Source organism: Candidatus Avelusimicrobium stercoris, from assembly GCF_002437085.1.
Classification (GTDB): Bacteria; Elusimicrobiota; Elusimicrobia; order Elusimicrobiales; family Elusimicrobiaceae; genus Avelusimicrobium; species Avelusimicrobium stercoris.
Window position 1 is genome coordinate 1 of record NZ_DJOA01000009.1, and the last position, 47,123, is coordinate 47,123.

The 47,123-nt window shown below is 49.5% G+C and carries 42 protein-coding genes and 1 tRNA gene; 39 read left to right on the forward strand and 4 right to left on the reverse strand.

Translation table 11 applies throughout. The features are described 5' to 3' along the window. Positions 1-461: 461 nt before the first annotated feature. The 6 genes from B2118_RS01530 (at position 462) to B2118_RS01555 (ending at position 8,124) form a co-directional block, all read left to right on the forward strand. Complete coding sequence (locus tag B2118_RS01530; protein WP_428052734.1) at positions 462-2,609, forward strand: hypothetical protein; 2,148 nt, start codon at positions 462-464, stop codon at positions 2,607-2,609. After that, a complete protein-coding gene (locus tag B2118_RS01535; protein WP_428052735.1) occupies positions 2,610-3,848 on the forward strand; it encodes a glycosyltransferase family 4 protein in 1,239 nt (412 codons plus the stop codon). Then, positions 3,848-5,083 carry an acyl-CoA dehydrogenase family protein gene (locus B2118_RS01540; protein WP_177746165.1) on the forward strand — a complete coding sequence of 412 codons (1,236 nt, stop codon included), beginning with the start codon at positions 3,848-3,850 and terminating at the stop codon, positions 5,081-5,083. Before B2118_RS01535 ends, B2118_RS01540 begins: the two co-directional genes overlap by 1 nt. 6 nt (positions 5,084-5,089) lie before the next feature. Next, positions 5,090-5,887: an electron transfer flavoprotein subunit beta/FixA family protein gene (locus tag B2118_RS01545; RefSeq protein ID WP_428052737.1), complete on the forward strand. Its 798-nt coding sequence runs from the start codon at positions 5,090-5,092 to the stop codon at positions 5,885-5,887. Between the two features lie 12 nt (positions 5,888-5,899). Continuing rightward, positions 5,900-6,886 carry an electron transfer flavoprotein subunit alpha/FixB family protein gene (locus B2118_RS01550; RefSeq protein WP_428052739.1) on the forward strand — a complete coding sequence of 329 codons (987 nt, stop codon included), beginning with the start codon at positions 5,900-5,902 and terminating at the stop codon, positions 6,884-6,886. 350 nt (positions 6,887-7,236) lie between these two features. Continuing rightward, complete coding sequence (locus B2118_RS01555; protein WP_428052741.1) at positions 7,237-8,124, forward strand: type IV pilin protein; 888 nt, start codon at positions 7,237-7,239, stop codon at positions 8,122-8,124. A 48-nt stretch (positions 8,125-8,172) separates the two neighbouring features. On the opposite strand, the gene B2118_RS01560 is transcribed toward B2118_RS01555, so the two are convergent. After that, positions 8,173-8,727 (reverse strand): flavodoxin family protein, encoded by a 555-nt coding sequence (locus B2118_RS01560; RefSeq protein ID WP_428052743.1) that lies wholly within the window; start codon positions 8,725-8,727, stop codon positions 8,173-8,175. Positions 8,728-8,881: 154 nt separating this feature from the next. On the opposite strand from B2118_RS01560, the gene mnmE reads away from it, so the two are divergent. The 11 genes from mnmE to B2118_RS01615 are packed head-to-tail and all read left to right on the forward strand — an operon-like array spanning position 8,882 to position 21,601. Further along, a complete protein-coding gene (mnmE, locus tag B2118_RS01565; RefSeq protein WP_428052745.1) occupies positions 8,882-10,234 on the forward strand; it encodes a tRNA uridine-5-carboxymethylaminomethyl(34) synthesis GTPase MnmE in 1,353 nt (450 codons plus the stop codon). Continuing rightward, a complete protein-coding gene (gene mnmG / locus B2118_RS01570; protein WP_428052747.1) occupies positions 10,235-12,028 on the forward strand; it encodes a tRNA uridine-5-carboxymethylaminomethyl(34) synthesis enzyme MnmG in 1,794 nt (597 codons plus the stop codon). Continuing rightward, the gene (gene rsmG / locus B2118_RS01575; protein ID WP_428052748.1) at positions 12,009-12,653 is read left to right on the forward strand and encodes a 16S rRNA (guanine(527)-N(7))-methyltransferase RsmG; all 645 of its coding nucleotides are present in this window, start codon (positions 12,009-12,011) and stop codon (positions 12,651-12,653) included. Before mnmG ends, rsmG begins: the two co-directional genes overlap by 20 nt. Continuing rightward, positions 12,653-13,969: a hypothetical protein gene (locus B2118_RS01580; RefSeq protein ID WP_428052750.1), complete on the forward strand. Its 1,317-nt coding sequence runs from the start codon at positions 12,653-12,655 to the stop codon at positions 13,967-13,969. Before rsmG ends, B2118_RS01580 begins: the two co-directional genes overlap by 1 nt. 9 nt (positions 13,970-13,978) lie before the next feature. Continuing rightward, complete coding sequence (gene rsmH, locus B2118_RS01585; RefSeq protein ID WP_428052752.1) at positions 13,979-14,872, forward strand: 16S rRNA (cytosine(1402)-N(4))-methyltransferase RsmH; 894 nt, start codon at positions 13,979-13,981, stop codon at positions 14,870-14,872. Next, the gene (locus B2118_RS01590) at positions 14,869-15,126 is read left to right on the forward strand and encodes a septum formation initiator family protein (RefSeq protein ID WP_428052754.1); all 258 of its coding nucleotides are present in this window, start codon (positions 14,869-14,871) and stop codon (positions 15,124-15,126) included. The genes rsmH and B2118_RS01590 overlap by 4 nt, the downstream gene beginning before the upstream one ends. Positions 15,127-15,128: 2 nt before the next feature. After that, positions 15,129-16,841, forward strand: coding sequence for a peptidoglycan D,D-transpeptidase FtsI family protein (locus B2118_RS01595; RefSeq protein ID WP_428052756.1), 1,713 nt, complete (start codon positions 15,129-15,131; stop codon positions 16,839-16,841). A gap of 17 nt (positions 16,842-16,858) precedes the next feature. Further along, positions 16,859-18,202: a UDP-N-acetylmuramoyl-tripeptide--D-alanyl-D-alanine ligase gene (locus B2118_RS01600; protein ID WP_428052758.1), complete on the forward strand. Its 1,344-nt coding sequence runs from the start codon at positions 16,859-16,861 to the stop codon at positions 18,200-18,202. A gap of 3 nt (positions 18,203-18,205) precedes the next feature. Beyond that, positions 18,206-19,291 carry a phospho-N-acetylmuramoyl-pentapeptide-transferase gene (gene mraY, locus B2118_RS01605; protein WP_428052760.1) on the forward strand — a complete coding sequence of 362 codons (1,086 nt, stop codon included), beginning with the start codon at positions 18,206-18,208 and terminating at the stop codon, positions 19,289-19,291. A gap of 5 nt (positions 19,292-19,296) precedes the next feature. Continuing rightward, the gene (locus tag B2118_RS01610) at positions 19,297-20,517 is read left to right on the forward strand and encodes an FtsW/RodA/SpoVE family cell cycle protein (protein ID WP_428052761.1); all 1,221 of its coding nucleotides are present in this window, start codon (positions 19,297-19,299) and stop codon (positions 20,515-20,517) included. 1 nt (position 20,518) lies between these two features. Next, positions 20,519-21,601, forward strand: coding sequence for a UDP-N-acetylglucosamine--N-acetylmuramyl-(pentapeptide) pyrophosphoryl-undecaprenol N-acetylglucosamine transferase (locus B2118_RS01615; RefSeq protein WP_428052764.1), 1,083 nt, complete (start codon positions 20,519-20,521; stop codon positions 21,599-21,601). Positions 21,602-21,869: 268 nt separating this feature from the next. Here B2118_RS01615 and B2118_RS01620 read toward each other — a convergent pair whose 3' ends face one another. Continuing rightward, positions 21,870-22,307: a type IV pilin protein gene (locus B2118_RS01620; RefSeq protein WP_428052765.1), complete on the reverse strand. Its 438-nt coding sequence runs from the start codon at positions 22,305-22,307 to the stop codon at positions 21,870-21,872. Positions 22,308-22,449: 142 nt separating this feature from the next. Between B2118_RS01620 and B2118_RS01625 the strand changes: the two genes are divergently transcribed. The 4 genes from B2118_RS01625 (at position 22,450) to B2118_RS01640 (ending at position 27,905) form a co-directional block, all read left to right on the forward strand. Next, the gene (locus tag B2118_RS01625; protein WP_428052767.1) at positions 22,450-22,779 is read left to right on the forward strand and encodes an ArsR/SmtB family transcription factor; all 330 of its coding nucleotides are present in this window, start codon (positions 22,450-22,452) and stop codon (positions 22,777-22,779) included. Then, positions 22,776-24,683: a heavy metal translocating P-type ATPase gene (locus B2118_RS01630; RefSeq protein ID WP_428052769.1), complete on the forward strand. Its 1,908-nt coding sequence runs from the start codon at positions 22,776-22,778 to the stop codon at positions 24,681-24,683. Before B2118_RS01625 ends, B2118_RS01630 begins: the two co-directional genes overlap by 4 nt. Positions 24,684-25,107: 424 nt before the next feature. Next, positions 25,108-27,213 (forward strand): glycosyltransferase, encoded by a 2,106-nt coding sequence (locus tag B2118_RS01635; RefSeq protein WP_428052771.1) that lies wholly within the window; start codon positions 25,108-25,110, stop codon positions 27,211-27,213. Positions 27,214-27,224: 11 nt separating this feature from the next. Continuing rightward, positions 27,225-27,905, forward strand: a complete 681-nt coding sequence (locus tag B2118_RS01640) for an acyltransferase (RefSeq protein ID WP_428052773.1) — start codon at positions 27,225-27,227, stop codon at positions 27,903-27,905. A 54-nt stretch (positions 27,906-27,959) separates the two neighbouring features. On the opposite strand, the gene ppdK is transcribed toward B2118_RS01640, so the two are convergent. Both ppdK and hydE read right to left on the reverse strand, forming a co-directional pair. Beyond that, positions 27,960-30,788, reverse strand: coding sequence for a pyruvate, phosphate dikinase (ppdK, locus tag B2118_RS01645; protein ID WP_428052775.1), 2,829 nt, complete (start codon positions 30,786-30,788; stop codon positions 27,960-27,962). Between the two features lie 156 nt (positions 30,789-30,944). After that, positions 30,945-32,018: a [FeFe] hydrogenase H-cluster radical SAM maturase HydE gene (gene hydE / locus B2118_RS01650; protein WP_428052777.1), complete on the reverse strand. Its 1,074-nt coding sequence runs from the start codon at positions 32,016-32,018 to the stop codon at positions 30,945-30,947. A 173-nt stretch (positions 32,019-32,191) separates the two neighbouring features. On the opposite strand from hydE, the gene B2118_RS01655 reads away from it, so the two are divergent. The 18 genes from B2118_RS01655 to B2118_RS01740 all read left to right on the forward strand — a co-directional run. Next, positions 32,192-32,362 carry a hypothetical protein gene (locus tag B2118_RS01655; RefSeq protein ID WP_428052779.1) on the forward strand — a complete coding sequence of 57 codons (171 nt, stop codon included), beginning with the start codon at positions 32,192-32,194 and terminating at the stop codon, positions 32,360-32,362. A gap of 300 nt (positions 32,363-32,662) precedes the next feature. Beyond that, on the forward strand, positions 32,663-32,932 hold the full coding sequence (gene rpsO, locus B2118_RS01660; protein WP_177746373.1) for a 30S ribosomal protein S15: 270 nt from the start codon (positions 32,663-32,665) through the stop codon (positions 32,930-32,932). 8 nt (positions 32,933-32,940) lie between these two features. Beyond that, positions 32,941-35,052 (forward strand): polyribonucleotide nucleotidyltransferase, encoded by a 2,112-nt coding sequence (pnp, locus tag B2118_RS01665; protein ID WP_428052780.1) that lies wholly within the window; start codon positions 32,941-32,943, stop codon positions 35,050-35,052. A 72-nt stretch (positions 35,053-35,124) separates the two neighbouring features. After that, complete coding sequence (locus tag B2118_RS01670) at positions 35,125-36,489, forward strand: S1C family serine protease (RefSeq protein ID WP_428052782.1); 1,365 nt, start codon at positions 35,125-35,127, stop codon at positions 36,487-36,489. A gap of 87 nt (positions 36,490-36,576) precedes the next feature. Further along, on the forward strand, positions 36,577-37,080 hold the full coding sequence (locus B2118_RS01675) for an acetyl-CoA carboxylase biotin carboxyl carrier protein (protein WP_428052784.1): 504 nt from the start codon (positions 36,577-36,579) through the stop codon (positions 37,078-37,080). Between the two features lie 2 nt (positions 37,081-37,082). Continuing rightward, entirely contained in the window at positions 37,083-37,346 is a 264-nt protein-coding gene (locus tag B2118_RS01680; protein WP_428052786.1) for a hypothetical protein, read from the forward strand. Positions 37,347-37,442: 96 nt separating this feature from the next. Continuing rightward, a complete protein-coding gene (locus B2118_RS01685; RefSeq protein ID WP_428052788.1) occupies positions 37,443-39,791 on the forward strand; it encodes a DNA translocase FtsK 4TM domain-containing protein in 2,349 nt (782 codons plus the stop codon). After that, entirely contained in the window at positions 39,772-40,524 is a 753-nt protein-coding gene (locus B2118_RS01690; RefSeq protein WP_428052790.1) for a LolA family protein, read from the forward strand. The genes B2118_RS01685 and B2118_RS01690 overlap by 20 nt, the downstream gene beginning before the upstream one ends. After that, complete coding sequence (gene pgsA / locus B2118_RS01695) at positions 40,521-41,141, forward strand: CDP-diacylglycerol--glycerol-3-phosphate 3-phosphatidyltransferase (RefSeq protein WP_428052792.1); 621 nt, start codon at positions 40,521-40,523, stop codon at positions 41,139-41,141. The genes B2118_RS01690 and pgsA overlap by 4 nt, the downstream gene beginning before the upstream one ends. After that, positions 41,132-41,614: a phosphatidylglycerophosphatase A family protein gene (locus tag B2118_RS01700; RefSeq protein WP_428052793.1), complete on the forward strand. Its 483-nt coding sequence runs from the start codon at positions 41,132-41,134 to the stop codon at positions 41,612-41,614. The genes pgsA and B2118_RS01700 overlap by 10 nt, the downstream gene beginning before the upstream one ends. 15 nt (positions 41,615-41,629) lie before the next feature. After that, the gene (locus tag B2118_RS01705) at positions 41,630-42,280 is read left to right on the forward strand and encodes a MotA/TolQ/ExbB proton channel family protein (RefSeq protein ID WP_428052795.1); all 651 of its coding nucleotides are present in this window, start codon (positions 41,630-41,632) and stop codon (positions 42,278-42,280) included. Between the two features lie 3 nt (positions 42,281-42,283). Then, positions 42,284-42,688, forward strand: coding sequence for an ExbD/TolR family protein (locus B2118_RS01710; RefSeq protein ID WP_428052796.1), 405 nt, complete (start codon positions 42,284-42,286; stop codon positions 42,686-42,688). Beyond that, on the forward strand, positions 42,688-43,401 hold the full coding sequence (locus B2118_RS01715) for a TonB family protein (RefSeq protein WP_428052798.1): 714 nt from the start codon (positions 42,688-42,690) through the stop codon (positions 43,399-43,401). Before B2118_RS01710 ends, B2118_RS01715 begins: the two co-directional genes overlap by 1 nt. A 1-nt stretch (position 43,402) precedes the next feature. Further along, entirely contained in the window at positions 43,403-43,891 is a 489-nt protein-coding gene (locus tag B2118_RS01720; RefSeq protein ID WP_428052800.1) for a hypothetical protein, read from the forward strand. A 3-nt stretch (positions 43,892-43,894) separates the two neighbouring features. Then, positions 43,895-44,851, forward strand: coding sequence for an NAD-dependent epimerase/dehydratase family protein (locus B2118_RS01725; RefSeq protein WP_428052802.1), 957 nt, complete (start codon positions 43,895-43,897; stop codon positions 44,849-44,851). A 133-nt stretch (positions 44,852-44,984) separates the two neighbouring features. Next, positions 44,985-45,075, forward strand: a tRNA-Ser gene (locus tag B2118_RS01730). A 373-nt stretch (positions 45,076-45,448) separates the two neighbouring features. Beyond that, positions 45,449-46,105, forward strand: a complete 657-nt coding sequence (locus tag B2118_RS01735; protein WP_428052804.1) for an SAM-dependent DNA methyltransferase — start codon at positions 45,449-45,451, stop codon at positions 46,103-46,105. Next, positions 46,102-47,123 (forward strand): Eco57I restriction-modification methylase domain-containing protein (locus B2118_RS01740; RefSeq protein ID WP_428052806.1); only part of this gene is annotated, 1,022 nt, incomplete at its 3' end. The genes B2118_RS01735 and B2118_RS01740, both read left to right, overlap by 4 nt.

Below are 47,123 nucleotides of genomic sequence, written 5' to 3' on the forward strand. Positions count from 1 at the left end.
GGCCGCCAGTTCAGGACGACGGGCCTTGTTTTATGTATTGTTGCCGTTTCTTTTGTTTGCGACATTGTAAAACAGTGTGGCTCTATTAACCAAAGGGGCGCGGACAATCTGCCGCCCGCTAGGGTGCGGGCCGCAGTGTTCGGGGAACTCTCTTTTCGTAAGAGAACAACCAAGACAAACAACAGATTCCCGACTACGACCTTCGGGAATGACCCCTAAAAGGAAAATGCTTTTTCCTTATTGTCATCCCGGAGTGTTTTTATCCGGGATCTTGTTGTTGTCGTGGTTGTCATCCCCGAGGAATTTAGTCGGGGATCTGTTGTTTTACTTTTTCGTTTGGGGGCAACATTGCCAAAACAGTGTGGCTCTATTAACCAAAGGGGCGCGGAAAATCTGCTGCCCGCAGGGTGCGGCCTGCAAGGTGCGGCCCGCTAGGGCACTGTATTTGGTATAATTTGTATATGAGAAAACATACCTTTTTTGCGGGCTTTTTTGTGCTGTTTGGCTTGGGTACGGCGTTGGCGCAAACCACAGCGGCGGATACTGCCGCCCAGCCGGCGCAGACGATCAGCAAATCCTCGCTGGCCGCCAAGCACGCCGACAGTAAACTAAACGAAACTATCCTGCATAAAAGCGTGTTGAATTATTCCTTGCCGCCGGAACTGGTAGAAGTGGCCCAAAAGTGCGCGGCGGGGGAAACGGACGAGTGTTATTTTTCCTATAAAACCTTTGAAAACGCCGCCGATAAAAAACTGGCCGCCGCGGCCAATTTGGAACTGTCCGTTTTGTCCTTACAGCGCGGGCTCGTCAAGCAGGCTTTATCGTATATCAACCGCGCGTGCGAATTAAACCCGGATGACCCCTTTATGGAACTTACGCGCGGCTGGACGTATTTAGCCGCGGGCAAGTATAAAAAAGCGCGCAAATCGTTTGACGATTTAATGTACCTTACCGCCGATTTTGAATATGTCTCTTCTTCCAAAACGGGAAATGCGCTGGCGTGGTATTTAAGCGGAAATAAAGAGAAATCCGCCGCCGAGTGGCAATACTTATACACGGCTAACCCGTATAATATTTCGTTTGTGTCGTATATGCTGGGTAAAATAGCCTCGGAAATGAAGGCCTCGCGCCACTTGGCCCCTGTGTTTTTGCAACAGTCTTTAACGCACGACAGCAAGAACTATGCCGCCGCGGAACTTTTTGCCAAATTATCCGAAAAAGATAAAAATAAACTCCGTTCTTGGCAGTATTACGCCACCTTGTACAGTTTGGACCCGGATAATAAACAACTGGCTAAAAAAATCGCCAAATATTCCAAGGAGTTTGGCAACAAGAGCATTGATTATCTGTTCTATTTGCGCTTGGACCAGCCTATTGTGCACGAACTGCCCTCTACGCCCTCGCCCAAAATCAAAATGGCGCTCTACGCCAACCGCGAACAAGTGCCGCAAAAATTGCAGGCGATTTCTTTTCAACCCTCGGGCACGGCGGTAGTATCGGACGAAAAACTGGGCGAAGTGCTGCGCGTGCCGTCTTACATAGACAAACAGATTGTGTTTAACCCGCAAACGGGCGGCGTGGACTTGCAAAACGCCAAGGGGCATATTGAATTTTCCGCCAAACGCCCGTTCACCGTTTCGCTCGTGCACCCGGAGAGAACCTTGCTTATCAAAAACGCGCAGGCTGAAAATATTTTTGCGGCGGATTTGAGCGATAAAGAATTGCAGGGAGAACTTATTGTTGTGCCTGCTTCGGACGGGTTTATTCTTATTAATAATTCAAACGCCGAAGATTTAATCCCGGCCCTGCTGGCCTCCCGCGTGCAGAGCATTACGCATCCGGCGGCGTTGGAAGCCTTTGCCGTGGTGCTCCGCTCGGCCCTGTTGCAGGCGGCGGAAGAACATAAAAACGAGCCCTATTTTATTACCGATAACGATACCGATTTTAAGTTTAAAGGGATTAACCTTATCTTTAAAACGCTTTTGGACGCCTCCAAAGAGTCCGCCAAAATCCGCCTCACGCAGGCACAGGCGGGCTCGTACGATGATTGCGGCGTCCTGTCCGCGGACCAAATCCAAAACACCGCGGATAAACCGGGCTATATTTTCTCGCCCGCCAACGTAAGCAAATATCTTTTATCTAACCCGCCGGCGGATTTATTTTCCCGCCCGCAGGACCCGACCCAATGGTCCGGCATTAAATGGATGTATGTTTACGACGGAAAAGAGATTCAAAACCGTATCGCCTACAAACAAAATATCGGCAAATTGCGCGCCATTACGCCTACTTCGCTAACGCCTAACGGGCGCATTTTGTCCATACGGTTTGAAGGCAGCAAAGGTTCGTACGAAGCCAACACCCCGCAGGAAGCCGCGTTTATTTTAAGCGCCGGCACGATGCGCTCCAACCTGTTTGATATTGTACCGCTCTACAAGGGCAAAAATATCAAAAGCGTCTTGGTGCGCGGTTATGACACGGGGCTTGGGTATGGGCTGTGCTTGCAGGGCGCGGACGGTTTAGCCAAGAAAGGTATGGATTATAAAGGAATTATTAAATATTACTTCCCCAACGCCCGTATCTTAAATACCACCACAGGGACGATTAATTAAATGGAAAAGACAAAAATTCTGTACTTTATTACCCGTATGGACCAGGGCGGCGCGCAGGCCAGCGTGCTGACTACGCTAAAAACCATCAATAAGCAGCAGTTTGATACGTATTTGGCGGCAGGCCCCGGCGGACGGCTGGATTTTAAACTCAAAAACGACACGAGCCGCGTGTTTTTTATCTCCGCCTTGCGCCACGATATCCGCCCGCGCTATGTGTTCCACGATATGTGGGCCGTGTGGCAAATGGGCCGCATTTTGCGTAAAGTGAAACCCGATATCGTGCACACCAACGCCCCCAAAGCGGGCGTGCTGGGGCGTATTGCCGCGCGCTTATTCTGGCGCAAGGCCAAGGTGGTCCACACCTTCCACGGATTGGGCTTTGCCAAGGAGCACGGCGAAAGACGGTTCAAATTCTTTGTGGCGGTGGAAAAATTCTGCGCGCGCTTTACCGACGTGCTCGTGTTTGTTTCCCGCCGTAACGCCGCCGAGGCCAAGCAACTGGGCATTGGCAAGGGCGTGCGGACGGAACTCATCCGCGCGGGGATTAATTTTAACCCCATTTTGCCCTTAAAGTTTGACCCGGCCGCCAAAAAGGCCTCCTTAAAAATTCCGGCCAATGCCAAGGTGGTATTGGCGCTGGCTAACTTTAAACCGCTTAAAAACCCGATTCATTTTGTGCTGGCCGCTTACAAGGTGCTCAGCCAAATGAAGAACGTCTATTTCATTTTTACGGGCGAGGGGCCGCTGAAAGAAACGGCTGAAAATTTGGCTAAAAACTTGGGGATTGAAAAGCAGGTGCTCTTCCCCGGGTGGAGAAGCGACGCTTTGGAACTGTTGGCCATTAGCGACGTGTATGCCAGCGTGTCCTTGCGCGAGGGGCTGCCGATGTCGCTGTTGGAAGCGATGGCAATGCGCGTGCCCGCCGTCTGCTACGACGTGGACGGTATCGGCGAGGTGATTACCAACAACAAGACGGGCTTCTTGGTAAAACCCAACGACATTAACACCTTTGCCGATAAGTTAAAGGTGCTGTTGCGCCACGCCGCCTTGCGCGAACGCTTTGAAGCCGCGATTGACCACCGCGATTTTTCGGAATTTACGGCTTCCACAATGGTTAAAAAGCAGGAACGCTTGTACCGCAGTTTGGTTCCGCCTACCAAAAAGAACGGCGGCAAACGGCGTTTTTTCCGCCGCCGCTACCGCAAACCCGCCAAAAAATTTACTCAGGGAGATAAATAATGGATTACGCAATTAACGAAATGGAGCAGGAAGTTCTCAATACAACCCGGGAACTGGCCCAAAAGAAATTAAAACCCCTGCGTGCCGAAATGGACGCGAAGGAACAGTTTTCCAAGGAAATGCTGGAAGAATATAAAAAGTCCGGCATTATGGGGCTGTGGCTGCCCGAAGAATACGGGGGACTCGGCGGCGGGATTACCTGCCTGGCTATGGCGTTTGAAGAACTTTCGCGCGTGTGTGCCGGGCTTGCTTTAACGCCGGGTACGAGTGCTTTGGGCGCAATTCCGATGTTTTTAGCCGCCACCAAGGAACAGCGCGAACGCTGGTGCCCCGATTTGGCTTCCGGCAAAAAATTGTGGGCCTTTGCGTTGACGGAACCCGAAGCCGGCTCCGACGCTACCGCCCTCAAAACTACCGCCATTAAGGACGGTGATTTTTATGTGGTAAATGGTACCAAGCACTTTATTTCCACGGGTAAGGAAGCCGATTTTTACACCGTAGCCGTAAATACCAACCCGGCCCGCGGGGCGCGCGGTATTTCGCTCTTGGTTATTGAAAAGGGCACGCCCGGTTTTTCCTTTGGTAAAAAAGAGGAAAAAATGGGTATCCGCTCCAACCCCACTTACGAACTGATTTTTGAAAATGTCCGCGTACCGAAAGCCAACCTGTTGGGCAGCGAGGGCCGCGGACTGCTCTATTTGCAGGAAACCTTGGACTATTCCCGCCCCGGTGTGGCCGCGCAGGCCGTAGGCATTGCGCAGGGCGCGCTGGACGAGACGATTCCCTACTTGCGCACACGCAAACAATTCGGACAGCCGATTATCACGTTCCAGGCGTTGGGCCACAAGGTGGCGGAACTCGCCGCCAAGACCGAAGCCGGCCGCGCGCTGGTGTATTCGCTCACGCACCGTATGGATACGGAATATTTGCCCGCCGTCAAAAACGCTTTGGCTAACGGTACCACGGTACACGACGAACTCAAAAAATTAAAGGGCGCGCGCTGGACCAAATACAGCGCCGAGGCCAAGTTGTTCTGCTCCAACGTGGCTATGGAAGTGGCCGACGAGTGCGTAACGCTTTGCGGCGGGGTGGCGTATATGCGCGATTTCCCGCTGGAAAAGTATATGCGCGACGCCAAAATTACCCAAATTTACGAGGGCACCGTGCATATTCAAAAGAACGAAATCATCACGGCGCTTATTAAAGAATACGCCGCCAAAGGCGACGAGGAGTAAACTTTTATGCACATTGTAGCCTGTGTTAAACAAACCCCCAAATCCGATAATGTAAGAATTGACCCGGCCACCGGGTGCTTAATCCGCTCCGGCGCCGCCAGCGCGATGAACCCCTTTGACGAATACGCCTTGGAAGAAGCCGTAACCTTAAAGGAACAAGAAGGCGGTGTGGTGTCTGTGATTACAATGGGCCCTCCGCAAGCCGAAGCCGTTTTGCGCGACAGCGTAGCCCGCGGCGCGGATTACGTCTATCAACTGGGCGATATGGCCTTTGCGGGCTCGGACACTTGGTCCACCAGTTATGCCTTGTCCAAGGGAATTGAAAAAATTAACGCTATCCGCCCCGTGGATTTGATTATCTGCGGCAAACAAACCAACGACAGCGATACTGGCCACATTGGTCCGCAAATTTCCGCTTGGCTCAAAATGCCCAACGCGGCGTTTGTTAAAAAAGTGGTGGAAGTAAAAGAAAAATCTATCGTCGTAGAACGTTTGACCGAGGACGGAAGCGAAGTGGTGGAACTGCCGTTCCCGTGCGTGCTGTCCGTGGTAAAGGAAATCAACAGTCCGCGCGTAAGAAGCGTAAAGGGCCGTATGCTTGCCAAACGGGCCGAAGTTACCAAGTGGACGGCGGACGATATCGGCGCGGATAAAACCAAACTGGGGATGAAGAACTGCCCCACCCGCGTGGTAAAATCGTTCGTGCCCAAGCGCGAGGTTTGCTCCGTGGCCATAGAGGGCGCCAATGGCAAGGAAAAAGCCTCCAATTTGGTTAAAATTTTAAAGGATGCCAAGTATATTTAAGGATAAAACAATATGAAAGATTTTAAAAATGTTTGGATTTTTGCCGAAGCGCAGCGCGGTAAATTGAGCCCCACCGCCCTGGAACTTTTGACAGCCGGCCGCAAACTGGCCGACGATTTGGGCGAAAAATTGTGCGCGGTGTTGCTCGGTTATCAAGTGGAACACTTTGCCAAGGATTTGTTTGAGCACGGCGCTGACGTGGTGTATGTGTGCGACGATAAAGCCCTGGAAAACTATGTAGATGATATCTATGCCAAAACCTTGACGGGGATGATTGAAATGTATAAGCCCAACAAGTTTTTGCTCCCGGCTACCAATATGGGCCGTTCGCTATCGGCCAAGACGGCGGTGTTTGTGGGGACCGGGCTGACTGCGGATGCCACGGAAGTGGTTATCAATAAAGAGGACGGGCAACTCCACGCCACGCGCCCGACCTTTGGCGGCAACTTAATGGCCACCATTACCTGTGCTTACACTCGCCCGGAGATGTGTTCCTTGCGCCCGATGTCTTACGAAAAGGCCGCTTTGCAGGCGGGCCGCACGGGCGAAGTGGTAAAATTCCCGTTTGATGCGGCGAAATATACCTCGCTTGCGCACTTTATCAAGTTTATTAAAAGCGAGGGCGAAGGCCTGGACCTTTCGGAAGCCGAAGTAATCGTGGCCGGCGGCCGCGGTGTAGGCAAGGCGGAAGGATTTTTATTGCTTAAAAAATTGGCGGACCGCTTGGGTGGTGCCGTGGCGGCTTCCCGCGCGCCGGTGGACAGCGGGTGGATTGATTACCGCTACCAAATCGGTTTGACGGGTCGCACGGTAAAGCCGAAACTTTACATTGCGTGCGGTATTTCGGGCCAAATCCAGCATATGGCCGGGATGAGCGGCTCCGACGTGATTGTAGCCATTAATAAGGACGCCGAAGCCCCGATGATGAAGGTGGCCAATTATGCGGTGCAGGGGGATTTGTATGATGTAATCCCTGCGATGTTGGAAGCCCTCAAATAACGGCCTGTTGTAGTCTTATTTTATGCCCGGTGCAGAGATGTTTTTCTGCTCCGGGTTTTTTTATGCACTTTTGGCGTGTAGAAAGTGTTTGTTGGTGTTTGACCGAACGGCAACAACCCAAAAGGTAGATTCTGAAACAAGTTCAGAATGACCCATAATTTTTATGACGACTAAAAAATGTAGTTTTTGTCGTTGTTTTTTCGCTGTTTATTGTAAAGGGCTTGACCCGTTTTTTTTTTTTGATAAATTAGAGAGAGAACACGCTTTCCGTACCCGGATGTATCCGCTGTATAAAAACTCGTATAAAAGACTGTTTTGCTCAAATATAAAGGCTTTAATAAGGAGAAAAAATGAAAGGATTTATTACTAGTTGCCGTGCGGCCACCCCAAGCAGACGTCATTCCGTAAGGTTTCTGTACGGAATCTCGCCGTTTCGCAACAACAGATTCTGGACTACAACTTTCCAGAATGACGCTACTAGTATAAGTGGCCGCACGGTAAATACCTCTATTTTGTCATTCCCGAGAGTTTTAGTCGGGAATCTGTCGTTATTTAAAAAAGAAAATGACAACAACAGATCCCCGACTACGACCTTCGGGGATGACAACTACAACGACGACAACAGATCCCGTATAAAGACACTACGGGATGACAACACTCCGCGGACCACATCCCTAGCGGGCCGCTCCACACTCGGAAATGACATTATTATAAAAAAAAGAGGTCATCCTGAACTTGTTTCAGGATCTACTGCTTGGGTTGTTAGCAGCGGTTTTACTCTCATAGAACTCCTAGTAGTCGTTCTCATTATCGGCATATTGGCGGCGGCTGCGTTGCCGTCGTACCGGGTGGCGGTGGGGACCAGCCGGGTAGCCACGATGTACGCCCTTGTGCGCGCGGTGGACCAAGCGCAACAGCATTTTTATATGCAAACGGGCCGCTATGCCAGTAATTTGGATTCGCTGGTTATTTCAATGCCTGCCGGGTTTACAAAAACGACTAGTAGTATCCAGAACAATAAAATGAGTTGCGGATTCATATCAACTGAAGCCGGAAAAGCATTTCGGTGTAATGACCGGACACTTCCTGTGAGTTTGGAAAAATATCATCACGACAGATATTTTATTTGTTGGGCTAATATTGGTGATAATTTAGGGAATAGAATTTGTTCCAATATTTCTGGGCAAGACAAATGGGTATCCCAAAATTCTTCGCAAGCTGCATATACGATTTATTAAAAAACCCGCGGGATAAAATCCAGCGGGGTGATATAAAGTCCCATTTTTTTACATTGTTTTGCCAAATTCCAAGGCTTCTTTCAGTTTGCCTGTTTTGATAATTTCGCCCGGCGCACCTACGCCGCCCGCCAAAACCATACCGCGGTCCTTCCAGCCCAAATAGTTGGCAATGCTGTGATAGGTGGCTTTTAGCCCGTCATAGTCGCCGTCTTTTTCGGTGCCTTCGGCCGCGGCCAGCAGAACGCACTCTTTAATTTTCAGTTTGCGCGGGGCAATGTCCTTCATATACGCATACAATTTATCAATAGCGGCCTTTAACTGCGCGCTCATCGTAAACCAATACAAGGGTGTGCAAAATACCAGCATATCGGCCTCTTCCAACATCGGGGCCAATTTGTCAAAGTTATCTTTAAACACGCACGGCTCCTTGGCGGACCAGCATTTGTCGCACGCGTGGCACGGAAGCACCGGGTGAAAAGCCGTCTCAAACACTTTTACCGTGTGGCCCGCAAATTTGGCCCCTTGAATAAACGCATCCGCAAGGAGAGCCGAATTGCCCAGTTGGCGCGGGCTGCCCGTAAGCACTAAAATATTTTTACCCATATAAAAAAGTCCTCCAAACCCTCCGCCCTTTTAAGCGGAAAAAGAATATTTAGATTATAGTTTTTTACCTGCGTTTTGGCAAGTATAAAAAAGTCCGTTTTTCCCAATACAAAAAACGCCCCGCAAGCGTATGAAAAATTGATAAAATATACCTATGCAAACTACTATCTGCGCCTTGGCCAGCGGTATGGGCGGAGCGGTGGCGTTAATTCGCCTCTCCGGCCCGCAGTCGCTCGCCTTATTTTTAACGCTTGCCCACCGCCAAACGGCGCCCGAGCCGCGCAAACAAATTTTCTGTACGCTTTACGACGGCGGCGAAGTGCTGGATAAAGCCTTGGTAACGTATTTTAAAGCCCCGCACTCTTACACCGGCGAGGACGTGGTGGAATTTGCCGTTCACGCGTCGCCTTATATTAAGGGGCGGCTTTTGGAACTGCTGTGCGAAAACGGGGCCACTATGGCGCGGCGGGGGGAATTTTCCCAACGGGCGTTTTTAAACGGGAAAATGGACCTTGTGGAAGCGCAGGGCCTGTGCGATTTGATTGCTTCGGGCAATAAACAAGCGCACAAACTGGCTATGGACTCGCTGGACGGAAAATTGTCCGCGCGCCTGGCCGATATGAAGACCAAACTTTCCGAACTTTTGGCGCAAATAGAGGTCCGCTTGGACGATGTGGACGAGGAAATGACGCCGCTGTCCGATGGGTTTGTATCGGGCGAAATAAACGCGGTACTGGCGCATATCAAGGCTTTGGCGGACACCTTTTCCGTCGGAAAATATATTAAAGACGGCCTCAAAACCGCTATCGTTGGCGCACCCAACAGCGGCAAATCCAGTTTGCTAAACGCCCTTGTCGGTTTTGACCGGGCAATAGTTTCCGCCGCTAGCGGAACCACGCGCGATACGGTGGAAGAAACGCTGGAAATTAACGGGCAAAAAATCATTTTGACCGATACCGCAGGCATCCGCGAACACGCCCTGGACCCGGCGGAAAAAGAAGGTATGAAGCGCAGTTTGCGTGCAATGCAGGGCGCGGACCTGATTTTATTTGTGTTGGATTCTTCCCGCGCGCTTACGCAAGAGGAAAAAGATTTATGGCAGGATATCCGCCGCCAACAAAAGCGCACCCTTATCGTACTGAATAAAACCGATGCCGTCCAACCCCCGGTTTGCCCGCTGGCGGAGTGCGGAAATTATACGGTTTTGCCCGTATCTTGCAAAACGGGCGACGGGTTAAATGATTTAAAACAGGCCATTACCGCCGACATTACCGAAGCGCAAACGGCGGACGGGCTAATGATTTCCAACCTGCGCCATTACGAGGCATTAATCAACGCACAAACCGAGTTGGAAAGCGCGTTAATCCGCTTGTCCGCCCACGCGGGGGGCGAAATTTACGCCGAACACCTGCGCCGCGCGCTTAATTATTTACAAGATTTGATTGGAGAGGTAACCCCCGATGACGTACTGGGGATTATCTTTTCCAAGTTCTGTATGGGGAAATAAATGTTTGTTTGTGAAGATAAGTATGACGTGATTGTAATTGGGGGCGGGCACGCCGGGTGCGAAGCCGCCTTGGCTTCGGCCAAATTAGGGGCTAAAACGCTCCTGCTTACCCAAAGTTTAGATACGGTGGCCCAAATGTCCTGCAATCCGTCCATTGGCGGAATTGCCAAAGGGCAAATTGTGCGCGAAATTGACGCCTTGGGCGGTGCTATGGGCCGCGTAACGGACCACGCCGCCCTGCATTACCATATGCTTAATACGGGCAAGGGCCCGGCGGTGCACTCTCCGCGCGTGCAATGCGATAAAAAAGTTTACCAGTTTACCTTTAAACACTTTTTGGAATTACAGCCCAATTTGGACATTATGCAGGACGAAGCCGTCAAAATTTCTACCTCGGATAACGGCGTAAACGGCGTACTGACCTTGCGCAACACCTTTTACCATACCAAGGCCGTTGTACTGACGACGGGCACTTTTTTGGCGGGGACCATACACATCGGTACCGAAATGTTTAAGGGCGGGCGCTATAATGATATGCCTTCTGACGGACTTGCCAAAAATTTACGCGAGGATTTACATTTGCATATGCTGCGCTTTAAAACGGGTACGCCGATGCGTATTAACGCGCGCGGGCTGGATTATTCCAAATTCCGCTTGCAGCCGTCGGATAACCCGTTGCAGCCGATATCCCACTTTACCGATGTAAAAGCCCAACAACAGCGCCAGTTTTTAAGTTGCCACATTACCCGTACCACTTTGGAAACGGATAAAATTCTGCGCGCCAATTTCCAACGCTCGGCTATGTACAGCGGGCATATCCACGGGATGGGGCCGCGCTATTGCCCGTCGGTAGAGGATAAAATTAAAAAATTCCCCGATGTTACCAGCCACCCGCTGTTTTTGGAGCCTGAGGGCTTCCACACGGAGGAATATTATATACAGGGCTTTTCTACCAGTATGCCCGAGGATGTGCAGCGCGCCTTGATAAAGTCCGTGCCGGGTATGGAAAAAGCCTCTATCACCCGCCCCGGTTACGCGGTGGAATACGACTTTTCCGACCCGCGCGATTTGTTCCCGTCCCTGGAAAGCAAACTCGTGCCCAACTTGTTTTTAGGCGGGCAGATTAACGGTACGACCGGTTACGAAGAAGCCGGCGGACAGGGGTTAATGGCGGGTATCAATGCGGCCTTAAAAACCTTGGGCAAGGAGCCCTTTGTTCTGCGCCGCGATGAAGCCTATATCGGCGTACTCATTGACGATTTGGTAAATAAGGGCGTAAACGAGCCCTACCGTATGTTTACTTCTCGCGCCGAATACCGCATTTTACTGCGTAACGACAATGCGGACTTGCGCTTAATGCCCCACGCCTTTGAACTGGGGTTACTGGAAGAAAAATATAAAGCGCCGTTTGAAAAATACCGCGCCTTGTGCGAGAAATTAATTGAACACCCCGGCGCGCAAGTGGACGAAACCGACGAGGATTTGTTCCCGTGGACGGTGGAAAAAGCCCGCACCCACGCCGATATTCACAATAAATACGCAGGATACTACGAGCGTAACAAAAAGGATGCCGAAAAACTGGCGGAAATGGATAATATCAAAATCCCGGAAGGGTTTGACCCGTCCTCCGTGCGCGGCATTTTGTTTGAAAGCGCCCAAAAACTGCGCGAGGTAAAACCGCAAAACTTGGGGCAGGCCGGGCGTATCCCGGGTGTAACCCCGGCGGATTTACAGTTGCTGGCGGTGCATATTGAACGCTACCGGAGACTCAAAAATGCTCAAAACGCTGACTGATTTTGCTAAAACGCTTAATTTGCCACTTACCCAGGCGCAGGCTGAAAAAATGCTGGCCTACGCCAACTTGGTTTGGGGCAAAAAGGACTTTTTAAACTTAACTAGCGCGGCTGATTTAAACGAGGTTATCACCCGCCACATTTGCGACGGCCTTACCGCGGCGGCCAAAATAAACGGCCTGATACACGCTAAAAAGGTGGCCAGCCCGCAGGCGGCCGACGTAGGCGCGGGGGCCGGGTATATTGGTATTACGGTGGCGCTTGCCTTGCCGGAAATTCAGGTAACGCTGGTGGAAAGCATTGAAAAGCGTTGCTCATTTATGAACTGGGCCCTTATGCAACTGGGCGTTAAAAACGCTAAGGTAAAACAGGCCCGCTTGGGGCAGGGGACTTCGTTTCAATTTGATTTTGTAACTGAGCGTGCTATGGGCCAACTGCCCGATATATTGGAAATTTGTTTAAGCGCGCTTAAACCGGGGGGAGTGTTTATTGCTTTTCAGGGCGAACACCCGCAGGCGGATATGTGCCACCCGGAAAAATACCAAGGAATTTTGCTCGGCGTAGAGCGTTATACCTTGCCGGATGACGGTAAAAAGCGTCATTTGGCGTTGTTTGGAAGAATTTAATGGATACCTTTAAAAAGTTAGCCTGTCTTGCGCTGATACTTGCGGTGATGTTGTGCACGCCGCACGTGTTGCGCTCGTTCGGGCTGACGGCCAAGGACGTGGTAAACGCCTTGTTCTCGGAAACGCCGCGCGAGGATGCCGTTCCGCTCCCGGTGCCCGAAAAGGAAGCCCCGGCTCCCGCCGTGGACCCCAACCGCGGGCACGCGCGCGAAAACCGGCCCGATATTTCGGTGCCGCCCCCGGCTTCGGCCTCGGCTGTGGAATATTCGCCCGAGGAGGAAAAGAAATTTAACGAAATGATTTCCGGTTTGGAACACGTGGCTTTAAATGCGCCCAAGAGCGAAGGGGCCGCCTTGGAAGCCGTACCCGTTCCGGCCTACCGCCCGACGGATTCCGCGCACAAGGTGCGTTGGTCTCCGCCGCCGCCCGGCTTTTTAACGGCAGATACGTTTAACTATTTAATTTACCGCGAAAAAAATCCCGTTACGGAAAACATCAAAACGGTGTTGGATACGATTCACGGTAATTTGATGCTGGATTTAACCCCGTTTACGCTGGTTATCAAGCCCAACAAAATTTTGGTTATGCTGTTTGGCGAAAAGGACAGTTATATGAGTTTTACCAAGCGTCCGGCGTGGTCGGGCGCGTCTTCGGACTTGCGGGCCGATACAATGTATGTAATAGAGGGCAATAGTTTTTACCCGCTTTCCGTACACGAACTGACCCACTTGTATTTTGACGGGTACTTCTTGCCTACGATATCCCCGTTGTGGCTGTCCGAGGGGATGGCGGTATATATGCAGATTTACGCCACCAAGCAAAAGCCCAGTTGGGTGGACAGAAGCCTCTTGCGCATTGTGCAGGGTACTTATATTCCGCTGGAAGAAATGACCCAAACCGAGGATTTAAGCCAATACCCTAACGATAAAGCGGAACTGTGGTACACGCAGGCGTATAGTTTGGTGGATTATTTGTTAAACTCCCGCACGCGGGACGAATTTTATAAATTAAGCACGGAAATAAAGGCCAAAACCCCTTTGCATCAGGCCTTGTACCGCGCGTTCGGTATGCCCTTTAATAAGGTGAGCGTATTGGAAAATGTGTGGCTGCACGATTTGCAAAAGGCGTATCAGGCGGGCAAACTGGTTTCGCCCCAAAAAACGCCCGCACCGCAGAAGCCGGCCGCTGCTAAAAAGCCGGAACCTGCCAAACAGCCGCAGGCCGCCACTAAACCGGCCCCCAAACCGCAGCCCAAAAAGGCGCCCCAGCAAACGAAGATTAACAAATTGCAAATGGTGCCTGTGATGAAGTATTAGGAGAATTTTATGACAGAACAACTTTGGACCCATATCCCCATTATGGCCGCGCAGATAGCGGACTATTTGCTTACCAATTTTGAAGGCACTTATATTGACGGTACCTTGGGCCTTGGCGGGCATACCAAATATTTTTTAAGCCACTTGGGCGCGCGTGCGTGCGTGTTGGGCTTTGATAAGGACGAGGAAGCCCTGAAAATGGCCCAAGAACGCGTAAACGACCCGCGTTTAAAAGCGTTTCACAAAAGTTATACCGAGGCCCCGTCGGTGCTGAAAGAATTAAATCTTCCGGGGGCGGACGGCGTGCTGTTTGATTTGGGGTTGAGTTCTTACCAGTTGGATAACCCGGCGCGCGGATTTAGCATTTTGCGCGACGGCCCCCTGGATATGCGCTTTGACAAGCAAAATCCGTTAAGTGCGGCCGTTATCGTAAACACTTGGCCAATGGCGGAATTGGAGCGCGTTTTGACCCAATACGGCGAGGAACGCAACGCTACCAAACTTGCGCTTGCCATTATGCACGCCCGCAAGGAAGCCCCCATTGAAACCACCCAACGCTTAAAAGAGGTGGTGGAAACGGTGTACGGCCCTAAACGCGGTAAAACGCACCCGGCCACGCAAACCTTTCAGGCGTTGCGTATTGCCTGTAACCGGGAATTAGAATCGGTGGAGCAGGTGCTCAACTCGCTGGCGGAAATCATTAAGCCGGGCGGCCGGGCGGCTATTTTAACCTTCCACTCGTTGGAGGACCGCTTGGTAAAGACCCATTTTAAGGCCTTGGCGCAAAGCGGGGAGTGGAAACTGGTTACCAAGCACGCCCTCGCGCCGGATTACGCAGAAGTCCGCCAGAACCGCCGTGCCCGCAGCGCCAAATTGCGCGTAATTGAAAGAGTGAAGAAATGAAATACTTTGTGTTATTATTTATCTTGTGTTTGTTTGGTTTTATGGTGGCGGCGATGCGTATTGAAATTAACCGCTCGGGCCGGGCTATCAGCCAAGTGCAAAACGAGGTGGAAATTAAAGAAGCCCGCAACCAATATTTGGAACTGGAAATTGCCCGCTTGTCCGGGCCCCAGCACGTTACGGCTTACGCGCAGGAAAAGTTGGGTTTAGTACCTGCCAAGCCGCACGAAATTATTATTTTGGACGATAAATAAGTATGTTTAAAAGACCCCTCTCATCCCCGGATGTATTTAACGTCAAAAGCCGGATGAAGATTGCCGTAAGGCTCATTTTAGTTGCGCCGCTGCTGATTTTTTGCAAACTTTTTTATATGCAAACCTTTCAGCACGACGAGTTTTCGGATAAGGCGGAGCGCGCCATTTATAACTATCTGGCCGAAGACCGCCTGCGCGGAAAAATTCTGGATGTAAACGGGCGCGTGTTGGCTGAATCGGTCCGCACGCACTCCTGCGGCATAAATAAACGCTATGTAAAGAATAAAGACAAAACAGTAGCCTTTTTATCCGAAACCTTGGGTTTACCCAAATCATTTATTTTAAATAAATGGAAGACTTCGGCCAATTTCTTTTTTTTAGCGAAGAAAATCAAGCCGGATAATTACATTAAAATTTCTCAAATTATGCGCACTTCGCTGGGGCAAGGTTTGGAACTTTCTCCTGAATACACGCGTATTAACCCGTATAAGGATAGCGCGTTGGATATTATTGGAAAGTCAAACTCCAAAAACTTGGGGCTCTCCGGCGTGGAGCAAATGTTCAACCGTGAACTCAGCCAGGATATCAGCAAAAAGCGCGCCAAACGCGCCCGCCGCGGCGAAATCATTTACGATAGAAAATTAAAAGAGGAACTTTCCGTCGCTAACGTTTATTTGACGATAGACGAGGTCGCCCAGTTCTATGCCGAAACCGCCCTCAAACGCGCGGTGGATTCCGTAGGGGCCGAACACGGCATTGCAATTGTGCAGGAACCGAAAACGGGCAAAATTTTGGCCGCCGCTTCCTACCCGGTTATAGACGGTCAGTCCTTGGCGTTCCAATTTACGTATGAGCCGGGCTCCACTTTTAAAACGATTGCGGTTTCCTCGGCGCTGGATGCGGGCGTCGTCAGCGTTACGGACAGTATTGATATGGAAGGCCGTCGCTGGGAAGTGGCCCGCGGGGTCGTTGTGCGCGATAACCAGCACAAAAAAGATTTCCTGTCTATTCCCGAGATTATGCAACTTTCCTCTAACATAGGCGCCGGGAAAATTGCCGTAGAATTGGGAGCCAAAAATCTGTTCTATTATATTAAGGCCTTTGGTTTCGGCACCAAGACGGATATTAACTTTAACGGCGAGTCCAAGGGCAATGTGCCCCCGTATAACAAATGGACCAAAGTAGATACCGCCACTAAGGGGTATGGCTACGGGGTGGCCGTTACGCCTATCCAGTTGATTAACGCCTATTCCGCGGTGGCAAACGGCGGCGTGCTGATGCAGCCGCATCTGATTGACCGCATTGAATACGCGGGCGGCAAGGTGGAAAAACTTTCCAAACCCGTAAAAATCCGCCGCGTCTTGCGCGAGGAAACCTCCCAAACGATGATAAAAGTGTTGGAAAGCGTGGTAGAGGCCGGCTCGGGTAAGCGCGCGCGCATTACGGGCTATACCGTGGCCGGAAAAACGGGTACGGCTGAAAAATTGAGCAAAGAGGGGGGATACGCCAAGCGCAGCCATATTGCTTCATTTTGTGGTTTTGTGCCCGCCAGCGACCCGCAATTTACGATTTTGGTAGTGTTGGATAACCCCGCCAAATACACCTTTGGCGGTACTGCCGCCGCTCCGGCGTTTAAAGAAATTGCCGAGCGGCTGCTCGCCTTAAAGGGCGTTCCACCCGACCAGTTGGACTTTGAGCCGGGCACCAAGATTTGATTTAGTAAGGAGACCGTATGAAACTTAATTTGTCTGTCCGCAAAATTGCGGAAATTACCGGAGCGGAACTTATTTCACCCGCGCCGGACACACTTGTAACCGCTTTTGTTACCGATTCGCGCGTGGTGGCCCCGGGCGATGCGTTCATCGCCTTGAAAGGCCAAAAGCACGACGCCCGCAAATTTATCCCCGATGTGCTTGCCAAAGGGGCAAGCGTTATCTTGGCCGAAAAAGGTTTTGACGTGCCCAAAAATTCCAAGGCGTCCTTTTTGCTAGTGGACGATTCGTTAAAGGCGCTCCAAGCCCTTGCCAAATACCACCGCTTAAACAGTACCTTAAAGGTAGCCGCCATTACGGGTTCCAACGGTAAAAGCACCACCAAACAAATGCTTCGCGCCATTTGCGAAACCGCGGGCGAAACGGCCGCCAATATGGGCAATTTTAACAACCAGTTCGGTGTGCCCTTTTCCTTATTGGAAATCCAGCCCAAACACAAATTTGGCGTGTTTGAACTGGGGGCTTCCCACCCTGGCGATATTTTGGAAACGGCCTCTTTGGCAGTGCCGGATGTGGCGGTAATTACCAATGTGGGGCCGTCCCACTTGGAATTTTTCCACGATTTGGAAACCATTTATAAAACCAAAACCGAAATTGCCCAATGTTTAAATTTCGGCGGAACCTTGGTGTATAATGCCGACGATGAATATTTATCCCGCCTGAAAACGGAGTTTAAGGGTAAAAGTTTGTCCTTTGGCTTCCATCCGGGGGCGGACTTGCAGATTTTAGATACCGAAAAATTCTCGTTTACCTATAAAGGCGAAGCCTATGTGCTGGATTTGAATTTGGCCCGCCACGACAAGTTAAACGCTGCGGCGGCCGCTGCGGCGGCTATTGCCTTAGGCCTGTATATGGATAACGTAAAGAAAGGGCTGCTTTCCTTTACGCCGATGCCGATGCGTATGGAGCATTTGCATAAAAACGGCGTGGGATTTATCTTGGATTGCTACAACGCCAATCCGGCCAGTATGAAGAACGCCCTGGAAATTTTGGGCCGCGCTTGCGACGAACCGCGCGTAGCGGTGCTGGGTGATATGAAGGAATTGGGAGAAACATCCAAGGAATACCACCGCCTGGTGGCCAGAGAGGTGCTTGATAACCACATTAATTATTGCTTTTTAGCGGGGCCGGAAATGAAATACGCCTACGAAAAATTGCAAACCGCGCCGGGCGTAAAGGTATTTTACGCCGAAACGCCCCAAGGCTGGACGGGCGAGTTAAAAAAGGTGCTTGCCAAGGGGGGAACCTGCCTAGTAAAAGCGTCCCGCTCTATGAATTTTGAAAATATTTTAAAGGAGATTTAACCCGTGCTTTATTATTTATCGCAATTTACTGATAATCTCAGTTTTTTAAATATATTTAGTTACATCACGTTCCGCACCGGGGCGGCGATATTTACGTCCTTTTTCTTGACGCTTCTTATCGGTCCCAAGGTGGTGGCCAAGTTGCGTTCCTACAAAATCCAGCAGATTGAACGCCAATACGGTCCGGCTTCCCACTTATCTAAAAGCGGTACGCCGACAATGGGCGGGCTGCTGATTTTTGTCAGTTTGATTGCCAGCGTTCTCCTGTGGGCGCGGTTGGACAGCAACTATATTTGGCTGCTGGTGTTTACCACGGTTACGCTTGGGATTGCGGGCGTAATGGACGATTACACCAAACTCGTTAAAAAGAACCCGGAGGGGATGAAGTCCTCCATTAAATTGGCTATCCAGTTGTTTACGGCGGTGGTAGTGGTGGGCTATTTGGCCTTAAATCCGCCGAACGGGGAATATTCCACCTCGCTTATTATCCCGTATATGAGCAAGATGTTTATTGACCTGTCCGTTTTTTATTTTGCGTTTGCAATGTTGGTGATTGTGGGCTCGTCTAATGCGACGAACCTGACGGACGGCTTGGACGGGCTGGCCAGCGGTTGTATGGTCTTTACGGCGGCCACTTACGGGATTGTGGCGTACTTGGCGGGCAACTTTCACTTTGCGGACTATTTAAAAATTATTTATGTGCCGGGTGCGGGGGAAATTACCGTGTTTATGGGTGCGCTTATCGGGGCGTGTATGGGGTTTTTATGGTTCAATTCTTACCCCGCGCAGGTGTTTATGGGCGATACAAGTTCCCTCTTTTTGGGCGGCGTAATCGGTACGGCGGCCCTGTGCGTAAAGCAGGAACTCTTACTCCCTATTGCGGGCGGTATTTTTGTATTGGAAACTGTGTCCGTAATGCTGCAAATGGGGTACTTTAAATTAACGCACGGCAAGCGGCTTTTTAAAATGGCACCTATTCACCACCATTTTGAATTAATGGGTGTGCCGGAGCCCAAAGTGATTGTGCGCTTTTGGATTGTGGGCGCAATGCTGATGCTGTTGGCCTTGGCCTCGCTTAAAATCCGCTAACGCTTATGAAACTATTTAACAAAGCGCCCCATCGGCGCAATACCTTTACGCGGCGCACCCCGTCTATGGCGGGGCGCGGGTTTTCCGCCGGGCGACAGACCGGGTGGAGCCCGCTTAAACTGGATATGCGCATATCGTTTATTGCGTTTGCGTTTGTGCTCTTTGGGCTGATTTTTACCTATTCGTCCAGCGCGTTTGATTCCACGCTCTTCTTTAAACGCCAAATGCTGTTTGATTGTATGGGCGTGTGTGCGGCGTTGTTTTTGTCGCAGACGTTTGACCGTTTAATGCGCATTAAACTGTTTAAGCCGATAAACCTGATGTATTTTACCTGGGTGCTACTGGTTATTGTGCTTTTTACGCGCCAGCAGGCCAATGTGCACCGCTGGATTGACTTCGGCTTTTTTAAGTTGCAGCCCTCGGAAATTGCCAAGGTAACCTTGGTGATTTATATTGCCGACTATTTGGAAAAGGTGGCCGGACGGCTTGCCAAAAATTGGAAACTCCTCATTAACCCTATGCTGGTGGCGGGAATTACCTTGGGGCTTATTTTGCTGGAAAAGGACTTGGGAACGCCAATTCTTATGGGGGGCGTATTTGCCTTAATGCTGTTAATGGCGGGGGCGCGCTTTTTGCACTTGTGCGTGCCTGGCGTTATACTATCGCCTGGGCTGTACTATTTGCTCTTTGGCGTGGGGTACCGGCGCGACCGTATGCTGTCCTTTTTAAACCCGTTTGCCACGGAAGGCACAACGGGCTACCAGTTGGTGCAATCGTTCTTGGCGGTAGGTTCCGGCGGCTGGTTTGGCAAAGGTTTAGGCAACAGCGAACTGAAACTGGAATATTTGCCTGCCGCCCATACGGACTTTATTTTTTCCATTATGTGCGAGGAAGTGGGGTTGTTTGGCGGGTCCATTATTTTAGGTTTCTTTTGCTGGCTGCTTATCCAAGGGGTCAGTTTGGCCCGCATTGCCAAAACGCATTTCCGCAGTTTTACCATTTTCGGGCTGACTTGTACCATTTGCTTGCAGGCGTTTTTTAATATGGCTATGGCTATCGGCCTGCTGCCCACCAAGGGTATTGCCTTGCCGTTCTTTTCCTACGGCGGTTCGTCTGTGATTATGACGCTGGTAATGATTGGCATTATCTTAAATTTGGCCGCGGTGGATAACACGCAAAATAACGTGCGCGAGGACATCACGCACTTTAAAAACAGGAAAAAATAATATGAATAAACGCTTTTTAATTGCTTCCGGCGGAACGGGCGGGCATTTTTACCCAGGTTTTGCGCTGGGGGAAGAATTTAAACGCCAAGGGTGCGAGGTGCTTTTTGTCGTCCGAAAGGACGACCCCGCCGCCAAAGTCTTGTCCGCACACGGATTACACTATAAGGAAATTGACTTTATGGGCTTGCCGCGCTCCATTAACCCGGTGCGGCACTTTAAATTTGTGTGCAAACTACTTAAAGCCCTGCGCCAAACGCGCCAAATCGTGCGCGATTTCCGGCCGGAGGTGGCTATCGGTACGGGCGGATATATTTCGTTCCCGCTTATTTTTACGGCGCATTTTATGGGTGTAAAAACGGCGGTGCACGATTCCAACGCCCGCTTGGGACTGGCCAATAAAGTATGCGGCAAATTTACGGACCTTTTTATGCTGGGCTTGCCCACGCCCGAAAAGGTAAAAAACGGCGTACTTACCAGTACCCCGGTGCGTGCGGAATTTGGTCTGCCGGCGGACCGCGCGGACCAATTAAAGGCGCTCCATTTGGACCCCACAAAACCGACTGTGCTGGTAGTGGGGGGAAGCCAAGGTGCCAAGGATTTAAACGGGGCCGTAGCCGCTTGCGCCAAGGCGTTTTCCACCTGGCAGTTTATCCACATTACGGGCGAACGCTGGTTTGAAAGTGTGCGCGGGTTGTATGCCGGGCTTTCCAATGCGGCGGTACTTCCGTATTCGCACGAAATTTACGCGCTGATGAAATCGGTGGATTTGATTATTTGCCGCAGCGGTGCGAGTACACTTGCCGAACTAATGTGCTGTAAGTTGCCCGCTATATTGGTGCCGTTTCCGCACGCGGCGGCCAATCACCAATATTACAATGCCAAAATTTTTGCGGACGCGGGGTGCGCGCAAATCGTGCCGGACGACGCCCATTTGCCCGCGGCTCTTGCGCAGGCCTTTAAGGCATTTGTGCAGGAAAATACGGCTGAAAAATTAGTCGCTATGCGTGCTGGGTATGACAAGTTGCTCCTGCCTAATCCCCTAACGGCGGCTCACTCCATAGCGGAGCGGTTAAAGAGTTTGTAGTTATAAAAGCGGGGAAATCCTAAACTGGCGGCCCGTTAGGGTTCCAGTATCTGCCTTATTAATAACAACAGATCCTGGACTACGACTTTCCAGGATGACGGCAACTACAAACGGCCCAAGCGGTAGATTCTGAAAACCTTGTGCCCCGCCAATACATCGGGGCTGACGGCAACTACAAGGAATAAGACAAATAATCCTATACCAACATTTAACATATAAAAAGCACCCCGGGGCTAAAATTCCCCGGGGTGTGGAGGTAGACGATAATTTAGATTTTCTCCATATAAGTACAGATTTCTTGTAAATCAGAGCCACCTTCGCATCGTTTTCCACCACCGGCATCCATACTTGAAAAAGATACTGTAAAAATCTCTGTATCTCCCTCATAACGGGTTACTAGCAGTTGGTTGTTATCGCAAAAATCCAAGGTATATTTAAAAAGGTTGGTAGTAAAAGTATTACCATTAATAGAACCACCCTTCAAATTTACGTCAGCAATTTGGGAAAAGGAATTTACACATTCATCTGGATTTGCTTGTTTAAAGCGTTCCTCGGCGTCCAAAATTGCTTTTGCATTTACGGAGGCTTCTGCTGTCCTCGCTTTTTCTACCGCAAGTTCGTACTGCGGCAAGGCAATGGCCGATAAAATGCCGATAATCAGCACTACGACCAAGAGTTCAATTAAAGTAAAGCCCTTGTTATTCATAATTTCTCCTTAAAAAAAGTTTACACACATAGTATAGCAATTTTGGCGCGCTCTTCAAGCACTAAACTTGACATAAAGGACAAAATTCATTATACTAATATATGAACATATGTTCACATATTTTAATTTATAGGATTGAACGATGAACAAAACCCCTAAACACGTTTGCAAACCATCCTTGCAACTGCCCGAAGATACCCTCTATGATTTGGCCGACCTTTTTAAAGTGTTTGGCGACAGTACGCGCCTGCGCATTTTGTGCGCTTTGTTTAACTGTGAACAATGCGTCCAGCACATTGCGGACGAACTGGGTATGACCCACTCGGCCATTTCGCACCAGTTGCGCTTTTTAAAGCAAAACAAACTCGTCAAAAACCGCCGGGAGGGGAAAACGGTGTTTTACTCGCTGGCGGACGAACACGTCAAACGTATTTTTGACCAAGGGTTAGAACACATACAGGAGGGGTTATGAGTCATCATCACGAACACGCCTGTTCCTCCTGCCACGCCTGCGCGTGCGCCCACGGGCACGAAAGCGAACCGCACGGCGGCGAGTGGAAGAAATTAGCCATAGCGGCGGGGCTGTTTGTTATAGGTTTTGCTTTGCCCGTGTCGCTTTATATAAAATTGCCCCTTTATTTGGCGGCCTATTTTATCAGCGGATCCGAGGTGTGGCAGGCCTGTTACCACAATATAAAAGAGGGCAATTACTTTGACGAAAATTCCCTTATGGCGGTAGCCACTTTGGGTGCGTGGTGCATTGGCGAATTTCCCGAAGCGGTGGCCGTAATGCTTTTTTACCAGGTGGGGGAATTGTTGCAGGAATACGCGGCGGGCAAGTCGCGCAGCAGCATTGTAAGTTTAATGGATTTGCGCCCCGATTTTGCGCGCCTTGTTAAGCAGGGCAAAGAGGACAAGGTCGCCCCGCAAACGGTTAAGGTGGGGGATATGGTACTTGTGTTGCCGGGGGAACGCGTGCCGCTGGACGGCGTGATTGAAAGCGGAAGCGGCCATTTGGATACGTCTGCCTTGACGGGGGAAGCCCGCCCGGTAACCGCCCAAGCGGGCCAGCAGGTGTTGGCGGGGGTAATCAGCGTGGATGGCACCTTGCGCGTAAAGGTGGCAAAGACGTACGAAAATTCCGCCGTTGCCAAGATTTTGGAACTGGCCGAAAATGCCGCCAACAAAAAATCATCCGCCGAAAAATTTATCACGCGCTTTGCCCGCATTTACACGCCGGCCGTGGTGTTTGCCGCCGTGGCGGTAGCCGTGTTGCCGCCGCTTATTTTGGCGGATGCCTCGTTTAAAACGTGGTTTTACCGCGCACTTATTTTCTTGGTGATTTCCTGCCCGTGCGCCTTGGTAATTTCGGTGCCGCTGGGGTTCTTTGGCGGGATTGGCGGCGCCGCCAAAAACGGCGTGCTGATTAAGGGCAGTTCGTACTTGGAGCAATTATCGCACCTTTATACGCTGGCGTTTGATAAAACGGGCACGCTCACGCAAGGCGTATTTGAGGTTACGGGCGCTTTCCCGGTGGGGAACGCTACGGAAAAAGGTTTGCTTAAATTGGCGGCGGTGGCCGAGCATTATTCCAACCACCCGATAGCCAAGGCTGTTTTGCAGGCAGTTGGGAACGCAAGCGAACCCGCCGAAAAGGTGCAAGAGGTGGCGGGTGAGGGGATTTGCGCTTCTATCAACGGCGCGCAAATTTTGGCCGGAAACGAACGCTTAATGGCGCGCTACAAGGTGGAAAATGTACAGACGGGGCGCGGAACGTGCGTATATGTGGCGGAAAACGGCGTTTTTAAGGGCCGTATAGAATTGGGCGATAAGGTAAAACCCGGCACCAAAGAGGCTTTAAAAACCTTGCAAAACGGGCTTGTGCACCAAGTAGTGATGTTGAGCGGGGACAGTATTTCCGCCGCCGAAAAAACCGCCTATGAACTGGATATCAGGCACGTTTACGCGGGGTTGTTACCCGCCGGAAAGGTGGAAATTTTGGAAAAATTAATGGCAAATACGCCCAAGGGCTTTGCCACGGCTTTTGTGGGCGACGGTATTAACGATGCACCCGTTTTGGCGCGCGCCGATTTGGGTATAGCAATGGGCGCGCTTGGCTCGGATGCCGCCATAGAAGCCGCCGATGTGGTGCTAATGACGGACGAGGTAAAAAAGATTATCTCGGCGGTTAAAATATCACGCAAGACCTTGCGCGTGATTAAGCAAAATATTGTGTTTGCGCTGGTGATTAAGGCCGCTGTGCTGGCCTTGGGCGCGGCGGGCGTAGCCAATATGTGGAGCGCGGTATTTGCCGATGTCGGCGTATGCCTATTGGCGGTGGCGAACTCTTTACGCCCGTTATACTTTAAGGAGTAGTCAAATATGCTATAATAAACGCAGTGCGCAGGGGAAACCCTGCACCGACAATTTAATGTTTTTGGAATCCTATTGAAGAATAGGAAGGCTTTGGAAAACCCAAAGTTCTGAGAGAGTCCAAAAAACAGTTAGTTTAGGCAGAAGATGGGGGGAAGTCATGAGCCCCTTGTCTTCTGCCGAGTGTTTCGCACATATTTTATATGGGCGGGACCACGGCTGTTTATTGGCAAGACTTCTCTCAGACTTGTCCTAACCAGCCGTTTTTTTAAGCCTTCCTTTGTTTTTCATCCTTGTTACCGCTTCATTTTTCGTAGGTTCCGTTCGCTTTCATACGTTACAGCACATACGTATGAACGGGAAAGGGGCTTATGCACATCTCCGCCAAGAGGCAGGCCCCTTCCCCTGCTTTGTGGAGGAACTTTTTATGAAAATCGCCGTCGTTATTCCGTCTAAAAATGGTCTGCACCATATGAAGGAGTGCCTGCCTACCGTCCTGGCTGCCGCCAAAAAATCTACCGTTCCCGTCAGTATTACCGTTGTGGTGGGGGATTCTACGGACGGTTCTATGCAAGAAGCTCCCGCGTTATTCCCGCAAGTTAAATTTTTGGAAAACCCCAAGCACGGGGCGTCGTCTGCGCGCAATTTTGGCGTGGCCGCTACGCAGGGTGAGTGGCTTTGCTTTTTGGATAATGATGTGTTTGTTGATGAAGATTTCTTCAATACAGCCCAAAAATATTTGCGCCCGGATGTGTTTTGCGTGGCGTGTGCGGGCTACTGCGCCTATCCCAAAAAAGCAGGCGCGTGGGAGCAGTTGGACGGCGTAAAATTATTGGGCTGGAAGAAAGGTTTTCCGCGTTTTACGCATAATATTTACAACGACGATTTGCCGGAAATGCAGGAATATCCCTCTTGGGGCGTGCAGGGAGCGTATTTCTTTTGCCAGCGGAGTTACTTTGATTTGTTAGGTGGTTTTGACGAAAATTTGGACCCGTATATGCTGGAAGAAACAGACCTTGTATATCGGGGTTTAAAACGTGGCTGGAAAGTGATTTATGCGCCTGATACCAAGCCTCGCCACAAATGCGGTGGCACGATTAACAGTAAAAAAAGTAAATTTACGCAATTTTTATCCAAGCGCAACCGCACTTGGTTTGTATGGAAAAATATACATGATTCATCGCTTTGTCTGGCGCATTGGCTGCGGTTTGTGTTTTCGTTTTCGCCCCGCTTGTGGAAGGAGTGCTTGAAGGACTATTCGGTTTTTCATAAGGCGGCCCTGCGCGAAAAATCTGCCCGCAAAAAGACGGATTTAGAACTGTTGGAAGAGTCCAAAGCGTTTGAACATAAATGCAAGGTAAGAGAAGTAGAACTCCGTCAGCAAAAACTTAATATCAAATTAGGGGTGGATTATTTGCAAGCCCGTTTAAACCGATATACCCATAAATATAATTCTGTAACCAAAATTGCAACGCATATGATGTGGGCTTGTTTCTTGGCGGCTATCAGCAAAAAACAAAAAAATAATCACATCTCCGGGCCGGTGCGCATTTGTTTAACCATAGAGGGCGGTATGGGTGATATGCTAATGAGCCTAAACTGGGCAACGGCTTTTTACAATAAGTTTTGTAAAGAAAAAGGGGTAAAGTGTTTTGTTTGTTGTCATAATATATCGTTGTTGCCACATTTAACAGCAACTTTGTCCGATTTTTTGTCTGAAAGTGAAAGAGATTCTCAATATTTTGATTTGAAAATAACTTGCAATAGAAGTCCGATTGTTCAGTATGCCAATTTGCAAAGATTACCCGTAGGTCTATTGGCCTATGTGGAAAAATTGTTGGATTTAGAACGGGAAAATAAATATTTTTTAACAGTTCCCTATAAGGATTGTATTACATACAACATCGTATCTAATATCCAAAAACGCTGGGCTCAACCTGATTTGGTAAATGAGTTTAACTTGCAGGAAGAGTGGGTTCTTGATGTACCGTTAGAACGGGAAAAAGAAACCTTACAAAAATTTGGTTTGACGGATAAAAAATATATAACTATAAACCGGGAAGTAGGGGATACGCAATTAGTAGATAGTACCAAATTATGGCCCGTGGAGTATTACAGAAAATTAGTTGCTGATTTAAAAGAAATTGCTCCGCAATATCAAATTATTGAGGTTGGGTGCGGAAAAGGTGAACGCATAGGAAACGCTGATAATAACTTGGCCGGGAAAACCTCGTTAGAGGAAATAAAAGTCATTTTAAAGCACTCTCTTTTGCATATAGACAGCGAGGGCGGGCTCGTCCACTTACGCCACGCATTAAAGGGGGGCTCGTCTTGTGTCTTTTTTGGCCCCAGTTCGCCAAAAGTGTTAGGCTATTCAGAAAATCTAAATTTGTGCAGTCGCGCTTGCCCCATACATTGCGAATTTTATTCCCGCACTTGGCAAGAAACTTGCATAAAACAAAATCATATTTGTATGAATACTATTTTGGAAAAAGATGCTTTAAAACAAATAAAAATAAAATTGGGGCTTTAATGAGGCATATTATGAAGAAAGAGGATAAGTTATATTTGAAACGTAAATATGGGTATTCCAAAATTTTGTATTTTATCCATTTGTTGGGAAGATACTGCAAAGAGTTATATCATCCAGAAAGATCTAAAAGACCACAAGTTTTCGGAAAAGGAAATATTATCACATTTATTCCCCAAGGAGTGCAAATAGAAATATATGGAGAGAATAATAAAATAGAAATAGCCCCTTCGGTAAAAAAATGGAAAGGGATAATTGCGTGTGGTGATATAGAAACCCCGGTATATAATTGTCATATAAAAATTGGTGAAAATTCTGATGCTAATGGTGTAAATATTATTGTAATGGAAGACAATACAACCGTTACTATTGGAGATAATTGTATGTTCTCTTGGGGGATATGGCTATTTGCTAGTGATACACATACCATTTATGATGTTAAAACCAAGAAATTACAAAACTGGGGAAAGGAAATTGTCATTAGTGATAATGTTTGGCTGGCTATGGACTGTACAATTTTAAAGAATAGTTTTATTGCTAAAAATTGCGTAGTAGGGGCTTCGGCGGTTGTGTCTGGTAAGTTTACGGAGGAAAACTGCGTAATTGCCGGGAACCCAGCCAAGGTTGTAAAGCGCGGCGTGGCTTGGGATAGGCGCCGCTCAAAGGAATATATTAAAGAATATCCAATGAATTAAAAAAACACCCCGGGAATTATTTTTCCCGGGGTGCTTTTCACATAAAAACAACTTTTATTTGCGTTTGTAGGCCAATACATCCTTGGCGGCGGCTTGCGCAGCAGCCAAACGCGCTATCGGCACGCGGAACGCAGAGCAGGACACATAGGTAAACCCTTCGCGGTGGCAAAATTCCACGCTGGCCGGGTCTCCGCCGTGTTCGCCGCAGATACCCACCTTCAAGTTGGGTTTCGCGTCGCGCCCTTCGGTTACGGCGTGTTCAATCAGCATCCCTACGCCGCGCTGGTCAAGCGTTTGGAACGGGTCGGCTTCCAAAATACCTTGCTTCAAATATTCGGGCAGGAACGCGCCGATATCGTCGCGCGAGAAGCCGAACGTCATTTGTGTAAGGTCGTTGGTGCCGAACGAGAAGAAGTCCGCTTCCTGCGCCACTTCGTAGGCGAGTACGGCTGCGCGCGGAATTTCAATCATCGTACCGACTGAAAAGTGGAGTTTCTTCACTTTCGTTTTGGCTACCACTTCGTCATAGGCGGCGCGGATGAGTTTCTTTTGCGTGATGATTTCGTTCACGTCGCAGGTGAGCGGAATCATTACTTCGGGTTCCGCCTTTACTCCCTCTTGAATAAGTTCGGCGGCGGCTTCAAAAATCGCGCGGGATTGCATCGTGGTAATTTCCGGGTACGTTACGCCCAAGCGGATACCGCGGTGCCCCATCATCGGGTTGACCTCGTGCAGGCCAGCGGCGCGTTCTTTAAAAACGTCCAGCGTAATGCCCAACGCTTCCGCCAGTTCGGCCTGCTTGGAAGGCAAGGTCGGCACAAATTCGTGGAGCGGCGGGTCCATTAAGCGCACGGTTACGCCGTATCCCGCCATCGCCTTCATCGTGGCCTTGATTTCCTTCTTCATATACGGGAAAAGTTCTTCTACCGCGGCTTTGCGTTCGGCTTCGTTGCCGGAGAGAATCATTTTGCGCAAGATAAAGAGCGGCTTTTCGGAGTTTTTGCCGTAGAACATATGTTCAATGCGGAAGAGACCGATACCTTCGGCGCCGAATTTGCGGGCGTTGATGGCATCTTCTTCCGTATCGGCGTTGGCGCGTACTTTAAGGACGCGCACTTTGTCGCAAAGGGCCAAAAAGTGCATTAAGTTTTTGTTGCCCTCGCCGGCGGTCAACATTTTCAAAGCCCCGTCATAGACGTAGCCTTTTGTGCCGTTTAAGGTTAAGGCGTCGCCCTCTTTAAAGGTTTTTCCGCCCATTTTAACGGTTTTGGCTTCCAGATTGATTTCCAGTTCGCCGCACCCGACGATGCAGCATTTACCCCAACCGCGCGCTACTAACGCCGCGTGAGAGGTCATACCGCCGCGCTGGGTTAAAATGCCCGCAGCCGCACGCATACCCTCAATGTCCTCGGGGTTGGTTTCTTCGCGCACTAAAATGGCCTTTTTGCCGGCTTCTTGCAGTTTAATGGCGTCAGCGGAGTTGAAAACGATTTCGCCACACGCGCCGCCCGGGCCCGCAGGCAGACCTTGGGCAATGGGCTTTACGCCCGCTTCGGCCTTGGGGTCAATGGCGGGGAGAAGGAGTTCACCCAACTGGGCAGGCGTTACGCGCAGGACGGCTTCTTCCTTGGAAATCAAGCGTTCTTTTACCATATCCAAGGCCATTTGCACGGCGGCGGTGCCGTTGCGTTTGCCTACGCGGCATTGGAGCATCCACAATTTTTGGTCCTCAATCGTAAATTCAATATCCAGCATATCGTGGAAATGCTTTTCCAGTTTCTTTTGGATAGCGTCCAATTCTTTATAAACTTTCGGCATTACCTTTTCCAAGGTGGGCAGGTGGGCCGAGTGGGCGTTAGCGGACCATTTGTTCATCGGCGAGGGGGTGCGGATACCGGCCACCACGTCTTCGCCCTGGGCGTTAATTAAATACTCGCCGTAGAAATGGCTGTCGCCGTTGCCGGGGTTGCGCGTAAAGGCTACGCCCGTGGCGCTGGTGTCGCCCATATTACCAAAAACCATTGTCTGCACGTTGACGGCGGTGCCCCAATCGTGCGGGATGTTTTCAATATTGCGGTAGGCAATGGCGCGTTTGCCGTTCCAAGAGGCAAATACCGCGCCGATAGCGCCCCAAAGTTGTTCCATCGGGTCGTCCGGGAAGTCCTTTTTCAAAACCTGTTTGACGGTTTTCTTAAATTCTACACACAGTTTTTTTAGTTCGTCCGCCGGGATATGCGTATCGTCCGTTACGCCGAGTTTGGTCTTTAAATCGCCCAGCATACCGTCCAAAATTTTGCGGATGCCTTCTCCGTCTTTGGGTTCAATTCCGGCGGCTTTTTCCATTACTACGTCGGAATACATCATAATCAGGCGGCGGTAGGCGTCATACACAAAGCGTTCGTCGCCCGTTTTGGCAATCATACCCGGGATAGTTTCCTCGGTCAGGCCGATGTTTAAAATGGTTTCCATCATACCCGGCATAGAAGCGCGCGCGCCGGAGCGTACGGACACCAAAAGCGGGTTTTTGGCAGAGCCGAAAACCTTTTTGGTTTCGCGTTCAATTTTTTTGAGGTTGGCCTCTACATCGGCCTTCAAGGTTTTGGGATAGGTGCGCTTATTGTTCCAATAATAAGTGCAAACTTCGGTGGTAATCGTAAATCCGGGAGGAACGGGCAATTTTAATTGTCCGGCCATTTCAGCCAGGTTGGCGCCCTTGCCGCCTAACAATTCCTTCATTTTGCCGTTGCCCTCGGCACGGCCTGCGCCAAAAGAGTAAATATATTTAGCGGTTTTTTTGAGAACGGCTTTCTTTACGGCTGCTTTTTTTACAGTCTTTTTAGCGGCGGTTTTAGCGGCCGTTTTCTTGACGGTTTTCTTTACCATATATGGTCGTTTCTCCCTTGTATTAAAATAACAGTTTTAACGGGGTACTCCCGTTTTAATTTCCTATATTGTAATACATTTCCGCCATAAAACAAAATTTTTTTGAAAAAGAAAAAAGGATTAGTCGGCAGACCGGGCAAAAAAGAGGGGGACTCTTTATTTGTTTTTGGGGGAAAACTCGTTGTTTTTATTCCTTAAATACTCACCGTGAAAGCCGTAGGACATTTGGACGGTGCGCCCGATAGATTCAATCTTGCCCGCAATGCAGTAGCGGCATTTTTGCGGGGTGTCCCCGGTGCAGATTTTGCCCGGATACAGTTCGTACATTTTGCGCGGTTCGCCCTCGGTTACGTTGGGCATTACCACATTGGCCCCGCTTTGCAAGGCCAAAAGGCGCCCCTGCGGGTGCAGGGTTTCCATAGCCGTAGTAGCCGGGATGTTAATATCCGGCAGTAACAGACGCATTACCGCCATCATTTTGAGGGCGAGTTCAAAGTGCCCCTGCGTGGTGTTGTTGGCGAGAGGCGTATGCGGGTGGGGGATAAACGGCCCGATTCCCGCCATATCCACGGGGAGTTGCTTAAAAAACAGCAGGTCATCCGCCAAACTTTCCAGCGTTTGCCCGGGCAATCCCACCAAGGAGCCGGAGCCAACCTCGTAGCCGAGTTCCTTTAAATCGGTTAAACAGCGGGCGCGGTTGTCCCAACTCATTTGCGGGTCCAGTTTTTCGTAAAGGGCTTTATCGGTGGTTTCTATGCGCAAAAGGTATCGGTCCGCCCCGGCCTGACGGTACAGGGCGTATTCCTCGCGCGTTTTTTCGCCAATACTTAACGTAACGGCCAAGTCCATTTTTTTGATTTGGTGGACAATATCGGCCATTTTATCAGCGGAAAACCACAAATCTTCCCCAGATTGCAAAACCACGGTTTTATAGCCGTATCCCGCGGCCTTTTGGGCCAAGGTTACAATTTCCTGTGGGGACAAGCGGTACCGTTTGGCGCAGGTATTGGAACGACGGATACCGCAATACATACAATCATTTTTACAGTAATTGGAAAATTCAATCAGCCCGCGCAAATAGACCTCATCGCCCACAAACTGCTGGCGGACTTCATCAGCCGCCTGAAAAAGGGACTTTGCGTCCGTAAGCGACAAGAGCGCGACAATTTCCGCCTTTGTGAGTGTATGCGTGGCCTTTGCTTTGGCTAAAATTTCCGATTCCGTAACCATATATATAAAGTATATCAAATGGAAAAACAGGCCAAAAGACCTATTTTGCACTAGGCCCGACGGGTGCCTTGGCGTGGGCCTAAAAATGGCGACGGGCTGGGCCCAAGGGCCCTGTTATTTCTCCGTCGGAAACAATATGATATAAATATAACTTAACGCGGAGGAGGCGCACAATGAAAATGCTTACAAAAACAACCCAGCAAGACCAAATCCTTAAAAAACAGCGCCTGGACCGGGAATTTGCCTGGATTAGCCGCGAATTTAAGGATATCCACACCGCCAGCGATGTGAAACTGGACAATGTGGACCTATACGCCGCCCTATTTTTAGGGTTTGCGCAATAAAATTTAAAAAACCTCCTACTCTTTGCGCCCGCCTAACCGCGGGCGTTTTTCTGCTATAATTATATGTAGATGATTGGGTTACGCCCCCCCCCATTTGTTTGCCCCAAATAGGTCTTGCAGTGCAAACTCCACGCAAAGAAAACCTATAAGGCTTCCCCAAAGCCCAGATAATTTGTTATAATTAACCTGTACTTTACTAAGTATAAAATTAACAATAGGAGAAGGCCCTTACTCCGGCTCGGTACTCCTTCGGATAAAGAGTGCTTGGTTGCGCAGCAAACGGCCTAAGTGTACAATAAAATGGTACTTTCGATGCAAGACAGAAAAGACATCATCAGCAAATTCCAATCCAGCGCCAACGATACCGGCTCTGCCGCCGTACAAATCGCGCTCATTACGGAACGCATCCAATATATTTCTAACCACCTCAAAGCCAACCCGAAAGATTTTGCGGGCGAAAGAGGCCTGAACAAATTGGTCGGCCAGCGCAAACGCTTGCTCGCTTATTTGAAGAAATCTGACTTTGAAAGATATCAAAAAGTTACCCAGGAACTTAAATTAAGAAAATAACTTTTACTATGCAAAATTTCAACCACAAATTTGATATTCAAGAAGTGGAAGTTACCGTCGGCAACCAAACGATTAAACTCCAAACGGGCTTAATCGCCAAGCAGTCCGACGGCGCGGTCGTGGCCACTATGGGTGAAACTATGGTCTTGGCTACCGCCGTTTCCACCAAAGAGCAAAAACCGGGTATTTCCGATTTTACTCCGCTTACCGTCAATTATAAAGAAAGAACCTACGCCGCGGGCAAAATCCCCGGCGGTTTTTTCAAACGCGAAGGCCGCGCCAGCAAAAAAGAAACGCTGTCTTCCCGTATTATTGACCGCACCATCCGCCCGATTTTCCCCGAAGGCTTCGCTTGCGAAACCAACGTAACGGCTATGGTTATTTCCAGCGACGAAAAGCACGATGCGGATGTGTTGTCCGTATTGGCTTCTTCCGCCGCGTTAGTCATTTCCTGCATCCCGTTTAACGAGCCTGTCGCTGCTGTGCGCATCGGCCGCAAGGACGGAAACTACATCGTCAACCCCACCAAAGAAGAACAAGAATCCTGCGATATGGACTTGGTTATTGCCGGTTCCGCGCAAGGTTTGTTAATGGTGGAAGGCGGCGCCAAAGAAGTAGAAGAAGACGCCATTATCAAAGCGATGGAAGTTGCCAAGCCGGAAATTGACAAGATGTGTGCTGTGCAGTTAAAACTGCGCGAATTGGCTGGCAAACCGAAATTTGAATACGTCGTGGAAAAACTGCCGCAGGAAGTGGCGGACCTCGCCAACGGCAAATTCCGCGAAGAAGCCAAAAAGATTTTGCACGCGTTTTCCGACAAGCAAACCCGCGATACGCAGGTTGCCCAGTTGAAGGCCTCTTTTACCGAAGAGTTGACCCCCAACTACGGCGATAATGCCGCCACCTATGCGGGCATCGCCTTGGAAAACATTATGTACGAAGAATCCCGCAACTTGGTGTTGCACGAAAACGTCCGCGTGGACGGCCGCAAACCCGACGAAATCAGACCTTTGAGTTCTATGGTTGGTTTGTTGCCCCGCGCACACGGTTCCGCCTTGTTCACCCGCGGCCAAACCCAATCCTTGGCGGTTGCCACTTTGGGTACGCCCGACGACCAGCAAATGGTGGAAGGCTTGGACGACACCACTTATGAACGCTTTATGCTGCATTACAACTTCCCGGGTTTTGCTACCGGTGAATGCAAACCGGACCGCTCTCCGGGCCGCCGCGAAATCGGCCACGGGGAACTTGCCCGCCGCGCTTTAATGCCGCTTATCCCGAGCGAAGAAGAATTCCCGTACACGATTCGCGTGGTCTCCGATATTATGGAATCTAACGGTTCCTCCTCTATGGCCAGCGTCTGCGGCGGTTCTTTGGCCCTGTTTGACGCGGGCGTGCCGATGAAATCGGCCTGCTCCGGTATTGCTATGGGCGCCATTTCGGGCGAAGGCAAATTTGTCGTGCTGTCCGATATTATGGGCTTGGAAGACCATTTGGGCGATATGGACTTTAAACTTACGGGTTCCCGCAAGGGTATTACCGCCTTCCAGATGGATGTAAAACTCAAAACGGGTATCCCGTTGGATGTTTTGCGCCAGGCTATCTCCCAGGCGACCAAAGGCCGTATGTTCATTATGGACCATATGGAGAAGACGATTGCCGAACCGAAGAAAAACATTTCCCGCTTCGCGCCTATCATCTTCAAAATGAGAATCCCGGTGGACAAAATCGGCGCCTTAATCGGCCCCGGCGGCAAGAACATTAAACGCATTACGGAATCTACCGAAGCCAAGATTGACATCGCCGAAGACGGTACGGTAACTATCGCCGCCGCCAACAGCGACCGCTTGGACCAGGCCAAAGCCGAAATTGATATGATGACTGCCGAACCCGAAGTAAACAAAATTTACAAGGGTAAAGTAGTGTCTATCCAGCCGTTTGGCGCGTTTGTGGAAATCTTGCCCGGTAAGGACGGACTTTTACACATTTCCGAAATTGAAAAACACCGCATTAACAAGGTGGAAGACGTATTAAAACTCGGCGACATCGTTGAAGTGAAATGCGTTGAAATTGACAATAACGGAAAAGTAAGACTTTCCCGCAAAGCCTTGCTCAAATAGTTTCACTTGATGTATATAAAAAGCCCCGGAGCCCTAACCCGCCCCGGGGTTTTTATTTGGTATAATAAACATATGTTCCGTTTATCTTCCCGCTTGGCAAAAAATAGTTGGCTGGTTTTAGCCCTGCTGTTGTGTCTGTCCTCGTCTGCCTGCAATTACCACGGGCGGTTAAAACGAACCCTTTACAAAGAGCCCGCTTTTAACGATAAAATAAACGCTTCCGTCTTGGTGGCGCACGATAAACTCCCGCAAGAACCCTTTACCTTTAAAGATTATAATCTTACCCCGGTAAACGCTTACAAAATTGACGTTGCGGACGGCGCAGGCGTGGCTACGGCGGACGCCTTGGGCACATTATTTGAGCGGGTGGAAATTGACTCTTCTAAACTGCGCCAAAATTACGATTACGAGGCCGATTTAAACTATTCCGTCCGCGCCGAGTGGCTAAACGGAACCATAAAGGGCACCGACAGCCAAGACTTTTTATGGGTCAAGCATTATATGTACCCGTATTTTCACACGCAGGTAACGCTTACCTTGCGCAATACGCAAACCCGCTTGCCCATTATACAATTATCAGCCGCCCGCAAAACGCCGCTTGAATTTAGCAATACGGCGATAGGATTTTATTGGTTTAACCGTTTGACGGGTTCCTTGCTCTTCCCGGTGTTGGCCCCGGGCTATACGCAGGCCGCTGGCAAAAGTATCCGCCGCACATTAGAGGATGATTTGCGCGCCTGTTTAAAAGAAATTATGCGGGATTTAGAGGAAAACCGCCTGCTTTTTGCTCCCCGTTACGCTGAGGCCGCTTTTCCGCGCAGCGACGGCGCCTATAAGGAACTCCTTGCCAAAACCGTGTATATAGAAACGCCGGATGGACACGGGAGCGGATTTTTCATTTCGCCCGACGGATATATTTTAACCAATTCGCACGTTGTCGGGCGGGAAAAAGAGATCCGCTATTATTTGTACCAAGATTTACCCTTTGAGCCTGCCACTGCTCGCCCGCCGTTCCGCTATGCGCGGGTGGTAAAGCGCAATAAATCGCGTGATGTGGCCCTGTTAAAGGCGGAGGGGGAGTTTCCGTATTTTAAACTGGATACGGACCGCTCCCACTACAAAACAGGGGAAACCGTGCAGACTATCGGCCAGCCCATAGATCAGTTTTGGACGGTCAGCGAGGGGATTATCAGCGCGCTTCAAAATACAAACGGGATAGACAATATCCAAACCGACGCCGCAATTAATAATGGTAACAGCGGTGGCCCGCTTGTTTTGCGCTCGTCCGGCGAGGTGGTGGGGATAAACTCCCGCGCGTTAAAACCCGCCTTGGGGTCGGGTATGGGGTATGCCATAACAGCCTTTGAGGCGGCGCGAACCCTGCAATTAACCTTCTCCGCCGACGGAAAACTGCTTCCGCCCGCCGGGGGAAAATAATACTTTTTGTTTCAAGACTCTCAAAATTATGTAAAATAGATTAAAGTAGTTTTGGGATTACTTACAAAACCGAGGTCATTTTGATTTATGAAAAAAACAGCAACTAAAAAAACGGCTTCCAAAGCGGCCGCTAAAAAGCCCGCCGTCAAAGAATCTCCGATTTTGAAGGACGTAAAACAACTGTACGGTTTTATGAAGGATAACAACCTGGACACCATTGAATACGACCAGAAAGGGTTATATCTGCGCCTGGTGAAAGCCAAACCCGCTATGGTGCCGGTGCCCGTCAATGTGGGCGGTGCGGTCAGCGCTTCGGGCGCGCGTGCGGCTGTTCCCGTGCAGGAACAATACAAAGAAGTAATCAAATCTTCCCTTATGGGTATCTTCTTCCGCGGTTCCACTCCTTCAGCCCCGCCCTTTATTAAAGAAGGCGCTCGCGTGGAAAAAGGCGACGTAATCTGCCTGATTGAAGCGATGAAGGTTTTTAACGAAATGCGCGCGGAATTCCCCTGCATTATCAAAAAAGTGCTGGTGGAAAACGGCAAACCGGTTAAACAGGGCGATGCCTTGTTTGCCATTGAACGGGTGTAACTATGACGCCGCTGCAAGAGAATATTCAAATTGCCGTTACCCGTATGAGTGAGTATTTGGCGGAGCATAAAACGGCTACGTCTTGGCAATTAAAATTGATGTTGCGCGTTTCCAGTTCGGTGCTGTTTTTGGCCTTGGGCGTGCTGTACGGACAGGGGAAAATAACCTTGGTGGCGGACGGTATTAATTACCACGTCATTTGGGGAGCCACCCCCGAACCGCAAGCCCCGGTACCACCCACACCGCCCGTGCAAGAGAATATGTAGTTTTTGCAGCCCCCGTGCAAGCGGGGGCTTTACATTTTTTGGGGAAAATGGCCAGGTTTTTTTGTTCGGTGCTACCGGCTAGTTTTATCTTGGAAAATGAACCTAAAAAAGGTAAAATATCCCTATATGCAAAAGCGTTACTATTACACCCCTAAAAAATCTAAAAAACGCACTAAAAAAACAAATTCCTCGGCGTGGATCCGCACGGTGCTGTATATTCTTACCGGCGCGCTTACGCTGTGGCTCTTTTGCATTTTGTGGTTTAACGTTTCCAATGGTGCGGCGGGGCAGGCGGTAGCCAAGCAGTTGCGCCAGATGTTGGGGCAATCTGCGGGGTTAATACCGCTGTTTTTGGGGTATTGGCTGGTGCAAACGGTGCGCAAAAAAAGCGCGTCCTTCCTGTTTTTTATTATCGGATCATCGGTAACTTTGGCGGCCTTTTCCTGCTTTTTAACGCTTTTAAGACTCGTTTTTAAAGATTCCCTTATTTCCGGCGGACACGTCGGCGAGAGCCTTTGCACGGCCTTACAGGGCGTAGCCGGGGTGGCGGGCGCGGCAGTGTTTTCGCTCGCGTTTATTTTGGTGGGGATTCACTTGCTTTTTGCTATTCCGTGGGCTGTTGTCTTGCAAAAAACGGGCGAATTTGTCCGCAATGATTTTAACGGTTGGATGGAAGCCCGCGCCGAACTCAAAGAAAAAGTGCGCGAGGGCAAGGCGGAACTTAAAGAAAAGCCCGTTAAGGAAACCTCTTCCCGCCCGGTAGCGGAGGAAATCCACGAAGTGCCGGAAATTCACCGCTCCAAACCCGAAATCCGCCGCCCGGTGGCCGAACCCGTCCACTTGCCGCGGCGCGAGGAAATTTCGTCCGCCCATTTGCAACAGGACGAAAACGCCAAGGCGCCTACCGATGAAAACGGCGAAGTAAAGAAATTTGACCCTAAAACCTTTAAACTACCGCCGCTTGATTTGTTAAACGACCCGGCTGGGGACGGTATTGTCGGCCCTACGGATGACGAAATTGCCCAGGCCACCCGCCGCTTGGAAGACACCTTAAAAAGTTTTGATATCCGCGCCACGGTTACGGGCGTTTCGCCGGGGCCTGTGGTTACCCGCTACGAAATCAAGCCAGACCCGGGCGTAACCATTGCTTCTATCACGGCCCGCACTCAGGATATTCAGGCCAGTATGGAGGCCCGCTCCGTGCGTGTCCAGGCGCCTATTCCGGGCAAAAACGCCGTCGGGTTTGAAATTCCGAACGAACGCCCCGTAATGGTTACGATGAAGGAAATTTTGCAATCTTCTGTGTATGCTAATTCCAAGGCCGTTTTGCCGATTGCCTTGGGCCGCTACGCTGACGGCGAACCGGCCGGTTCCGTGGCCGAAAAGTGGCCGCATATTTTGATTGCCGGCGCCACCAACAGTGGTAAATCCATTTGTCTGCATACGATTATTATGTCCCTCATTTATAAGCACACGCCCGATGAGGTCAAGTTCTTAATGATTGACCCCAAGCGCGTGGAACTTACGCTTTACGAAGGGATTCCGTACCTCTATGACCCCAAGACCTCGTGCGACGATGTAGATGTGGTTACCGACGCCAACGGGGCCGCCAAATCCTTGCAAATGCTGGTAAAGGTAATGGAAAAACGCTTGTCCATTATGCAACTGGCCAAGGTAAAAAATATTGAAGGGTACAACCAATGGGCCAAGCAAAATAACGAGGAAAAGATGTTCTACATCTTTGTTATTATTGACGAAATGGCCGATTTAATGCTCCAAACCAAGGCGTCTATTGAAGACTCCGTCCAGCGTTTGGCGCAAATGGGCCGCGCGTTGGGGATTCACTTAATTCTTTGTACGCAGCGTCCGTCCGTAAAGGTTATTACGGGTATCATCAAGGCCAACTTGCCCTCCCGCATTGCGTTGCAGGTGGCCTCGGGCATTGACTCCAAGGTAATTTTGGATGCCACCGGGGCGGAAGATTTGCTGGGCCGCGGGGATATGCTGTATCAAAGCACCTCAGACAAAACGCCGTTCCGTATTCAGGGGGCGTATGTGTCCGAAAAGGAAATCAAGGCGGTGGCTGATTTCCTGCGCGCCCAAGGCGGGCCGGATTACCCGGTGCAAATTGTGGCGGAGCAGAACCCGCACCAACGCCCGCAGGACGGTCTTGGTACGAGCCCGGAGGAATTGTTGCAGGCGCTTAACCTGATTAAAGAGCGCCGCCGCGTGTCGCAGGATTTGCTCAAAGCGCACTTTGGTTCTTCCGCGCGCGCTACCAATATGTTAAGCGTGCTGGAAATGAAGGGCTATATTTCCAAGCCGGAAGGCTCCAACCGCTGGGAAATCCATTACGAAATGATTGACCAAGCCATTGAGGATTTGAACAGTTTACCGTATGATAAAAACTATCAGGAAGAAACGTATGAAACCGTCTATAAATAAAGTTATTTTTCCGTTTGCCTTGTCGTTTATTTTAGCGGCTTGCGGCGGTTCCTCTACCGAGGAGCCCGTCGTTCCCGAGCCGGAAATCCCGGAAGTGGTAGTCCCGGCGCCCACAAAGCCTGTGCAAGAGGTAAAAACGCCCGTTAAAAAGCCCGCTCCCGCGCCTAAAACCACGCTAAGTGCCGACGAACTAACCGCGCGCTTAAAGAAGTGGGATAAAAAATTAGCCACCTTGGAAACCGCCTTTAATCAAACTACTTCCTACGACGGGGTAGAAGTCAGCCGCTCCGGTGGAAAACTCTTTTACGACCGCGCCCAAAACCGCCTGCGCCTGGATACAATGAGCCCGGAGGGCGACTTGGAACAGACGGCCATTACGGATAAAAAAGATATCGTTATTTTGGACGAAGCGGGCAACCAAGTTACCACGTTTTCTTGGGCCGATTGGCAGCAGGGCCAACCCAATCAGGCGCTCTTTGACTTTGGAAATTATACGGCGTTGGTGGAACGCCATAATGCCGTTGTAAAAAGCCAAACCGCCAAGGAAGCCGTTTTGCTTTTAACGCCCAAAGAGGGGGAAGAATACCAACTTTTGCTGACCTTAACCGCGCCGGATTATTTTCCGCAGACCATTACCATTATGTCCGACTTAATGACGACGGAAGCCGTCTTAAAAAATATTCAAAAAAACCAGCCGCTTCCCGGGGCTGTGTTTGGAGGATTTAAAAAATGATGACACTTGCCAATAAAATCACGCTTACGCGCGCCGCGCTGTCTATTGTAATGTTTCTGTTTATTTTGCTGCCGTACGGCTGGGCCCGCATTACGGCCACGCTTATTTTTATTTTAGCGGCCAGTACGGACTGGGTGGACGGCAAAATCGCCCGTCAAACCAACACCATTACGCCCTTTGGCGCGATTGTGGACCCGTTTGTGGATAAAATTTTGGTGGCGGCGGCGTTTTTTGCCTTTGTGGGCATTAAAGAGTTGGACGTGCCGATTTGGGCGGTGTTCTTTATTTTACTGCGCGAACTGATGATTTCCACCCTGCGCGTGATTGCCGCCTTGGAAGGCAAAGTAATGGCGGCGGAACGCTGGGGCAAATTCAAAACCGTTATCCAAATGGCGGCTATCGGCACGATTTTCTTTGTGCTGGACGTATATCACTTGTCCCACTTGGTGTCCGGTCCGGCGCGGGAGTGCTTCCAAATTACCTTTTTAACGCTCCAAAAGGTGCCTTACGCCATTACGGCTATTGCGGCGGTGATTACGTGGATTAGCGCCGTTTCGTACTTAAAAAACAACTGGGATTTGCTTAAAAAATCGTGGAGCCTGCCCGTATGCAAATAGTTTGGCGAGCCTTAGCCACGGGGCTGTTTGTCAGTTATCTGCCGCCAATGGTGTTTAAGTACAAAAAGAATACCGGGGCGGGTTTTTTGGGAACCTTGTGGGGAATCCCCTTGGTGCTGTGCTTCCCGCAGGATTCTATGCTCTATATGGTGTGTATGCTGGCGTTTTGGGCGGTTGCCGTATGGGTCTGTAAAAAAGTACAATTTAAAGGATTCACGGGCCACGATAATCCCAAAATCGTAATAGACGAAATGGCCGGATATATTACGGCTATGGCGTTCTTACCGCGGACGTGGCCGTATCTGGTAGCGGCGTTTGTGCTGTTTCGGACGTTTGATACGCTAAAACCGTGGATTGTTAAGACGTTTGATAAAATGGAAAATGCCTTTGGCGTGGTGTTTGACGATGTGGCCGCCGGGCTCATTTCCAATATACTCGTGCAGATTTTTATTATATTCGTAGTGAACAGGTAATAAGGAGATAAAAAAATGGATTTTTCCAATATGACAAACTTACGCGAACTTTTGGCGGCGGGCGGACCGATTTTAATCTTACTGCTCTTGCTGTCTGTGTATTCTATTTCAATTATTTTGGAACGCTTTTTTAAATTGCGCTCCACTATTTCGCTTTCCCGCAAATTAATGGCGTACTGCCGCCACCCGCTCCGCTCGGAAAATTACCAAAAGGTGGAGGACGCCTGCCGCAAGGAAGTCGTCAAAAATACGCCTGCGGCCGCACTTATTTTGCGCTTGGTGCAGGAACGCAACCGCCCGCAAGCGGAACTGGAAAAAATTGCGGGCAGCGTGATTGACTGGGAAGTTACCAAGTTACAACGCCGCCTGACCATTTTGGGCACCTTGGGTAGTATTACGCCCTTTATCGGTTTGTTCGGTACGGTTATCGGCGTGATGCACGCATTTAAAGATTTAGCCGCCAACACCGCCACCAGCGCGGGCGCCTCCGTAGTGGCCGCCGGTATTGCCGAAGCGTTGGTAAACACCGCCGCCGGGCTTTTTGTGGCCGTTCCCGCCGTAATTGCGTACAACTATTATTTGTCTAAAACCAATTACTTTGCCAAGGAACTGGAAAATATCGCCGATGAAATTATTTACCGCCGCGGCGACGTGGAAGAATTTTAACCTATGCGCACACACAAAACCAGAACCGTAATGGCGGAAATCAATATGGTGCCGTTTATTGACATCACATTGATTTTGCTGATTATTTTTATGGTAATGAGCCCAATGCTGGTGCAAATGCAACTGACGGTGGATTTGCCCAAATCCAAGGCCATTAACACGCAGGCGGAGGACGACGTCATCCGTATTGAAGTTACGCGCGACGGCACCATTACCGTAATGAATAAAAAACTGACGCTCAAAAATTTGGAGCGCGAGTTGATTTTGCGCTTGGGTAAAGCAAATAAAAAGACGATTCTCGTCCAGGCCGATAAAGACGTGCCGATACAGCAGGTGGTGGACGTCTTTGACGTAGCCAAAAAGTTAGGCGCGGCCAAGTTGGGAATCGGGGTACTTTCTAAAAACTGATGAACCGCTATTTTGCTATCTCCGGCGGACTGCACGTTTTAGCCGCCTTATTCTTGCTTTTGATATTGGCTCCTTCGGCTAAGAAGGCGTCCGCTACCTATACGATTGATTTTATCGGCAGCGGCAAGGTGGTTGCCACCACAGGGCAGGAAGCCGCGGCGCCAAAAGCGCCCAAGGCCGCCGTGCAAGCCCCGGCCGTAGCCAAAGAGGCCCAGCCCAAGGCCGAGCCTGCCAAAACGGCTAAAAAGGCTTATGCCTCCAAAAGCGAAATTACCACCAAAAAGCAACCCGCTAAAAAGGCCCAGCCGGCTGCCCCGTTAGCCGCGCCCAGCGTATTGGACGATGCACAAGAGGGGGGACAATCTGCCGAATCTTCCGAAGCCGCCAAAGAAGGCCAATTCGCAGGCGGTAATATCCAAACCGATTTTGCCAATTTCCCTTATCCCTGGTACATTACCCAGGTGAGAAATTCCCTCTGGATTGAGTGGGAAAAACGCCGTCCCGCGGGCAATACCCTATCTGCCTTGGTATCCTTTGCCATTGCGCGCGACGGAAAAATTAAAAATTTACAGGTAGAACGCAAATCCGGCGATGACACCTTTGACTTTGCCGCCTCTTCCGCCGTAATCAACGCCGGGCCCTTTGCGCCGCTGCCGATGTATTACGAAAAAGACGAACTCACCGTAAGCGTGGAGTTCAAACAGGAGAAATAATATGAACGGATGGCAGCGCTTTGCCGTACTGATTATTTGTTGTTTTGCTATTATGGTTTTGTATCCCGATTTTGGCGCCTCGGGCTGGACGTTTATCGGGATGGCGGTAGCGATGTGGACGGGGGTAATCGTCATTTTGTCTATCGTATCCAATTTATTTGGCCTGTATAAATTGGAAAGTTTAAATAAACTGATTTTCTTTGTGCTTACTTGTGCAATTATGTATTCCTTATTGTGGTATTTCCCGCAAGAGGATAAAGTTACGCCGATTAACAAAATAAAATATGGTGAAATCCCCACCAAGGCCGATATTGACCGTGGCTTAAAGCGGTTTACCTTTAATTTTGACTTTGTCCGCCGCAACGCCCGCAGAAAGGAAAACTTTACCAACCAAGATATAGACGAAAAGGCTATTAAAAAGGAAATCAAAAAGACGGTTTCCCAAAAGACGGATGAACTGGTGGATAAACTGGATATTCAGGTGGACTAACGTATGAAGAACACGATTTTAATTACCGGCGGAAATGGTTTTATCGGCCGCGCGCTGACGGATAAACTGTTGCAGGAGGGGTACAAGGTGCGTATTGTTACTCGCCGCACGCCTAAACAACAACCCGCCAACCCGGCGGTAACCTTAGTGCAGGCCGATTATAGTGATGTGAAATCCTTGGAAAAGGCCTTGTCCGGCTGCGAGGGCGTGTTCCACTTGGCGGCGGCTATTTTTGGCTTTAACCGCGCGGATTTTGAGCAGGCAAATGTCTTGGCCACGCAAAATGTGGTGGCGGCCGTAAATAATACGCCGGAAATCAAAACCTTTGTACACGTTTCCAGTTTGGCGGCCAGCGGTTATGCCGCGGATAAAGACCATCCGCGCACCGAGGATATGGAGCCGAAGCCTGTGTCCGATTACGGCATTACCAAACTGGGGGGGGAGAAGGCCGTTAAAACGCTCCGCCCTGGCGTAAAATGGACGATTATCCGCCCGCCGATTGTCTATGGCAAGAACGATTCCGGCGTGTCTAAAATCGCGCTGTGGGTCAAACGCGGCCTAATGGTGAATACGTCGGGCAACGGATATTTCAGTTTTGTGCACGTTTCCGACTTGGTGGAAGCCCTGTGGCAGGCGTTTATCCGCCCCGAAACGGATAAAGAGACGTATTTTATTACGGAAGAGGCGTTTTACCCGTGGGACTATTTTATCACGCAAATGGCCCGCGCGATGAATTGCCATAAACCCTTTATGCCGTCTGCCCCCAAGTGGATGATGCGTTTGGCGGCGTGGGTGTATGAACTTGCGGCCCGTATTACGGGGGCGCAGCCAGCCTTAAATTATGACAAAGTAACCGAAGCCACTATCCCCGGCCATTGGATTTGCTCGGGTAAAAAGTGGCAAACGCTGACGGGGCAGAAGTTTACTCCGCTGGCCGAGGGCTTAAAAAAGAGTTTTTAATTTGTCCACAGGGGGCACGCTGTATAGGTAAAAAATAAGGGAAAAACGCGGCCCGCGGATAAATTAGGAAAAATTTGTAAAATTTTGTTATAATATAAAGGTTGACAGTAATATTACCGACGGCACAAATTTTGGAGAGGTGGCTGAGAGGCCGAAAGCGGCGGTTTGCTAAACCGTTATACGGGTTAATTCCCGTATCGAGGGTTCGAATCCCTCCCTCTCCGTGGAATTAAAAACCCCGCGCAAGCGGGGCTTTTTTTTGTACAATAAGAATAACTAATAAAATTTAATGTAGGGAGAAAAAAGATAGCCCGCAACGGGCACAAATAATTTTTACTGTTTTTGGGATCCTACTGCAAGAGTAGGATAGCTGTTGGGAAAACCAATATCTAAGCTCACCAAAAACAGCCGATTAGAAGCACAAAAGCAAAGGAAGTTATGAGCCTTTCGCTTTTGTGCCAAATGCTACCTGCTGTCCTTGCGATGGCAGGTAGATGCGGCTGTTTATCGCTGGGGCTGAGCTTAGACCTAGACTAAACAGCCGTTTTTTTATATTCCAATACTATCCTCTTTTCTTTCGGATTCCGCCCCTATTTTATGACGGAACGAAAGGAACAACAAATCAAAAGTGAAAGACGCGTGGCCGACTTTGGCGAAGTGCTTACCGCACGGCGCGAAGTAGAGGCTATGCTGGATCTTGTTAAAAACGAAGCGGAACGTATAGACAGCCGATTTTTAGAGCCTGCCTGCGGTACGGGTAACTTCCTTGTCGCCATATTGGAGCGTAAACTCAAAACATTACAGGCACGCTACCGCACCAAACAAGCAGATTTTGAAGCCCAGTTACTATCCGCATTGGGAAGCATCTATGGCATTGACTTATTGGAAGACAATGTGAAAGAATCCCGCCAACGACTTTTTGAACTGGCCGTACAGGCGTATCAAGATTCTTTGCGCAAAAAACCTGATGAACACTTTCAAAACCTTATTCGCTTTGTTTTAAGCAAGAACATCCAGCAGGGTGATTCTTTAAATGGCCTAGATAAAATAATTTTTACACAATGGAGCCTTATCGGGTACACCATCAACCGCGAAGAATACTCCCTTTCCCAAATGAACCAAGAGGGAGACATTAGCAATTTACCTTTGTTTTCTGTCTGTGAAAATGAGCAAAAGGAACCCATCTTTATTCCCAAGCCTTTGCGTTCTTTCCCGCCTGTTCATTACCGCAAATTATTGGAGGAAACCAAATGACCTTCTTAAAAGAACTGCATAAGCCGGACATTTTGGACTGTATAGCCCACTTATCTTCCGATGAAGTATTTACGCCACCCAAACTGGTAAATGAAATGCTGGATATGCTTCCGCCTGTCCTATTTCAAAGTACGGAAACAAAGTTTTTGGATCCTGGCTGTAAGTCCGGCGTGTTCTTGCGGGAAATTGCCAAGCGGTTAATTGAAGGAGAAAAAGAACTTATCCCAGATTTAGAAAAGCGGATTTACCATATTTTTACTAACCAGTTGTTTGGACTTGCTATTACAGAACTGACTGGGCTTTTGGCGCGGCGTTCCGTTTATTGTTCCAAAAATGCAAACGGCAAATACTCTATTTGCCCGTTTAGCACACCGAAGGGGAATATTGAATATACCCGAATGGACCATATTTGGCGTAACGGCAAATGCGCTTTATGCGGGGCCAGCCAAAGCCAGTATGACCGTGGCGATATTTTGGAAAACCACGCGTATAGTTTTATTCACTGTAACGAAGAATACAACCCAACACTTTTTAAGAGGTTAAAAGATATGAAATTTGATGTAATTATTGGAAATCCCCCGTATCAATTAAGCGACGGCGGTGCGCAAGCAAGTGCCAGCCCAATTTATCAACTATTTGTGGAACAAGCCAAACGCCTAAATCCCCGCTACCTCACTATGATTATTCCTTCGCGCTGGATGACGGGTGGCAAGGGCTTAGATATTTTCCGGAAAACAATGATTCACGATAAGCATTTCAAAACATTGCACGACTTTGCGGATTCTAATGAGTGTTTTAGAGGAGTAGATATTAAAGGTGGCGTGTGTTATTTTTTGTGGACACGAGATTCTGAACAAGAGTGTGATATTTATCGGCATAATGATTTAGGAGTATCTCACTCTAAAAGATACTTGGCAGAACCCGATGATGACATTTTTATTCGTGAAAATACGCTGATTACAATCAAACACAAAGTGCAGATTTTACGAGAAAAGACTCTGGATTTGATTGCATCTCC

Excerpts from the sequence above, each read along its gene's own strand:
- B2118_RS01720 (WP_428052800.1), top strand. The coding sequence starts at position 43,403 with ATGAACGGATGGCAGCGCTTTGCCGTACTGATTATTTGTTGTTTTGCT.
- B2118_RS01595 (WP_428052756.1), top strand. The coding sequence starts at position 15,129 with ATGTTTAAAAGACCCCTCTCATCCCCGGATGTATTTAACGTCAAAAGC.
- B2118_RS01735 (WP_428052804.1), top strand. The coding sequence starts at position 45,449 with ATGACGGAACGAAAGGAACAACAAATCAAAAGTGAAAGACGCGTGGCC.
- B2118_RS01560 (WP_428052743.1), bottom strand. The coding sequence starts at position 8,727 with ATGGGTAAAAATATTTTAGTGCTTACGGGCAGCCCGCGCCAACTGGGC.
- ppdK (WP_428052775.1), bottom strand. The coding sequence starts at position 30,788 with ATGGTAAAGAAAACCGTCAAGAAAACGGCCGCTAAAACCGCCGCTAAA.
- B2118_RS01530 (WP_428052734.1), top strand. The coding sequence starts at position 462 with ATGAGAAAACATACCTTTTTTGCGGGCTTTTTTGTGCTGTTTGGCTTG.
- B2118_RS01535 (WP_428052735.1), top strand. The coding sequence starts at position 2,610 with ATGGAAAAGACAAAAATTCTGTACTTTATTACCCGTATGGACCAGGGC.
- B2118_RS01635 (WP_428052771.1), top strand. The coding sequence starts at position 25,108 with ATGAAAATCGCCGTCGTTATTCCGTCTAAAAATGGTCTGCACCATATG.
- B2118_RS01680 (WP_428052786.1), top strand. The coding sequence starts at position 37,083 with ATGACGCCGCTGCAAGAGAATATTCAAATTGCCGTTACCCGTATGAGT.
- rsmG (WP_428052748.1), top strand. The coding sequence starts at position 12,009 with ATGCTCAAAACGCTGACTGATTTTGCTAAAACGCTTAATTTGCCACTT.
- B2118_RS01590 (WP_428052754.1), top strand. The coding sequence starts at position 14,869 with ATGAAATACTTTGTGTTATTATTTATCTTGTGTTTGTTTGGTTTTATG.
- B2118_RS01715 (WP_428052798.1), top strand. The coding sequence starts at position 42,688 with ATGAACCGCTATTTTGCTATCTCCGGCGGACTGCACGTTTTAGCCGCC.
- B2118_RS01620 (WP_428052765.1), bottom strand. The coding sequence starts at position 22,307 with ATGAATAACAAGGGCTTTACTTTAATTGAACTCTTGGTCGTAGTGCTG.
- B2118_RS01630 (WP_428052769.1), top strand. The coding sequence starts at position 22,776 with ATGAGTCATCATCACGAACACGCCTGTTCCTCCTGCCACGCCTGCGCG.
- mnmG (WP_428052747.1), top strand. The coding sequence starts at position 10,235 with ATGTTTGTTTGTGAAGATAAGTATGACGTGATTGTAATTGGGGGCGGG.
- B2118_RS01675 (WP_428052784.1), top strand. The coding sequence starts at position 36,577 with ATGAAAAAAACAGCAACTAAAAAAACGGCTTCCAAAGCGGCCGCTAAA.
- hydE (WP_428052777.1), bottom strand. The coding sequence starts at position 32,018 with ATGGTTACGGAATCGGAAATTTTAGCCAAAGCAAAGGCCACGCATACA.
- B2118_RS01685 (WP_428052788.1), top strand. The coding sequence starts at position 37,443 with ATGAACCTAAAAAAGGTAAAATATCCCTATATGCAAAAGCGTTACTAT.
- pgsA (WP_428052792.1), top strand. The coding sequence starts at position 40,521 with ATGATGACACTTGCCAATAAAATCACGCTTACGCGCGCCGCGCTGTCT.
- B2118_RS01600 (WP_428052758.1), top strand. The coding sequence starts at position 16,859 with ATGAAACTTAATTTGTCTGTCCGCAAAATTGCGGAAATTACCGGAGCG.
- B2118_RS01610 (WP_428052761.1), top strand. The coding sequence starts at position 19,297 with ATGAAACTATTTAACAAAGCGCCCCATCGGCGCAATACCTTTACGCGG.
- B2118_RS01580 (WP_428052750.1), top strand. The coding sequence starts at position 12,653 with ATGGATACCTTTAAAAAGTTAGCCTGTCTTGCGCTGATACTTGCGGTG.
- B2118_RS01655 (WP_428052779.1), top strand. The coding sequence starts at position 32,192 with ATGAAAATGCTTACAAAAACAACCCAGCAAGACCAAATCCTTAAAAAA.
- B2118_RS01555 (WP_428052741.1), top strand. The coding sequence starts at position 7,237 with ATGAAAGGATTTATTACTAGTTGCCGTGCGGCCACCCCAAGCAGACGT.
- B2118_RS01725 (WP_428052802.1), top strand. The coding sequence starts at position 43,895 with ATGAAGAACACGATTTTAATTACCGGCGGAAATGGTTTTATCGGCCGC.
- pnp (WP_428052780.1), top strand. The coding sequence starts at position 32,941 with ATGCAAAATTTCAACCACAAATTTGATATTCAAGAAGTGGAAGTTACC.
- B2118_RS01705 (WP_428052795.1), top strand. The coding sequence starts at position 41,630 with ATGGATTTTTCCAATATGACAAACTTACGCGAACTTTTGGCGGCGGGC.
- B2118_RS01670 (WP_428052782.1), top strand. The coding sequence starts at position 35,125 with ATGTTCCGTTTATCTTCCCGCTTGGCAAAAAATAGTTGGCTGGTTTTA.
- B2118_RS01700 (WP_428052793.1), top strand. The coding sequence starts at position 41,132 with ATGCAAATAGTTTGGCGAGCCTTAGCCACGGGGCTGTTTGTCAGTTAT.
- B2118_RS01690 (WP_428052790.1), top strand. The coding sequence starts at position 39,772 with ATGAAACCGTCTATAAATAAAGTTATTTTTCCGTTTGCCTTGTCGTTT.
- rpsO (WP_177746373.1), top strand. The coding sequence starts at position 32,663 with ATGGTACTTTCGATGCAAGACAGAAAAGACATCATCAGCAAATTCCAA.
- B2118_RS01615 (WP_428052764.1), top strand. The coding sequence starts at position 20,519 with ATGAATAAACGCTTTTTAATTGCTTCCGGCGGAACGGGCGGGCATTTT.
- B2118_RS01625 (WP_428052767.1), top strand. The coding sequence starts at position 22,450 with ATGAACAAAACCCCTAAACACGTTTGCAAACCATCCTTGCAACTGCCC.
- B2118_RS01550 (WP_428052739.1), top strand. The coding sequence starts at position 5,900 with ATGAAAGATTTTAAAAATGTTTGGATTTTTGCCGAAGCGCAGCGCGGT.
- mnmE (WP_428052745.1), top strand. The coding sequence starts at position 8,882 with ATGCAAACTACTATCTGCGCCTTGGCCAGCGGTATGGGCGGAGCGGTG.
- rsmH (WP_428052752.1), top strand. The coding sequence starts at position 13,979 with ATGACAGAACAACTTTGGACCCATATCCCCATTATGGCCGCGCAGATA.
- B2118_RS01545 (WP_428052737.1), top strand. The coding sequence starts at position 5,090 with ATGCACATTGTAGCCTGTGTTAAACAAACCCCCAAATCCGATAATGTA.
- B2118_RS01540 (WP_177746165.1), top strand. The coding sequence starts at position 3,848 with ATGGATTACGCAATTAACGAAATGGAGCAGGAAGTTCTCAATACAACC.
- B2118_RS01640 (WP_428052773.1), top strand. The coding sequence starts at position 27,225 with ATGAAGAAAGAGGATAAGTTATATTTGAAACGTAAATATGGGTATTCC.
- B2118_RS01710 (WP_428052796.1), top strand. The coding sequence starts at position 42,284 with ATGCGCACACACAAAACCAGAACCGTAATGGCGGAAATCAATATGGTG.